General features: G+C 60.0%; 54 protein-coding genes (1 of these 54 running past the window's edge). 17 read left to right on the top strand and 37 right to left on the bottom strand.

The genetic code is table 11. From position 1 onward, the window contains the following. The 10 genes from DVJ77_RS10005 to DVJ77_RS09960 form a co-directional block, all read right to left on the bottom strand. Window positions 1–835, bottom strand: partial view of a sensor histidine kinase gene (locus DVJ77_RS10005; RefSeq protein ID WP_225427933.1) — the 5' portion only. Its footprint begins 263 nt before the window's first position; only the first 835 of its 1,098 coding nucleotides appear in the window; the start codon lies at window positions 833–835; its stop codon lies beyond the left edge, outside the window. Window positions 836–909: 74 nt separating this feature from the next. Then, entirely contained in the window at window positions 910–2,646 is a 1,737-nt protein-coding gene (locus DVJ77_RS10000) for a TolB-like translocation protein (RefSeq protein WP_114845374.1), read from the bottom strand. Window positions 2,647–3,104: 458 nt separating this feature from the next. Further along, window positions 3,105–4,271, bottom strand: coding sequence for a M23 family metallopeptidase (locus tag DVJ77_RS09995; protein ID WP_114845373.1), 1,167 nt, complete (start codon window positions 4,269–4,271; stop codon window positions 3,105–3,107). A 177-nt stretch (window positions 4,272–4,448) separates the two neighbouring features. Then, complete coding sequence (locus DVJ77_RS09990; RefSeq protein ID WP_114845372.1) at window positions 4,449–4,829, bottom strand: VOC family protein; 381 nt, start codon at window positions 4,827–4,829, stop codon at window positions 4,449–4,451. An 82-nt stretch (window positions 4,830–4,911) separates the two neighbouring features. After that, window positions 4,912–5,721 carry a helix-turn-helix domain-containing protein gene (locus DVJ77_RS09985; protein WP_225427932.1) on the bottom strand — a complete coding sequence of 270 codons (810 nt, stop codon included), beginning with the start codon at window positions 5,719–5,721 and terminating at the stop codon, window positions 4,912–4,914. A 58-nt stretch (window positions 5,722–5,779) separates the two neighbouring features. Next, window positions 5,780–6,595 carry an alpha/beta fold hydrolase gene (locus DVJ77_RS09980; RefSeq protein ID WP_114845371.1) on the bottom strand — a complete coding sequence of 272 codons (816 nt, stop codon included), beginning with the start codon at window positions 6,593–6,595 and terminating at the stop codon, window positions 5,780–5,782. A 53-nt stretch (window positions 6,596–6,648) separates the two neighbouring features. After that, window positions 6,649–7,017 (bottom strand): nuclear transport factor 2 family protein, encoded by a 369-nt coding sequence (locus tag DVJ77_RS09975; protein WP_114845370.1) that lies wholly within the window; start codon window positions 7,015–7,017, stop codon window positions 6,649–6,651. Window positions 7,018–7,274: 257 nt separating this feature from the next. Next, window positions 7,275–7,625 carry a YciI family protein gene (locus DVJ77_RS09970; RefSeq protein ID WP_114845369.1) on the bottom strand — a complete coding sequence of 117 codons (351 nt, stop codon included), beginning with the start codon at window positions 7,623–7,625 and terminating at the stop codon, window positions 7,275–7,277. Window positions 7,626–7,792: 167 nt separating this feature from the next. Beyond that, window positions 7,793–8,014, bottom strand: coding sequence for a TonB-dependent receptor (locus tag DVJ77_RS21450; protein WP_225427931.1), 222 nt, complete (start codon window positions 8,012–8,014; stop codon window positions 7,793–7,795). A 45-nt stretch (window positions 8,015–8,059) separates the two neighbouring features. Continuing rightward, window positions 8,060–10,036, bottom strand: coding sequence for a ferritin-like domain-containing protein (locus DVJ77_RS09960; RefSeq protein ID WP_114845367.1), 1,977 nt, complete (start codon window positions 10,034–10,036; stop codon window positions 8,060–8,062). 145 nt (window positions 10,037–10,181) lie between these two features. Here DVJ77_RS09960 and DVJ77_RS09955 point away from each other — a divergent pair, with 145 nt between their 5' ends. After that, window positions 10,182–10,802 (top strand): hypothetical protein, encoded by a 621-nt coding sequence (locus tag DVJ77_RS09955; protein WP_114845366.1) that lies wholly within the window; start codon window positions 10,182–10,184, stop codon window positions 10,800–10,802. A 218-nt stretch (window positions 10,803–11,020) separates the two neighbouring features. Here DVJ77_RS09955 and DVJ77_RS09950 read toward each other — a convergent pair whose 3' ends face one another. The 6 genes from DVJ77_RS09950 to DVJ77_RS09925 form a co-directional block, all read right to left on the bottom strand. After that, window positions 11,021–11,518 carry a hypothetical protein gene (locus tag DVJ77_RS09950; RefSeq protein ID WP_114845365.1) on the bottom strand — a complete coding sequence of 166 codons (498 nt, stop codon included), beginning with the start codon at window positions 11,516–11,518 and terminating at the stop codon, window positions 11,021–11,023. A gap of 67 nt (window positions 11,519–11,585) precedes the next feature. Continuing rightward, complete coding sequence (locus DVJ77_RS09945) at window positions 11,586–12,032, bottom strand: hypothetical protein (RefSeq protein WP_114845364.1); 447 nt, start codon at window positions 12,030–12,032, stop codon at window positions 11,586–11,588. Window positions 12,033–12,080: 48 nt separating this feature from the next. After that, window positions 12,081–13,034, bottom strand: coding sequence for a hypothetical protein (locus tag DVJ77_RS09940; RefSeq protein WP_162791443.1), 954 nt, complete (start codon window positions 13,032–13,034; stop codon window positions 12,081–12,083). Window positions 13,035–13,106: 72 nt separating this feature from the next. Beyond that, window positions 13,107–14,066, bottom strand: a complete 960-nt coding sequence (locus DVJ77_RS09935) for a hypothetical protein (RefSeq protein ID WP_162791442.1) — start codon at window positions 14,064–14,066, stop codon at window positions 13,107–13,109. A 144-nt stretch (window positions 14,067–14,210) separates the two neighbouring features. Then, window positions 14,211–15,023, bottom strand: a complete 813-nt coding sequence (locus DVJ77_RS09930) for a hypothetical protein (RefSeq protein WP_114845361.1) — start codon at window positions 15,021–15,023, stop codon at window positions 14,211–14,213. 142 nt (window positions 15,024–15,165) lie between these two features. After that, on the bottom strand, window positions 15,166–16,038 hold the full coding sequence (locus tag DVJ77_RS09925) for a helix-turn-helix domain-containing protein (RefSeq protein WP_114845360.1): 873 nt from the start codon (window positions 16,036–16,038) through the stop codon (window positions 15,166–15,168). 134 nt (window positions 16,039–16,172) lie between these two features. On the opposite strand from DVJ77_RS09925, the gene DVJ77_RS09920 reads away from it, so the two are divergent. Both DVJ77_RS09920 and DVJ77_RS09915 read left to right on the top strand, forming a co-directional pair. Further along, on the top strand, window positions 16,173–17,144 hold the full coding sequence (locus tag DVJ77_RS09920; protein ID WP_114845359.1) for an alpha/beta fold hydrolase: 972 nt from the start codon (window positions 16,173–16,175) through the stop codon (window positions 17,142–17,144). 130 nt (window positions 17,145–17,274) lie between these two features. Next, complete coding sequence (locus tag DVJ77_RS09915) at window positions 17,275–18,270, top strand: VOC family protein (protein WP_114845358.1); 996 nt, start codon at window positions 17,275–17,277, stop codon at window positions 18,268–18,270. Between the two features lie 20 nt (window positions 18,271–18,290). On the opposite strand, the gene DVJ77_RS09910 is transcribed toward DVJ77_RS09915, so the two are convergent. From DVJ77_RS09910 to DVJ77_RS09900, 3 genes are all read right to left on the bottom strand, one after another. After that, window positions 18,291–20,081, bottom strand: coding sequence for a chloride channel protein (locus tag DVJ77_RS09910; RefSeq protein ID WP_114845711.1), 1,791 nt, complete (start codon window positions 20,079–20,081; stop codon window positions 18,291–18,293). A gap of 343 nt (window positions 20,082–20,424) precedes the next feature. After that, window positions 20,425–20,826 (bottom strand): NAD(+)--rifampin ADP-ribosyltransferase, encoded by a 402-nt coding sequence (gene arr, locus DVJ77_RS09905; RefSeq protein ID WP_114845357.1) that lies wholly within the window; start codon window positions 20,824–20,826, stop codon window positions 20,425–20,427. A gap of 237 nt (window positions 20,827–21,063) precedes the next feature. Continuing rightward, window positions 21,064–23,079, bottom strand: coding sequence for a serine hydrolase domain-containing protein (locus DVJ77_RS09900; protein WP_225427930.1), 2,016 nt, complete (start codon window positions 23,077–23,079; stop codon window positions 21,064–21,066). Between the two features lie 281 nt (window positions 23,080–23,360). Between DVJ77_RS09900 and DVJ77_RS09895 the strand changes: the two genes are divergently transcribed. Next, window positions 23,361–24,281 carry an alpha/beta fold hydrolase gene (locus tag DVJ77_RS09895; protein WP_114845356.1) on the top strand — a complete coding sequence of 307 codons (921 nt, stop codon included), beginning with the start codon at window positions 23,361–23,363 and terminating at the stop codon, window positions 24,279–24,281. A 47-nt stretch (window positions 24,282–24,328) separates the two neighbouring features. Next, window positions 24,329–25,096, top strand: a complete 768-nt coding sequence (locus tag DVJ77_RS09890; RefSeq protein WP_114845355.1) for an MBL fold metallo-hydrolase — start codon at window positions 24,329–24,331, stop codon at window positions 25,094–25,096. 13 nt (window positions 25,097–25,109) lie between these two features. Here the strand turns inward: DVJ77_RS09890 and DVJ77_RS09885 are convergent, their stop codons facing one another. Next, window positions 25,110–25,988, bottom strand: coding sequence for a LysR family transcriptional regulator (locus DVJ77_RS09885; RefSeq protein WP_114845354.1), 879 nt, complete (start codon window positions 25,986–25,988; stop codon window positions 25,110–25,112). Window positions 25,989–26,071: 83 nt separating this feature from the next. On the opposite strand from DVJ77_RS09885, the gene gstA reads away from it, so the two are divergent. The 4 genes from gstA (at window position 26,072) to DVJ77_RS09865 (ending at window position 31,783) form a co-directional block, all read left to right on the top strand. Further along, on the top strand, window positions 26,072–26,686 hold the full coding sequence (gstA, locus tag DVJ77_RS09880; RefSeq protein WP_114845353.1) for a glutathione transferase GstA: 615 nt from the start codon (window positions 26,072–26,074) through the stop codon (window positions 26,684–26,686). Window positions 26,687–26,702: 16 nt separating this feature from the next. Next, entirely contained in the window at window positions 26,703–27,038 is a 336-nt protein-coding gene (locus tag DVJ77_RS09875) for a DMT family transporter (RefSeq protein WP_114845709.1), read from the top strand. A gap of 679 nt (window positions 27,039–27,717) precedes the next feature. Next, the gene (locus DVJ77_RS09870; RefSeq protein WP_114845352.1) at window positions 27,718–30,708 is read left to right on the top strand and encodes a LodA/GoxA family CTQ-dependent oxidase; all 2,991 of its coding nucleotides are present in this window, start codon (window positions 27,718–27,720) and stop codon (window positions 30,706–30,708) included. Further along, on the top strand, window positions 30,698–31,783 hold the full coding sequence (locus DVJ77_RS09865) for a tryptophan 7-halogenase (protein WP_114845351.1): 1,086 nt from the start codon (window positions 30,698–30,700) through the stop codon (window positions 31,781–31,783). The genes DVJ77_RS09870 and DVJ77_RS09865 overlap by 11 nt, the downstream gene beginning before the upstream one ends. Window positions 31,784–31,838: 55 nt before the next feature. Here DVJ77_RS09865 and DVJ77_RS09860 read toward each other — a convergent pair whose 3' ends face one another. Beyond that, entirely contained in the window at window positions 31,839–32,207 is a 369-nt protein-coding gene (locus DVJ77_RS09860) for a hypothetical protein (RefSeq protein ID WP_114845350.1), read from the bottom strand. Between the two features lie 229 nt (window positions 32,208–32,436). Here DVJ77_RS09860 and DVJ77_RS09855 point away from each other — a divergent pair, with 229 nt between their 5' ends. Both DVJ77_RS09855 and DVJ77_RS09850 read left to right on the top strand, forming a co-directional pair. Next, window positions 32,437–33,405, top strand: coding sequence for a GlxA family transcriptional regulator (locus tag DVJ77_RS09855; RefSeq protein ID WP_114845349.1), 969 nt, complete (start codon window positions 32,437–32,439; stop codon window positions 33,403–33,405). 9 nt (window positions 33,406–33,414) lie between these two features. Next, complete coding sequence (locus tag DVJ77_RS09850) at window positions 33,415–35,031, top strand: serine hydrolase domain-containing protein (RefSeq protein WP_114845348.1); 1,617 nt, start codon at window positions 33,415–33,417, stop codon at window positions 35,029–35,031. A gap of 21 nt (window positions 35,032–35,052) precedes the next feature. On the opposite strand, the gene DVJ77_RS09845 is transcribed toward DVJ77_RS09850, so the two are convergent. Beyond that, window positions 35,053–35,853 (bottom strand): helix-turn-helix transcriptional regulator, encoded by an 801-nt coding sequence (locus DVJ77_RS09845; protein ID WP_114845347.1) that lies wholly within the window; start codon window positions 35,851–35,853, stop codon window positions 35,053–35,055. Between the two features lie 149 nt (window positions 35,854–36,002). Here DVJ77_RS09845 and DVJ77_RS09840 point away from each other — a divergent pair, with 149 nt between their 5' ends. Next, window positions 36,003–36,902: an NAD-dependent epimerase/dehydratase family protein gene (locus tag DVJ77_RS09840; protein WP_114845708.1), complete on the top strand. Its 900-nt coding sequence runs from the start codon at window positions 36,003–36,005 to the stop codon at window positions 36,900–36,902. 222 nt (window positions 36,903–37,124) lie between these two features. Then, window positions 37,125–37,628 (top strand): GNAT family N-acetyltransferase, encoded by a 504-nt coding sequence (locus tag DVJ77_RS09835; protein WP_114845707.1) that lies wholly within the window; start codon window positions 37,125–37,127, stop codon window positions 37,626–37,628. Window positions 37,629–37,799: 171 nt separating this feature from the next. Here the strand turns inward: DVJ77_RS09835 and DVJ77_RS09830 are convergent, their stop codons facing one another. Continuing rightward, a complete protein-coding gene (locus DVJ77_RS09830; protein ID WP_225427929.1) occupies window positions 37,800–38,930 on the bottom strand; it encodes an alpha/beta hydrolase in 1,131 nt (376 codons plus the stop codon). Window positions 38,931–38,984: 54 nt separating this feature from the next. After that, window positions 38,985–40,037, bottom strand: a complete 1,053-nt coding sequence (locus DVJ77_RS09825) for an alpha/beta fold hydrolase (protein ID WP_225427928.1) — start codon at window positions 40,035–40,037, stop codon at window positions 38,985–38,987. 517 nt (window positions 40,038–40,554) lie between these two features. On the opposite strand from DVJ77_RS09825, the gene DVJ77_RS09820 reads away from it, so the two are divergent. Both DVJ77_RS09820 and DVJ77_RS09815 read left to right on the top strand, forming a co-directional pair. After that, a complete protein-coding gene (locus tag DVJ77_RS09820; RefSeq protein WP_114845344.1) occupies window positions 40,555–42,867 on the top strand; it encodes a transferrin receptor-like dimerization domain-containing protein in 2,313 nt (770 codons plus the stop codon). A 159-nt stretch (window positions 42,868–43,026) separates the two neighbouring features. Further along, window positions 43,027–43,422, top strand: coding sequence for a carboxypeptidase-like regulatory domain-containing protein (locus tag DVJ77_RS09815; RefSeq protein ID WP_225427927.1), 396 nt, complete (start codon window positions 43,027–43,029; stop codon window positions 43,420–43,422). A gap of 225 nt (window positions 43,423–43,647) precedes the next feature. Here DVJ77_RS09815 and DVJ77_RS09810 read toward each other — a convergent pair whose 3' ends face one another. From DVJ77_RS09810 to DVJ77_RS09805, 3 genes are all read right to left on the bottom strand, one after another. Then, window positions 43,648–43,935 carry a hypothetical protein gene (locus DVJ77_RS09810; protein ID WP_114845343.1) on the bottom strand — a complete coding sequence of 96 codons (288 nt, stop codon included), beginning with the start codon at window positions 43,933–43,935 and terminating at the stop codon, window positions 43,648–43,650. A 135-nt stretch (window positions 43,936–44,070) separates the two neighbouring features. Beyond that, window positions 44,071–44,214 carry a hypothetical protein gene (locus tag DVJ77_RS21315; RefSeq protein WP_191983683.1) on the bottom strand — a complete coding sequence of 48 codons (144 nt, stop codon included), beginning with the start codon at window positions 44,212–44,214 and terminating at the stop codon, window positions 44,071–44,073. Between the two features lie 331 nt (window positions 44,215–44,545). Further along, complete coding sequence (locus DVJ77_RS09805; protein WP_114845342.1) at window positions 44,546–44,728, bottom strand: hypothetical protein; 183 nt, start codon at window positions 44,726–44,728, stop codon at window positions 44,546–44,548. Window positions 44,729–44,870: 142 nt separating this feature from the next. Here DVJ77_RS09805 and DVJ77_RS09800 point away from each other — a divergent pair, with 142 nt between their 5' ends. After that, complete coding sequence (locus tag DVJ77_RS09800; RefSeq protein ID WP_162791441.1) at window positions 44,871–45,668, top strand: TonB family protein; 798 nt, start codon at window positions 44,871–44,873, stop codon at window positions 45,666–45,668. 225 nt (window positions 45,669–45,893) lie between these two features. Here DVJ77_RS09800 and DVJ77_RS09795 read toward each other — a convergent pair whose 3' ends face one another. From DVJ77_RS09795 to DVJ77_RS21090, 3 genes are all read right to left on the bottom strand, one after another. After that, a complete protein-coding gene (locus DVJ77_RS09795; protein ID WP_162791440.1) occupies window positions 45,894–46,478 on the bottom strand; it encodes a hypothetical protein in 585 nt (194 codons plus the stop codon). Between the two features lie 336 nt (window positions 46,479–46,814). Then, window positions 46,815–47,138 carry a hypothetical protein gene (locus DVJ77_RS09790; protein ID WP_114845339.1) on the bottom strand — a complete coding sequence of 108 codons (324 nt, stop codon included), beginning with the start codon at window positions 47,136–47,138 and terminating at the stop codon, window positions 46,815–46,817. Between the two features lie 192 nt (window positions 47,139–47,330). After that, window positions 47,331–47,654 (bottom strand): hypothetical protein, encoded by a 324-nt coding sequence (locus DVJ77_RS21090; protein ID WP_162791439.1) that lies wholly within the window; start codon window positions 47,652–47,654, stop codon window positions 47,331–47,333. Between the two features lie 467 nt (window positions 47,655–48,121). Between DVJ77_RS21090 and DVJ77_RS09785 the strand changes: the two genes are divergently transcribed. Next, complete coding sequence (locus DVJ77_RS09785; protein WP_162791438.1) at window positions 48,122–48,967, top strand: type IV pilus assembly protein FimV; 846 nt, start codon at window positions 48,122–48,124, stop codon at window positions 48,965–48,967. A gap of 431 nt (window positions 48,968–49,398) precedes the next feature. Here the strand turns inward: DVJ77_RS09785 and DVJ77_RS09780 are convergent, their stop codons facing one another. The 7 genes from DVJ77_RS09780 to DVJ77_RS09750 form a co-directional block, all read right to left on the bottom strand. Further along, a complete protein-coding gene (locus DVJ77_RS09780; protein WP_114845337.1) occupies window positions 49,399–49,755 on the bottom strand; it encodes an EexN family lipoprotein in 357 nt (118 codons plus the stop codon). A gap of 75 nt (window positions 49,756–49,830) precedes the next feature. Next, window positions 49,831–50,634, bottom strand: a complete 804-nt coding sequence (locus DVJ77_RS09775) for a tyrosine-protein phosphatase (protein WP_225427926.1) — start codon at window positions 50,632–50,634, stop codon at window positions 49,831–49,833. Between the two features lie 189 nt (window positions 50,635–50,823). Beyond that, window positions 50,824–51,147 carry a hypothetical protein gene (locus DVJ77_RS21085; RefSeq protein ID WP_162791437.1) on the bottom strand — a complete coding sequence of 108 codons (324 nt, stop codon included), beginning with the start codon at window positions 51,145–51,147 and terminating at the stop codon, window positions 50,824–50,826. A 78-nt stretch (window positions 51,148–51,225) separates the two neighbouring features. Beyond that, complete coding sequence (locus DVJ77_RS09765; protein ID WP_114845335.1) at window positions 51,226–53,637, bottom strand: membrane-bound PQQ-dependent dehydrogenase, glucose/quinate/shikimate family; 2,412 nt, start codon at window positions 53,635–53,637, stop codon at window positions 51,226–51,228. 595 nt (window positions 53,638–54,232) lie between these two features. Further along, a complete protein-coding gene (locus DVJ77_RS09760) occupies window positions 54,233–54,550 on the bottom strand; it encodes a hypothetical protein (protein ID WP_162791436.1) in 318 nt (105 codons plus the stop codon). Window positions 54,551–54,696: 146 nt separating this feature from the next. Beyond that, entirely contained in the window at window positions 54,697–54,933 is a 237-nt protein-coding gene (locus DVJ77_RS09755) for a DUF4282 domain-containing protein (protein ID WP_114845333.1), read from the bottom strand. A gap of 241 nt (window positions 54,934–55,174) precedes the next feature. Then, window positions 55,175–57,671, bottom strand: a 2,497-nt coding sequence (locus DVJ77_RS09750) for a YadA family autotransporter adhesin (protein ID WP_114845332.1), incomplete at its 5' end; no start/stop codon positions are given.

The raw sequence follows: 57,671 nt of genomic DNA, 5'->3' as shown, positions 1-57,671 counted from the left end.
CGTGGCGCAGCGCGTTCTCCACCAGTGGCTGCAGGATCATGCTGGGCACAGAGGCGTGCACCGTATCCATCGCCACATCCAGATGGGTGCTTAAGCGATCCTGGAAGCGCACCTGCTGGATATCCAGATAACAGCGCAGCAGTTCCAGTTCACGCGATAGCGGCACCTCCAATGCGTGGCGCTCCTCCAGGGTCAGGCGCAACAAGTCGCTGAGCCGGGCGATCATCAAGCGCGCGTGGATCGGGTCGGCCAACGCAAGCGCCGAGATCGCATTGAGTGTGTTGAACAGAAAGTGCGGCTGTAGTTGCACGCGCAGCGTGCGGAGCTGGGATTGCGCCAGTTGCGATTCCAGTTGCGCATTGCGCAGACGCTCGTCGCGCAGGCGACGCTGCGAATCCAGGCCACGCAGCGCCACTAAAATCACCCAGTAGATCAATAGAGCGAAGTGGTAGTTGTAAACGAACTGCATGCGCAAGAATGCCCCGTAGGTCGTCACCGGTGCAGTCCCCGGCCCGCACACGACCCAGTAAATCAGCAGATGCACCACAACATGCGCCAGCGCCACGCCCAGGCTCGCGGGCACATGGACGGCGGCGAAGCGTCGCCAGCCGTGGCCGGCGCTCTGGCGGCTCAGCCGCGCGATCAACGGCCCCAGCGCCATCCACAAATAAAAAACGGTGAAGTTCCACACCAGCATGCGCGACCAGTTCGTGGGGTGGCCCTCGCTGATCGCGGACAAGCCCGCACTGAGCGTGTACGACAGCGCAATCAGGGTCCAGAACCCCAGCAACAGAATCGGCGTGTTCCACCGCCGTGGCGTAACGCGTGTAGACACCCCAACCTCATTGGCGACTGCGGCAAGCTTGCGCCGGCGCAGTGTGTGGCGAAGGGCGGGCGCGGGAAAGTGCCTCACGACCTAGTTCGGCGTTGATCCAGCCAGCGGGCTAGCGAAAAGCTGTGAATACGCTTGTCCGCACCGCTGTAATACAGCGTGGCGAGGTCCGGCGAGAGCCGCGCCTCGGTCCCCGTCACGCCCAACGGTTGCGGCGTACTCCAGCCTGCGGCCGTGGCGAAGGCGATGAACAGCGCGCTGTCCGTGGCCGTCGAGGGCGGGCGATCCGAGCTGAAAACGATAAAGGATTGATCGGGCGCTACCGCCGGGTCGAAATCCGCCGTGACGCCGTCGCTGAAATTCAGCGCCTGAGGCGGCTGATATCGGCCGCCCTGCTGATGGCTGAGATAGAGCCGAAACTCGCCGCCGGCCGAATCCGGCTTCATGAAATAAAGGCTGCCGTCCGCGGCCACGGCGGGGGCGTAGATCGAGCTGCCTGTATTGATGGCATCGGGCAGACGCTGCGGCGTGCCCCAGCCGGTGGCGTTACGCTCCACCCGCCACAGGTTGCCGCCGCGCCCCGGTTGAGGCTTGCCGTTGAAAAAACCATCGATCGCAGCGCCACCTGCCTGAGCGGGCCGGTTGGAGACAAACAGCAGATACGAGCCATCCGGCGACATCGCCGGCTCCAGATCCATCCATGCCTGCGAGAAGAGCGCAGACATGGACGGCGACCAATCCGCGCCCGCGCGTTCGGCGACATAGAGGCGTCGCGCAATGCCTTTGCCGCGCGCGAACACCACCACCTTGCTGTCAGGCGAAAAGGCGGGCGAAGCATCATTGTTTTGCTGCCAAGGGCCATCCGCGACAGCGCCGGCCTTGGCCTGGGCATCCAGCCACGGCGTCAGCGAAACCTGCCAGAGGTTATCGCCGTGCTGATTCCAGTCGGCGTTTTCGCCGGGCACGCGGCGGTCGCTGTAGAAGTAAAGCGTGCGATGGTCAGGGCCTATCTGCGCACCCATGGCATGAGTGCCGGCATTCACCTCGTCGCCCAGGTCCTGCGGCACACTCCAACCTTGTGGCGTGGCGAAGGCGATAGCCAGCCGATACGGCTGCTTGGGCGCGCGCTGGATGCTTACCACCATAAAGGATTGATCCGGTGCGATCGCCGGATCGCGGATCTGCACATCGGCATCGCCCATGGCGACCAGTTCGGGCGACTGGTAGCGGCCATCGCGATACGCCGCATGCTTCAGGCGCAGGCTGTTATCCGGCCCGCAACCGATGTAGTACAGGCTGCCGTCGGCCGCGATGCTCGGCGCAAAGGTCATGGAACAGGTGTTGACCGTATCGGGTAGACGCACCGGCACACCCCACCCTTTGCCTTGGCGCGACACGCGCCACAGGTTCATGCCCTGACCGGGGCTGCGATGAGTGCCGCGCACCGAATCGATCGGCGAGCCATCGCCGGAAGCCGGACGGTTAGAGACAAACACAAGATATGAACCATCCGTCGCCATCGCTGGATCGAGATCGCGCCAATGGCCAGAGAACGACGCCGGACGCGGCTTCGACCAGTGCATACCGGTGCGCTGCGATTCGAGAATGGCCCAGTCATCGCCAACACTGCGCATGAAGTACACCGTGTTGCCATCGGGCGTAAACGCGGCCGCGCCTTCATCGTCAGGACCCGAGATGACGCCTGGAGCAAACAGGGTGGGTGTAACGGTGTCGTTCGCGGCGACCGAGGCGACGGCACTACCCATGTCGAACAAGATGGCGAACAGAACGGCGAACATCGGCAGACGGCGCATGGCGTTTTCTCGTGGACAGACCGCGCGAGGCTAGGTCAGATCCATGATGCAGTCGCGTATCGTGTGACAGCCGGTACGTGAGCAGTGACAAGCGGCGGCCGTACCTGGATGACTGGAGGCTTGGCTCTCCAACCCGACTCGCGTAGCCGTGAAATATTCGTAGGTTGGGTTGAACGAAGTGATACCCAACGTCGCGGACGTTGGGGCTCGCAGTGATATCCAACATGCGTGCCTTTGGGGCTCGCCGTAATACCCAGCGTAGCGCAACGTTGGGGTTCGCTTTGCTCACCCCAACCTACGCTGAGCACAAAAGGTTCAGGGTCATTTTGCGCACGGTGGCTTGGGTTGGACTATCCACTTTGACCTGACTACGGGGACATCTCTGCATGCCCCCAGTGCCCGCGCCAATACCGTGTCGTTATTCAATACGCATGGGAGCAGCTAGCTGATAGCCGAAGTCACTGGCTCGGGAACTGAATCACAACGTCATTCAGCGGCATCTGCGCCCTGCGGTGCTCGATGGCGGCGGCCTTCCACGGGTCGCCCTGCCCGAACAGTTGTGCTTCGGACTCGTGCCCCAGGAAATCGAAGCTATCGAACACATAGGGGACGCCCTCCGCCCCTTCGAACGTCGCGGCATTCGATAGTTGGAAATGCAAATGCGGGGCCGCCGAATTTCCAGACTGGCCCAAGTGCGCCAGCACCTGGCCACGATGCACCCGATCACCGGGCCTCACCTTGAGGCTTCCGCGCTGCAAGTGCGCATAGCTGGCGAACACGCCGGGGGCGACCTCCAGCACGACGTAATTACCGAACAGGCCATTCGTGGTGAGCGATGTCGGCTCCGGTTGCGGGCTAAGTGGCTGGTGTTCTTCCTCGCCATCGCGCGCACTGCGCACAACGCCATCGGCCACGGCGAGAACATTCGCGCCATAGCCGATCCAGTCGGCATAGGTCGACTTCTGGATATCTTTAACGCCTGCTCGCATCGCATGCCCCACCGGATCGAGCCCAACCAGATCCAAGGCATAACGCTGCGGAATAGTGAGCTGTCCGTTTACCGCCACCAAGCTGCCCCAATGATGTGACTGCGCCGCGCCGGGCCCCTCGTGCGCGATCCAGCGGCCGCCACGCAGCGGCGGACCTATCACTAAGGGCGTTTCATTACTTACCTGGACGGTGGCGCCATCGAGTAGTGCAACCGCATGCTTATCGGTGGCAAATTCAATGCGGTGGCGCAGTGTGTGCGGCACCGGCGTTTCCGCAGGCAGCGTGATCCACACGAAGATAACGGCACGTTTACCGGGGAGGATCGATGCAGATTCATGTTCCGGTGGCGTTGGCCTAATCATCCGCGACAGCTCATTCGCGTCCAACACCACCAGCGGTTTTTGCGCATCGTCAGCGAAGACTTTCAAACCCATGGGCTTCAGCGAACCGGTGTCACCGTAGAAATTGGTGATGTGCAGCTCGTAAGCCAAGTGCGTCAAACCATCGCTGCCGACAAACGCGCCGGGCGCATATGGAACGCGGGCCTCCACCGGGGCCAATGCTTCCTGCGCATAGGCCGACGCCAACCCAAAGGACAAGGCGAACAAAAATGCCGCAACTACCTTACGAATCATTCGACGTGTATTCCGTAGGTTGGGTTGAACGAAGTGATACCCAACATTGCCGATGTTGAGGGCGATTGTTGGGGGCGATTGTTGGGGGCGATTGTTGGGGGCGATTGTTGGGGGCGATTGTTGGGGGCGATTGTTGGGGTTCGCTTGCGCTCACCCCAACCTACGCCTGGTCGTAGGTTAGCTCCACCGGTTGGCATTCTTAGGGAATCCCGGACGCTGTACTCTGACCACGCAAAAGCGTTGCCCGGTGGGTGCCTGCATCACGACCCAGCGCTCAAGGCGATCCACTACCTGGGCACCTGACTTCTCCAAGCGGGCCACCTCGGCCGGGATGTCATCGGTCTCAATGTCTATATGAACCCTGCTCTCATGCGCGACGCGCTGAATTTGCACGATAGGCTCGTCGTCCGGCGTGTGCAGCATGCGGTAATTGCCGCGAGTACCGGGATGGTCCATGTCGATCGGTCGCCCTAATGCCTCCGCCCAGAAGCTGGCGGCTTGATCGATATCAGGCGTATTGCAATCAATGAGCAGCGCACAAAGGCGGGAATAATGCATAACGTCCTCATCCGAGCCGGGTTACAGGGAATGTGAAGATGCCAGCTTGCCGATAATGAAATGCCCTTGATGCTTGTTTCGTTCAACGCGCCGCCATCTCACGCAGGCTCGTCGCGGTGGCGTCATCGGCCGGCACGAATGCTTCCAGCGCCAGCTCGGCAAGCGTGACATCGGTGGGGGTACCGAACACGGTGGTCGTGCTCAGCATGGATAGCACGGTACCGTCGACCTCAAGTTGCATGGGTATGGCGATCTGCACGTGGATATCGGTCGCTTCGCCCGGCTCGGCGCCGGGTGAAGGCAATGCCTGTAGCTCGTGCATCAGCTCGACTAGCTGCACATCGTGGCTGGTATCGATCTGTCGGCGCAAACGCTCCAGCAGGTGTGCCCGCCATTGCGCGAGATTACGGATGCGTGGCGCCAGTCCGTCGGGGTGCAAACTCAGCCGCAGCACGTTGATGGGCGGCTGCAGCAGGCTCTGCGAGACACCGGCCATCAAACGCAGCGTGGCCTGGTTGCAAGTCACCAGATGCCAGTGTCGGTCGACGACCAACGCCGGGTAAGGCTCCATGCCTTTCAATAGCAGGTCGATCGTGTGGCGCACCGCGTCCAGTGCGGGGTCCTCCAATACGCGCTCGGCATAGACCGGCGCGAACCCCGCGGCAACTAGCAAGCCGTTGCGCTCGCGCAACGGCACGTCAAGGTATTCGGACAAATGCAGGATCATGTCGCGGCTGGGTTGCGAGCGACCCGATTCCACGAAGCTAAGATGCCGCGTGGAAATCTCCGCCTCAGCCGCCAATTCAAGTTGACTGAGTCGGCGGTGACGCCGCCACTCGCGTAGTAGGTCGCCCACCGGGCGTAAAGTTGCTGCCGCACGCTGCATCGCCATTCCCTTTCCACCCGATTGGATAATCCCATGAGCCTGGCTGCCGGGCACGGGCCAGTGGTCACCCCCCGGCTCCGTCGATAAAGTCCTGCATGTCGGCGAGCAGCCGCGTGCGATGGGTGTGATAGATACCATGCGGTGCGCCGTCGTACTCCACCATCCGTGCTCCGGGTACCAGGGCCACCGTCGCGCGCCCGTGTTCGATCGGTTCGCTCAGGTCGCGATTGCCGTGCAACACCAGCAAGGGTACGTCGAACTGGCGCAGATCATTGCGCAAGTCGCCACCCACACGAGTGCTAAAACAGGCCATGGCGGCATGCAGGGACGTAGCCAGCATAATGTCGATGGTGTGGCGAATCGTATCGGCCGATGTGTCTGTTTCCGCCGGCAAGAAAAAGCCATCCGCCCCTTGCTGAAGCCAATGCGGAAAATTCTCGCGAATCTGCTGTAGTACCGGCGTGAGCATGGCAAGTTCGACTTCGTCGCCGTTGGCATCGAGCAAACGGGGCGCCACCGGGGCTACGTAGATGACTCGTGCGATCCGCTCGCTCCCATGGCGCGCAAGTAGCCGGGCGCACTCGCCCGTGCCCATCGAATGGCCGACCAGGGTGATGTCGCGCAGGTCCAGTCGCTCGATCAGTTCGGCCAGATCGTCGGCAAGGCGGTCATAGTCGTAGCCCGAGCCAGGCTGATCCGAGCGACCGTGGCCGCGCCGATCCATAGCGACGGTGCGCATCCCCAGTGCGTTGAAGTGCAGCATGTGGGGTGCCCACATTTGCCCATCCAGGCCCCATGAGTGGACAAATAGCATCGGTGTTCCGTGGCCCCAATCCTGATAGAACAGGCTGACGCCGTCACTGCTTTGAAAGGTAGGCATGATGATTCTCCGTATGGTGGGGGCGGGCGGCGGGTGCCGCCCGCGGCAAGGACTCAGGCGGCCTGCGGGACCTTATCCAGGAAACCGAACACCTGGCGGATGCGATCGCCTTCCAGCGCGGCGACATCGAAACCGATCACCAATGGCTCGCTCGCATCCTGCGTACCCAGATGCCAGCGGAATCGCGCCATGTCATGGTGCGCATCGACGACACCGTCGAGGCGAAACACATGGCCGGGGAACATGCCCTGCACGGCGGTGATCGTGGCGTCGATGGCCTCCCAGCCCTTGGCCTCAATCATCGGGTCCGTGTAGACGGCGTGCTCCGTGTAAAGCTCTTCGATCAACACGCGCCGACGCAGCGGATCGGTTTCATTCCAGCTCTGGATGTAGCGTTCGACGATTTGCTTGGACTGGTTCATGGCGATGCTTCCTGGTGGTTGTTGTGTGCCACCAGATTGCCGCCGCGCCGGCGCAGAATCGATTACCTCGCAGGTAATGGATTGCCGCGGCAGCTCGATCAAGCGCTAAGAGCGTGAACAGGCTCTTAGAGTCAGAGACACCGCCATCCTCGATGAAGTGTCCCTGACGGACCGAACCTCGTAGACGTGTTATTCGATCAGTGGGCGCTGTGCGCGATGTGATCCGTAAGCGCGGGCCGTAGCGGTCACATCAGCTCTTACGAGTAGCCACCTAGCTGGCGCACCTCGCACTCCACCGTCCACTCGGTGCCGTGAGTGACCAGAAAGCGCCGCATCCACTCCAGGGCTTCTTCCTGCGACGCCGTCTCCAACATGAAAAAGCCGCCGACCACTTCCTTGGACTCGCTGAATGGGCCATCCATCAGCTTGGTTTTGCCCTTGTCGAGGCGAATCCGCGCCCCCTCCGACGTCGGCCGAAGTCCATCGGTTTCCACCAGTACGCCAGCCTTTTTCATTTCAGCGATCAGCTTGCCCATCTCGGTCAGCAGCCGCTCGTCCGGCACGTTGCCAGAGTTCTCTTCGATCTTGATAAGTACCAGGAAGCGCATGGGTGTCTCCACAATCGTTGGGGGAAAGAAAGCCCTCGGGCTGGCCGTTCCGGCCCGAGCTGACTCTCATATAGGCAACGAATGAGAAGCGGACGGATCGACAGCATTCGGCGGCTGATTTGCGACATCCATAAAATGGCAGCCGCAAAGCGCGGCCTGACCTGGATCTAGTGGGACTGGATCCAGGTGGACTCTATGTCGTCCTTCACCGCCGCATCGACCTCTTCCATGGAAACATCCAGAAGATCGTTGATGCGTCCGTGCCGCATGCCGAAGAAATCGCCGCCGCGCCTGTACGTTGCGGTCCACGTGAGGCGACCCGACTTTGCATGCTCGTAGTCGCCTTCATACGTAAAACCATTCTGGGTCTTACCGGAAATGCTCGTCATGGCTGACTCCTGTTGGTAAGTCGCACCCGCCCAGCTTATTCCTTATCAATCGGCTATGAATCCGATCCTGGCATGGCTGCCGTCGCAGAACGGTTTGTTCTGACTGGCCCCGCAGCGGCACAGAAACGTACTCGTCACCCGCGCCACCATGCGGCCGGTACCGCTGGTTACCTCAAGATTGCCGCGTATCTTCAACGGGCCATTGGTTTGCGGCTCGATATGCAGCGGGCCATTGCGCACGGCCAGCGCATCGGTCGATGTCCCGGTGGCGGGCTCCCCCGTGGCGGTGAAGCCGATGTCATGATGCGAGCCGTCGCAAAACGGTTTGTTCTTCGATGCCCCGCAGCGGCACAGCGTGGCGCGATAACCAGCGGGCACGCCATTCAGGCGCAGCTCGCCGCGAACCGCGTACGGACCGGCCTCGCGCGTCGCCGCGAGATTCACCGGCGGCGCGGATTCATCAGGGCGACCGTCGCGCCGCTCATAGCGGATGGCGCCGGAGGGACAGGCGTGGGCGATATCCGCCAGCCGTTCCGCGTCCATCGTATCGGGGTGAATCCACGGACCTTGCACGTTGGCGAGGAATACCGTGGGCGCGCCGGTCACGCAAAAACGCGCGTGGATGCACCGCTTGGCTTCAAATAGCAAGGTCAGCTTTTCACCATCGACCTGCTCGATGCCATCCTGTGTGGATGCCAGCGGTGCTGGTTGAGCGGCAGGTGTGCCTGCCGACATGGCCGGCGCAGCGACCGCCGGCACCGGCCTGGAAAGATCGAAACCTTGCATCGCCTGTTGCGCAAGCCGCGAGAAAATCGAAGCGGCGGCCGCAGTACGGGCATCACCCGCCTCGTTCAGGCGCACTGCCGCGTCGGTCAGTTCCTGGATGCGCTCGCAAAAAAAGCGGCGTGCACTCGGGCCTGGCGGCAGCGTGGATGCGTCGCGCAAGGTAATGAAGGTTACGCCGGCATGACATGCAGGATTCGACGGGCCGGCCGGCAAGCGCGCAGCGCGCTCGGCCAGCGGCACCAGCGCATGCATCAAGCCAATCGCCAGATCCAGGGCCAACGCCTTATCCGAATCCTGAGTCGGCACGGCATAGGTATAGGCCAGTAGGCGCTGCATCAGACCATAGGCGCTGTTGGCCAGATCCACCGTCGCGATCGCCCTGGCATCTTCGATCCACACCCGGCCTTCGGGACGCGGCGGGCGGCGCAGCACCGGGTTGGTGGCCGCCGGAAACGCCGGCGCAAAGGACGGATCTGCCGCAAGCAAGGCCTGGTATTCCGCGCGTATCCCGGCGAATTTCTGATAGTGCGAGTCTTCGGTGTGCTGTTGCGCGCCTTCGCCCTGGGTGATGATGGCGTCGAAGGCGATCAGCGCGGTCTTCAAGCAGATCACCCGCTTGGCGCCGGAAAGCGACACCTCGGCGTCGGACAACTGCAACGCCGGATCGCCGCACAATGCACCGGCCTCGCCGTGCGTGTCGGCCAGCTTGCGCAAACCTTCGCCAAGCTTTTCGTAGAACACCCCTACGGTGTCGTAATCCAGCCCCATCGGCGTGAGGCGGGGGCCATCGACGCCGCGTACGAAGACACGCTCAGGCGCAAAGCCCTCACCGTCCGGCTCGCTGGAGTCGGCGGGTCGTTCCAGATAAATAAAATGCTGCAGCGTGGCCGCGTTGAAAGGCGCCAGCTTCACCACCACGCCAGCCGGCAAGTAGCCGGGGTCGAGCGGAAAGTTCGACCGCCCGATACGCGGCGCGCCACCCAGCGCCACGGTGATGTTCCACACGGCAGTCAGGTGCCCCATCTCCTCCGTAGCGATCTGCACGATGGTGCGCCGCCAGCGCGTTACCGCATCGAGTTGTTCGGCCGTCAGGCCCTCCTCCATCGATGACTTCAGCGAGAAGGCTGCGTACAGATAAGTACACATAAGGCAGTGTTCGAGTTCCGCCGCCTCGTACAGAGCATGCAGCGCCTGCTCACGGCTTGGCGTGGAATCGACCGGGTTGTAGCTGGCCATGGCTGGCTCCCAGATGGACGTGGCGTGAAAAATACTGAAGGTACACCGTCTCAACAAGATGACCGCGAATCGAATCGGCGTGAATTGGATCGGCGATAACTCATTTACCTAAGCTAAAATCAAGAACTGTTCAGGGGAAACCATCATGTTGCTTGACGTAGAACCACCGGAGCCGCACAAGACCGGTCATCACAAGATCGACTTGATTATTGGCGGGTCGGCATTATTCCTCTCCCTGGTATCGCTCGCTATCGCTGTGCTGCATGGGCATACGATGGAGCGGATGGCCAACGCGAACACCCAACTTGTGCAAGCCAACTCGTGGCCTTTTTTGCAAGTGACCACCAGCAATGAGGACGATAACGGCGAGAGACTCATCGCGCTGACGGTGAAAAATGCCGGTGTAGGTCCCGCAAAAATTTACAGCTCGGAACTTCGCTACAAGGGCGAAATCATCCAGAAATGGCAAAAATTTCTCGACGATTGCTGCAGCGTTCCCGGCACTTCAAAACTGTCTTACTCATCCTCTGACAACGCAAGTTTCGGTGTTGTACGAGCAGGTGAAGCGGTGAATATCCTGCGCGTTGCGGGCTCAGACGAAAACCGTCTGGCTTGGAACAAATTAAACGTGGCGCGCGATGGCGTGAGCTTCAAAATTTGCTATTGCTCGGTATTTGACGAGTGCTGGACGACCAATGGAAAAACCTTGTCGCCGACACCTGTCAAAACATGTGAAGCCAAAGAAGAGATGGGCCCGCAAGGCTAATTGGCACGCTTGCGGACTGTTGCGGCACTAGCCTATGGAGGGGACTTGTCATGGGGCGAGTCCAGATACAGACATCAGGTCATGCCATAAAGTTGGCGCGTTCGATCCGATCCATCGGATCGAACGTTTCGGATTGATCGCGCGACTTCGAATACCACGCGCTGACCGCTATGCGTCGAAAGCGAGCACTACGGACATGCCCATGTTCGTTTCCAGCCCTATTTGCAAGAAGCAAGAATGACTGGCGTCAAGAAGGGTTCGAGCGTGCCAAGGGCTTCCTGCTTGCTGAGTTCTTCCAGCCTTGAATTGCGTGCATCAGGTTTACTCTCAACCATCGCGCGGTATGCCTTCAACAGGCTTCGCATACCGGCTACCTGGCTAGGAATGAGCTTACCCTTCTCTGCCGGATTGGCGACTTGGTATGCCGCGTTGCCAAAGATGAATTGGCCAACAAGCTCGTCGCTATATGCAACCTCATCGCTTGGAACCGGCGCCAAGACACCCGCGCACACGAGAACAACATCTTCGCTTTTGTCTTCCCAGTCGATAAGCCATGCCCGCATGGCGGGCGCCCGATCATCAAAAGGGTGGCTCTCAAGAAATGCCGTGTATTGGATAACCTTGGCGTGCTCGGCATTGACCGGAGACTCAGCAAACGCAGGCGCGGTCAGTACAGCAAACAAGAGCGCGGATGACAGCACGGAAGCTAAACGCATCGATGACTCCTGGACACAACGATTGGCGAACAGATTACCTGCATTGAGGTACGTTCAAACCAACTGACTAACCTGACACAGCAGATCGGCCGGCCTCTTTTCGCCGGAGTTTTAGCGCATAGGCAAAGGTGCACATCATCACCACACCTACAACAAGCCAGGCCCAGGGACTCTCCGGCCGCTCCCCCGAAAAATAGACCTTTTGTAGATCACGCTTCAGATATGTCATCGGGATCTTTTCGTCGTTTTCCAGCCTGCGGGCAATATCCCCTGCCAGCCTTTTCTGCGATACCAGTACGTCGCCAGCGGCACTTACATAGTGCACATCGAGCAGATGCACATCATAACCATCAGACGGTATGACGATTCTCTTTTGGGTTGGGCCGAGCTCCATCAATGCCGATTGCCCATTGAGGTGGAAATCAATGGTTTCATACAGGTCGATGCCACCCACAACAAGCCCTGCCAAGCCCATGCAAAAAAGAAATGCGGTAAAAAATATTGAACGCATCATGCCGCGAGTCCTTTGTTGTTAAATCGCCGACGGGTGGCTCTAACTGAATTACTGCCGCCTCAGTTCCGTTTTGAAATCAGTAAATCCTTGTCGTCCCTTCGCTATCATCTGAACTAGCCGTGCTTCCGCCTGCTTACTCGCTTGTGCTTGGATATGAAGCGTAGCAATCAGCGCGTTGAATTGAGTCAGCACTTCGTGTGGCATGGCTAACTTTCCATTGCGCAGCTGGGTACGGCCTAAGTTGTGCTGCGCCAGATCCAGCACAGCGGCCGTCGTATCGTCAATTTTTCGCAGTGTGCCGACGTAATCAGAGATGGCTCCGTTCATCAGGCGGTAGGATGTATTGAAGCCATGCATGGCCTCGGCCTGCTCTTTCGGCGGCAGCGTCAAGAGAATATTTTTGACACGTTTGAAGTAGTCATTTCCGGCCCCGTCAAATTCGTCCAAGAGTGAATTGAAACTGGCCAGCGCATTCCGGCTGGCTTGGATGCCAGCCTTCGAGGACAGGTTGTTCGCCGACAGCATTTGATTCAGCGGAAGGGCGGCCATGGCCTTGCCGATGCGCTCACAGTGCTGCCTTAGCTCGACAACTGCCGCTGCAACCTGATTGACCGTTCTCACCGCGATATCATCGCTCGCCTCGGCGCCAGGTTGCTGGGTTCCTGGTAACGATGCCGACGAGGCTGCTTGAGGTTTACCATTGGCGGCGTTTTCTAAGTTGCCGAGTGCTTCCAGCATCTTTGCCGAATGGCCGGAGGGATAGCCGGAGGGCCCGCCAAACTCGATTCTGAGGCCTACGATGCCGCAAACTAAAAAGATCACGCCTAGCCTGATCGATCGATTGGATGAGCGGGTCTCCTTTTTAACGGCGGGCTTAAAGCCTGCGGGACCAGGCATACCCTCAAAGGCATTCGCGAGATTTGTTTTCTGCGCATGGGAGTAGCCGCAGATAGCGCACGAAGTTCCTTCACCTATGACGACATTGCAGCGAGGGCAATTCACAAACGCTCCTTGTACATGCTGTTAGGACCGACGAGCATCCGCCGGCAACTCGTGTGTTAGGTAACTAGGTGCCTACTCAGCGGCCGATGCGCTAAATCCCATCACGGGAAGATTCGCCCGGTACCGCCACAAAGCAAAAGCGGCGAGCGGAAAAACGGGCAGCACCAGCAAGGCGACGCTGATCGCAAAGGTTCCAGCACTGGCGCCACTGAAAGAGCTATTGAGAGCGACCATCAGCAGATACATCAGCACGGGCACGACTACGATCACCGCCGCCGACAGCAATGCCACCACTCCCGCGCAGGCGGCCAACCGCAACGGCTGCATCATGGGCGAGGGTTTTCGCAACATATAGCGCGCGCAGGCGAAGGCCAGCGCCGCCGGAAGCAAGGTGTAGAACATCACGTGCAGCGTGCCGGCCGGCGATCCAAGCAGGCGTATCGACGCGCCGCTGGCGTTGGACAGAAAGACCGTGAAAAGCACAAAGAACGCCGCGGCAAACCACCAGCGCGCAGCCGGCATGGCGTCGGTCATTCGTGTTGGAACGCCCACCTCGCGTTCATTGGCGACACGAAGCCCGACCACGAGAGCGAACCAGTCCACCGCCAGCGACAGCAGCTCCATCCCCGCCGTCTTGAGCAGAGGGAGTGCGGCCCACCAACCCAGGGGGCGCAGCACCGAGCTTTCCATCAGCCAACGTATATAAGCAGCGTTGAGCGGCGCCAGCGCCATCGATATCAGAAAACTCGCCAGCGTCAGTATGAGCGCAAGTTTGAGCACCGTTTTCGCGGGATACAGACACCACGGGCGCTGGCCTCGTTCGACCTCGTGCTGGGCCCAGGCATACGCGAGCAGCCCCTTGGTAAGCAAAGCAAGCGGCAACCACGCCGCATAGCTGCCCAGCATGACGCTCAGGTGCGCAGAGCCCCCCGTTGCCAGGCGTATCGCCGTGATAATCGCGGTAAGAACTACCGAAAAGCACGCAGCAAACATCGCGACGGCATGCAGCGTCGCAGCAGATCGTTGATTCAAGACAGCCCCCTGTCAGCGCTTCTGCACCGTGCGCGCATGATGCTTAGCTAACTGGCGCCTTGTAAAGGTCGAGGAAGGGGTGAGTCAGGTGTTCACCCATTCCCCCTGCGACCAAAAGCTCGCCTCACTCAATGACTAATCCAGTTAATGCAAGTAAATGGTCGGCCCCAGGGTTGCCGCAAAGACCAGCGTCACCAGCACACCTGCCGCGATAAGAGCGTAGTGGCGACCGATGTAGAAATCCCGTGGCGGCAGGTCGCAACGCCGAGAATAGGCCACGTTGAATAACCCGGCCAAGCCACCGAACGATGACGCCACGGCCGACATCAAGGTGATTACGAGGCCAAGCGGATTGAACAGGCTGACCACCAGCGCACCCACGCCGGCAACCACATAAAGCGTCAAAGCGATCCACCGCTGCACGCGACGAGCTTGATCGCCACCGCCCAGCATCGCGATCAGCATGCGGATACCCAGGCGAACCACCCGGACATAGACGTACAGGCCGACCACGAACAGCCCTACCCGCCATAGCCAAGGCAACGGCAACGGACCGATGCCGCCCCCCACGTCCGGCCCCCAGTCACCGAGATTGGTGGCGCCCGAGAACATCCAATAACCGGCTGCGACCATGCCTTTGACGATAAACACCATCCAAAGCATCAATCGCGGCAATGGCCGCTCTACCTTGCACCATGCCAGATACGCCAGCACGGCCAACAAGACATCCATGCCGGTACCTGCCATCGCCACGATGCGTGCAGTCCACCCGTCCGTACCAGGACATTCGATGTAATACGCACCCAGCTCACTGGGCCGATGACCGGATGCAACACATGTGAGTGCATGCCCAAGCAGCTCATGCGCCATCGTCAACAAAGGCAATAGCAACAACACCAGTCCCACCATGGTCCATGGATCGACCCACAGACGCGCACGCGTTTCATTGCCTGTCATCACGCACTCCCCTCCCTCAAGGTGACTGGATGGTCCCGCATCCGCTGCACGCACTCCAGTGTGAAACCAGCGGTCGTCGCCATGACAACTGTCAGTGCAAGTCTTCGCCGACTACGCGACGATTGGCTGATCGGTCACCGGCTCATCGAGACGAATCCGCAACTTGCGAGGGGCTGAGCCCCAGCACGCGGCGCATGCAGCGGGCCATGTGGCTCGGATGCGCGAAGCCCGCCTCCAGTGCAATCTCCGTCAGGCTCATCCCCCCTTCGAGCAGGCGCATCCGCGCACGCTCGACGCGTCGTTCAAGCACAAAACGATGCACCGGCATACCCACGGCTTGTTTGAACAGCGGCTTGAAGTGCGACAGGCTGAATCCCGCCACGCTCGCCAGCTCAGCCAGTGTGAGGTCTTCATCGAGGTGCGCTTCGATGTACTCAAGTACGTGGCGCAGCCGCCATGCCGGCAGTGCGCGACCCGGCTTGGCGGTCGCGTTGCCGTTGCGCGTTTGCAGTGCAAGCAGCCGCGCCGCCAGCGCGGCGGCGAGGCTGTCGACGAATAACCGGCCGCCTGGATACGCATCGTGATCTTCGGCTTGCATCATCCAGCCGATGCGCTCGATTTGCGGGTCGCGGATATGAATCGAAGGTGCCAGCTCGGCATTTAGCGAACCCAGACCCATGGCATCGGCGGTCTCCAGCAAGAGCGAGGGCTTCAGCCGCAGCAGCAGCGATCGCGCCGGCTGCGACACGGTCCAGCGCGTGGTCGAGCGTGCCGGCACGACGCAGAACTGCCCATGGATCCGCAGCCCCTGTCGCTCGTAGTTGCCCATGCGGTAGGAAACCGGAACCGGGGCACCGAGGTGCAGACACAGCACATGGCGGTCATCCAGCGGCGAATTGAACAAGCCGGACGGAACCGGCGAGGTCAACACGTCGAGCAGCGGCAAGCGCTCTCGGCCCACGCTCGACAGCAGCGCGGCGGGTGGACCGGGGTAACACGAGGGGCGGTCGATCATCGGCTGATCCTTCTACGCGCCCCGGTTTTGCGCAAGTACCGAAAATCATCCGCTGGTGTCCGGCACCGGCCGTTTGTGCCGGCGTGCCTGCCGCGACAGTGTCAGCATGCCCGTATCGTTGCTTGGAGACCTCTATGAGACGCAGACAATTCCTGGCATGGACCGGTGCCGCTCTCGCCACCAGTGTCATCGGCGCCTGTGCATCGCGGCTGGACACCCGCCATGGCGCCGCCCCATCGCGACCGACCGACGCGGCGGCGTTTCGCGCGGCGCGGCGTTACGCCGACCTCCCCTTCGGCAAGATCGCCTATGTCGAGCGCGGTTCAGGCGATGCGGCGTTATTTCTGCATGGCGCGCCGCTCAACAGCTTTCAATGGCGCGGCGCGATCGATCGGTTGTCCGCCTACCGGCGATGCGTCGCCCCCGATTTCATGGGCCTCGGATATTCCGAGATTCCCGCGCACCAATCACTGGCGGCCGACGCCCAGGTCGCGATGCTCGCGGCCCTGCTCGACACGCTGGCCATCGGCAAGGTCGATATGGTCGCCAGCGATAGCGGCGGCGCGGTCGCACAACTGTTCGTGGCCCGTTATCCCGAGCGTGTGCGCACGCTGCTGCTGACCAATTGCGATGTCGAGCCTGACAGCCCTCCGCCCAAGGTCAAGCCGGCGATTGAGATGGCGCGCGCCGGCACACTCGCCGATGCCACCGCCCAATGGCTCACCGACAAGGCACTGGCGCGCTCGACATTCGGTGCGGCGGTCTATCGCGACCCCAGCCGCCTCGCCGATGAAACGATCGACTACTACGTCGCGCCGCTGGTCAGTTCGCCGTTGCGCCGGGCGCAATACCACGCGTTTCACCTTGCGCTGGAACCTAACCCGCTGGCGGGCATTGAGGCGGCACTCAAGCGCAGCACGGTGCCGTTGCGCATCGTGTGGGGCGCCAGCGACGACATCTTCTCGCCAACGGATGCCGACTATCTCGACCACATCTTTGCGCGCTCGCGCGGCATTCGCCGCGTACCCGAAGCAAAGCTGTTCTTTCCCGAGGAATTCCCCGACATCATCGCCGAGGAAGCGCGGCGCTTATGGGGTGTCGTCTGATGTCGGCATCGAGCCATCGCGCCATGACCTTCGAGGTCATTGCCCACGGTCGATGCCCAGGCAAGCATGCATGGCCCTCACCCTCGTCTTGTCGACTCGACCTCGTCGCCCCCAATGGAGTAAATGCGCTGTGCGATTAGCTGTTCTGTTGTCCGCACTGATACTGATGTTCGGCTTGAGCCTGCCTGCCGCTAACGCGACGGAGTCCGCGGCCGGGACGAACTCGCTCGACCATATCCTGCTATGGGGCCGCGACATCGACCAGGCTACCGCGATCATGACGGTCAAGCTCGGGTTTCAGGTCAGGCCGGGGCGCAATCCCGGCGGCGTCGCCAATCGTTATGTGCGGATGTCCGATCGCAGCTATCTGGAACTGCTAGGCATCACCCGGCCGAATCCCGAGATGGATCCGGGCATGCTCGCGGACCAGGCTATGTTGCACGGCGGCCCCGGCTCGCGGACCTTTGGCCTGCGTTCCTCGGCGCTCGATCAGGCCCGCGCGTTCTTGCAACAGCAAGACCTGGCGCCGACAGCGGTCTTCTCCGCGTCGCCCACCGACCCCGACGGCGCAGGTCCGTCCAAGCCTCCCCGCTGGCGTCTGTTCGCCTTCGAACACCAACCGCTCTCAAGCAATCTGTTCTTTATCGACTACGCAGCCGTCAACGCCACACCGACCCGCCTTGCGGACGAACAGGTGGCGCACGAGCATCCCAACGGTGCGCGCGAACTGTCTGCGCTGTGGCTGCTCTCAGCGGACGCCGATGCGGACCGCAAACAATTGGAGCGCATGGGTATAACCGGCGCGACACCTGTTCGGATGCCCCAGGTATCGGCCCACGGGTATGCGGTACCGGTGGGCCAGAAGCGCATTTTCGTACTGCAACCGGATGGTCCGGGGATGGCCGCAGAAGCCCTGCGCAAAAGTGGCCCTCAGGTGCTCGGAGTCAGCATTGGCGTTGCGGACCTGGACCGGGCAAAAAGACGGGTCGAGCGCGGATACGAAAAAGAGCTGGCGCGCTATAGCGGAGCGCTGGGCGACTCTTTTCTGGCGCCGACGCAGGACGACCTCGGGCTGCTGATCGAATTCCACGCCTTATCTAAGAGCCCACTCAAGGTTTCCCGCTAACTCGCGCTACATGACAGATATCAGTCCTCGGTCTTTTTAAGCGACGAGCCGACTGACATCTTGGGGCCCAGGTGACGACTGGCTTGCCGCGCCTCGCGCAATCGTCTGGCATGCGCGGCCAGCAGATCGCCACGGGTGAGGATGCCGATCATTCGATGCGGCTCGTGCTTGGAGAGCACAATGAGCCGTCCAACATCGGCCTCGACCATGTGATCGGCCGCTTCGCGCAATGAATGATCCTCTTGCACCGCAAGCACGCGTCGCTGGATAAGCGAGCCGGTGAGCGCGTCTCCCGATACCTTGGCATTGAGCAAGTCACGTCTTGTGACGACACCCAGCAATTGCTCGTCTTCACCGAGCACGGGAAAGCCCTGGTGCTTTGCGGCGGGGTGATCCTCGCCGAGCCACTGGCGTACCTCAGACAATGTTTGCGACGCGCGCAGGCTGACCACATTCCGGCTGCATGCGTCGCGCACGATAATTTGATCGAGATAGTCTGCGGCGTACTCCGATGGAACGCGCACACCACGGCGAACAATCTTCTCGGTCATGATGGTATTGCGCATCAGCAAGCCCGAGACCAGATAGGCCGCCGCGCACGCGCCTAGCAGTGGCAGCAAGCCGTGAGGTTGCTGAGTCGTCTCGAAGGCGAACACCACCGAGGTGAGAAAAGCACGCGACGCCCCGGCGAAAATAGCCGCCATGCAGACCAAAGCAGCCATACGCGGGTCGACATGCAGCCAAGGTGCCCAGGTGACTAGAAGCAGGCCCGCGGCGCCACCCAGTGCACCACCGATGGTGAATAGCGGTGCAAGCGTGCCGCCGGACGTACCGCTGCCAAGCGCTACCGACCACGACAACAGTTTCGCCAGGCACAACGCGATCATGCCGCCGAGGCTTACCTGACCGGCGATCACTGCGGCGATATTTCCGTAGCCGACACCGAGCGTCAGCGGCATGAAATAGCCGACGACACCGACGACGACGCCACCCAGTGCCGGCCACCACATCCAGTGAATGGGCAGCTTCTCGAATCCGTCCTCGATGGCATACGTGAGCTTGGTCACCCCCACGCTCACGACGCCCACGATCAGTCCGAGCATGATGTAAGCGGCTATCGCAGCGAGTCCGGGCGAGGCGATGTCCGGCATCGGAAACATCGGCTCGTTGCCTTCGAGCACGAAGCGCACACCGGTGCCTATGACGGCGGCGAGCGCTACCGGAATCAGCGAGCGTGCGCGCCGTTCGAACAGCAACAGCTCGATAGACAGCAACACGGCCGATATGGGTGCGGAGAATACGGCGGCCATGCCGGCGGCGGCACCCGCGGCGAGCAGCGTCTTGCGCTCATCGGCGGTCACATGCAGGAGTTGTCCAACCAACGAGCCCAACGCACCACCGGTGGCGATGATCGGACCTTCCGCGCCGAAGGGACCGCCCGTGCCAATGGCAATGGCCGAAGACACCGGCTTAAGCCAGGTCATTCTGGCCGGGATACGACTTTCGTTAAGCAGCACTTGCTCCATCGCCTCGGGAATGCCGTGACCACGGATTGCGCGCGATCCCCAACGCGCCATGACGCCCACAATGAGCCCGCCGACCACCGGAACCACAATGACCCATAGGCCCAGGTGATTGCCTGCGGGACTCGTGAAATCAAAACTCCAACGCCCGTAGAACGCCAGATTGGTCACCAGCCCGATCAGCGCCGTCAGCGCACGAGCGACTAAAGCCACTACCGCGCCAAGCCCCATGGCGAGACCGGTAATCCAAAGCACACGCCACCCCAACGGACGAAACTGCCTGGGCATATGCGCCGCGGAAAGCGTCGAGTCCAGCGAAGGCGCAAGCGGAAGCGCCGCGCGAGTGTGCGGTTCAGTCGTATTTTCTTGCATGGTCGCCGCAATGAGCGTGAGGAGCGCGCAAGGTTACGCGGATATCAGCTCAGTAGCTGGCTGGAAAATGAATGGCCGTCCAAAATGGAATGAGCCACCCGTCAGCACCGGCCCTCCGCTTCGGATTGCGTTGCACCGGCATATTTCCATTAAATATATCGATGTCCGCCCCCGGCCCGGAAACGGACATCAACGCCCAACTAAACCGCGCCGCGGAGTAGCGTCGGCTTGAGTGAGTTATTAGATGGCCGAACCGTGCTTACTCTTCAATAGCCTCAACACCGCGTTGCCTTAGGTTTTCAAGGTGAGCGTGCATTTCTTTGAGCTGGCCTGGGGAGTGACCCTTCCATTGTGCAACCTCGCCGACGATGCGAAAGGGGCTCCGCGAGCGATATGACTTGGTGGGATTTCCGGGAAACCTCTTATTCGTCAGATTGGGATCGTCTTCCATGGACCCTGTTGGCTCCACGATGTAGATCCTGCCCTGCCCTGCGCCAACGGCCAGCTCGGCTCCCCAGATGGCGGCATCCAATGTGGCGGTCAGGTAAACGAAAGCCGACTGTTTTCTTTTGCCATAGTTGGAGACATAGCCTGGTTCGATCAGGTCACCCAGCTTCAGGTCGGCTTTGGTGCCGTGGAAGTACGTTTGCGAATCAGTCATCGGGTCACTCCGGTTTCCTGTCGTTTCGACAGGCCGGCCATGCTGAACTACGCACCGGGCCTTTCCGCAAGCCCCCCGGTGTTGTATAAATTCATCAGGGAGGCGCGCGGCGCCTCTTTTTTTTGCCGCCCAGAGCTATCCGTCGGCCATAGGCAGGCCCCCTACCGGCGTCACTCTTTCGCCGAGTTCGCTTAAGTCCGTGAGCGATTCAGCCAGACTTGAGACGGCGATTTGAAATCAACCGCTCTCCGTGAAGACATACTCATGCTGCGCGTCCCGAATCATCAGGGTCCGCTGGCCGGCTTGCGTGCCGACAGTCAGCTCGGGCGACCACCCCGGCGCGGTCGCGACGAAGGTGATGGTTCCGTCGGGATTCTTGCGCAGTGCGATCGGCGCTCGCCACGCACCGAAATCGAACATTGCGCCGTTGCTGGTCTTGATGACGCGAATCTCGCCAAGCACATCATTGTGGTAGCGCGATGCGAGTTTGGCGATTTCAGCGGAATCTGGCGGAATCGCCAGCGCCTTGCGCGAGGCGGCCGTCCGCTCCTGCGCAGCTTTCGCGGCGGCAGCTACCGCAGCATCCGCCTGGGGACTTCCATCAAACAACACTTCGAGAAATTTGCGCGGAAACGCATCCATCAAGACATCACCGGCGTCCGCGTTGGTGAGAATCACCGCGCCGACGCCATACTCGGGAAGCCACACCATGTTGCTGCGGTAGCCGCGCATCCGTCCGCCATGAAACACCATTCGAATCCCCGTGCGGGCATCCGTTTCCAACCCCATGCCGTACCACGAATCCTTGCCGGTCTTGACCTGCGGCGCCTGTCGCGCCTGTAGTGCCGCCTCGGAAATATAACGCTCTCCATCGGGTAGTACGCCGGCGGCGAGCTCCATCCGCACATACTTGAGGAGATCGTTGACACTGCTCCATGCGCCACCGGCCGGACGTACCGCGCGAATCGGGTAGTTCTGCGCCATGGCCACCGCCGTGGTCTTGCCGTCCAGATCAAACCCGTACGGCCGCGCGTAGTTGCCCTGTGTCGCGCGCGCAAAATCGAACGTGGTACGCGTCATACCCAGCGGCCCGAAGACACGCGTCGCCATCGCCCGGTCATAGGCGGCACCGACCTCCAGTCCTGGATACGCAACGTGGCCACCGACCAGGCCTGCCACGGCGGCAATCGGGTTCGAGTATTGGTACATCTCACCGAACTTGCTCGTTGGCTGCATCCGGCTGAGGATCGCCAACGCCAGCTCCGGCGTGGCGTTCCTGGGGCCGAGAATCCATTCGAGATCATGCCGTGGCAGTCCGGTACATGCGCATAGCAGATGTTTGACCTGCACCTTGCTGGACGTGTCGGTGTCGCCGAGCCTGAAATCCGGCAAGACCTTGGTCACTTGCGTATCCCAGTCGAGCTTATGCTCGTCGACCAGCTTGCCGAGCATCAAGGTCGTCAGTGATTTCGTATTCGACGCGATGAGATACAAGGTGTCAGCGTCGACCTTGGTCGACTGGCCCAGCTCGCGAACGCCAAACCCCTCGGCCAGAATGATCTTGCCGTCCTGTACTACGCCGACCGAGATCCCCGGAACACCGAGCATGTCCTGCGAGCGCACGACGAAGTCCTTGAGTGCGGCGATACGTTTTGCATCGAGCCGCTGTGCTTTTCGCCCAGCGAAGCTCTCGCGCACATATCCCTTCGGCAGCAATTCGTCGACGATCAATGCGATCTGAGCCTCACGTTTGCCATCGACCGCGTTTGCGAGATCCGAAATCCTTACGGTCCACCGCCCCTCATGTTGCATCGCACTTGCCGTAACCGTGCGTTGCTCGTTCGGCGACGTCTGATAGGTGTAGGTATGTTGATCCTGCCAGCCATCCTTGTCGGGATTGGCAATGGCCGACCTTAGCGTACGCATGGCATCTGGATGATATGCCGTCCACGCCTCGGCCACCGCGGCCTCGGCGCTCTTCGCCTGGACGTCGACCAGCGCAATCCACGATTTACCTTCGGGCGCTTCGAGAATCGACGCGTTACCGCGCTCGCTGAGCGACCACCCGGCCGGTGCCATGAAGGCGTTACCCGCCGCAGTCACTTCGGCCGTATCCGCCGTAAGCGTGGTTGGTGCCACGGCTGTTGTGGACTGCCCGATGGCATAGCTCATCGTGGGTGTCAGCACGTAGCCGGCGAAGACTACGGAGAAAACAACCGCCGAAAGATGTCTAGCGAATGCTGGATAGCGCACTGACTTCTCCTTGGGCATATGAGGTCAAAACCCCGCAGGCCCACTCGTGTGAACAGTGTTTACGCCCATTGAAATGGTGCCGCTGTGTTGCCGACGAAATGGATCACGCCAAGTATTCGCCCGTCCAGTGCTGAAAGGGATAGAACAACAGGCGAATCATCAACCTCCCCCCGGCGTCATCGTTCGCTTGCAGTGAATGGTGTATTCATCGCCGGGTGTCTTATGGGGTCCATGCATTCTCTCCATCATGCGCACACCTCGACGCAAAAGAATCCACCACGATGAACATCCCGCAGGTCACCCATCACCACGTCGATATCGACGGCATCAAGGTCTTTTATCGGGAGGCCGGCCCCAAGGACGCACCGACCTTGCTGCTGCTCCACGGCTTTCCGTCCGCGTCACATCAGTACCGCCGCTTGATGGATGCACTGGGCGATCGCTATCACCTGATCGCGCCGGACTACCCAGGCTTTGGCCACAGCGATGCTCCCGTGCCTGCCACGCTGGGTGGTCCGTTTGCTTACAGTTTTGACCGCCTGGCGGACGTGATGGAAGGCTTCTGCCAGGCACTCGGGCTGGATCGTTTCGTCGCCTATATGTTCGATTTCGGCGCGCCGGTGGGCTTTCGCCTGGCGGCACGGCACCCGGAGTGGTTCGAGGGCCTGGTGATCCAGAACGGCAACGCTTACACGGTGGGCCTGAGCCCGATCGCACAGGAGTTCACCGCGATGAAGCCGGGCGTGAAAGGCGCCGAGGAAGGGGTACTCAATCTGCTGACGCTGGACATGACGCGCGGCCAATACCTTACCGGCGCAGCGCATCCCGAGCTGATCGCGCCCGATGGCTGGACTATGGACCAGCATTTTCTCGACCTGCCCGGCCGCGCGCAGATCCAGGTCGATCTTGCACTGAACTACCACTCCAACCTTGAGCTGTACCCGCAATGGCAGGCATGGCTACGCGAGCATCAGCCGCCGACACTCATTTTCTGGGGCCGTAACGACCCGTTCTTCGTGGAGGCCGGCGCGCGGGCCTATCTGGATGATGTGCCAAGTGCCGAACTGCATCTGCTCGATACCGGGCACTTCGCATTGGAAGAATGCCTGCCGATGATCGCTCCGCTGATTGCGGACTTTGTCGAACGTATCGGCCATCGCCAACCCGTAGATCAGAAGCAGGCAGGCGCCGCGCAGCTCTGACACTTTTTCCGCTTTCTATTGCCTGCCCCCCAAGGATTTCATATCAGATGAACGTTGTTCTTACCCTCATTGGCGGCCCCACCGCCTTGATCGAGGTCGCGGGCACGCGGCTGCTGACCGACCCGACCTTCGACGAGCCGCAAGCCTATGACGCCGGCACCATCACCTTGGTCAAACGAACGGGGCCGGCAACCGACCCAGCCTCGCTGCTGCCCATTGACGCCGTGCTGCTCAGCCATGACCACCACTGGGACAATCTCGACCGTTCGGGGCGAGCCTTTCTCAAACAAGCACCACGCGTACTGACTACGCCTGCCGGCGCATCCCGGCTTGGCGGCAGTGTCGAGGGTCTGACCACATGGGAAAGCGTGGTCGTTCACGGGCCTGAAAAGAACGAGGTGCGTGTCACGGCAACCCCTGCGCGGCACGGCCCCGTAGGTATCGAGCCGATCAGCGGCGATGTCGTGGGTTTCGTGGTGACACCTGAACATTCCAGCGGCAGCATCTACGTGTCGGGCGATACCGTCTGGTACGAGGGTGTCGCCGCGATCAAGGACAAGTTCGATATCCGGCTGGCGATTCTTTTTACCGGCGCGGCGCAACCACGCGGCAGCTTTCACATGACCATGGGCAGCAACGACGCCATCGAGTTCGCGCACGCGTTCCCCCAGGCGCATATCGTCGCCATTCACAACGAAGGCTGGGAACACTTCGTCGAGAGTCAGAGCGAACTTGCCCGATCTTTCGCCACGGTGGGTCTTGCAGATCGACTGACGAGCCTTGAGCGAGGCGTTCCGGCCACGTTTGAGATTTGATGCCGCCTATGCCCTAGAGCCCGGCGGAAAACGCAACGTCGCGATGGGCAATCCATTGCACGACGAAATCGCGGAACAAGCGGATTCGCGCGGACGAGCGCAGGTCGGGATGGGTGACAAACCATAGCTGTGTCTGCACCTCCGGCAGCGGCGCGCCGAGCCGGCTTACGGCGCGCGAGCGGTCGGCATAAAAGCACGGCAGCAGTGCGCGGCCGAGGCCGGCTTCGCAGGCAGCAAGCGCGGCCGGCAGCGTATCGACAGTAAGCGCGATACGCGCCGGATCGACGTGATTGCGAAGCCACTGTGCGGCCGCCAGATGTGACAGTGCATCGCCCAACCCGATCCAGCGCTCTGCAGGTTCTTTGCGGCGCGCTGGTTTTGGCGCATACACGGCGGTGGCGACGCTGGCGAGCTTGCGCACCGACAACCCTTGCGGCGATAGCTGGGCCGGACGAATAGCCACGTCCGCGTCGCGTTGCTGCAGTGTCAGAAACGCGTTGTTAATCACCAGATCGAAGTGCACCATCGGATGCAGCGCAGTGAATTCGGCGCATAGCTCGGCCAGGTGTCCGACCAGAGTGTCGGGCGCGGTTACGCGCAACCGGCCATGCACATGACGATCGCGTCCGAGTAGCTGCCTGGACAGCAGGTCGGTCTCGGCCAGCACACGCTCGGCCGCCTGCGCCGCCAACTCCCCCTCCTCGGTCGCCTGATAGCCGCGACGGCTGCGCCGGAACAGCTTGACCCCGAGACGCTGCTCGACCGTGCCAAGCCGTCGAAACGCATTGGAATGATCGATGCCCAGATCACGTGCGGCACCCGCCAGATTGCCGTTCGCGGCAATAGCACGTACCAACTGAAGATCGTCAAGAGACCATTCGCCCGACTTCATGCGCAAGCTTTCCTTGTAGCGGTGACAGATGGCGCTCGCCGGCGCCTGCCTTGAAGCTGTCCCCACCCTTCAGGAGACACCCGATGAAACTGTACTTCACTCCCGGTACTTGCTCACTGGCAACGCATATTGTGCTGCGAGAATTGAATCTGCCGTTTGAACTGATGCGCGTGCGCCTCGGTGCGGAACCGATCGTTGCGGCAACCCGAGCGGACTATCGCCAACTCAACCCGAACGGCTATGTCCCGCTGCTGCAACTCGATGACGGCCAACTGCTGACGGAGGGGGCGGCGATTTTGAGCTACCTCGCCGACCTGGTGCCAGCGCATGGACTGCTGCCGGCCGGCACAGCACTGGAACGCTACGAGGCGCAACGCTGGCTGGTCTATATCAGCTCCGAACTGCACAAGATGTTCAGCCCATGGCTGTTTCATCCCGAATTCGGTACGCAGGCGGCCGAGGTTGCTCGGGGCAAGATCGCTAAACGTCTCGAACTGATCGAGCGTCAGCTTCAGGGGCGCGCGTTTTTGCTGGGGGACACTTTCACTGTCGTCGACGCGTATCTCTTCACGATTGCCAGTTGGTCCAAACCTTGCGGCCTGTCACTGGATAGCTTTCCTTTGCTGGCCGCGTATCTCCAACGCATCGGCGAGCGCAACAGCGTGCAGAGCGCGCTTCGTGCCGAGCAGGGAGCATGAGGCAATGACCGCCGGAGTGAGCATCTCATCAGCGTGGCTGATGCTGTTGGTAGCGGGCGCACTGGACGTGCTGTGGGCCGTATCGATGAAGTTATCGCAAGGCTATACGCGCTGGGGCTGGAGCGCGGTATCGCTGCTGGCGCTGGCCGCATTCGTGGTGCTGCTGGGGCGTGCGCTGACCGCATTGCCGGTCGGTAGCGCTTATGCGGTGTGGACCGGTATAGGCGCAGCGGGCACGGCGCTGCTTGGTGTCGTGTTATTTGGCGAGCCGCTGTCGCTATCACGGGTAGCCGGGATTGTCTTGATCGTCGCCGGGGTGATTGCGCTACGCGCGGTGACGCCGGCTGCATGACAACATGGCGCGAGGATTGTTGGGGTTCGCTGCGCTCACCCCAACCTACGGCATTGGGTGATTGCGTTGCACGCCATGACGCCGACGGCGTAGGTTGGCGGTGAGCGCAAGCGAACCCCAACGTTGCGCAACGTTGGGGTTTGCTTCGCAACGTTGGGCATCACTTCGTTCAGCCCAACCTACGGCATTGGGTGATTGCGCTGCACGCCATGACGCCGGCGGCGTAGGTTGGTGGTGAGCGCAAGCGAACCCCAACGTTGCGCAACGTTGGGGTTTACTTCGCAACGTTGGGCATCACTTTGTTCAGCCCAACCTACATAGCAAGGCTTGTTGGGGTGAGCGCAGCTCGCCCCAACGATCAAGCATGCGATCACGGAGATCATCTCGCCGCATCGGTTAATCGCCTGTCCCATCCGTGATTATGTGATCCACATATATGGTAAGTCGCGATTTATTACGCGGCGACCTTAGATAGCCCCGGCATCACACTGTCTACACCAAATAGATCAGAACATCGCCGACGCGATACGACTCTCTCAATACATTTATCGATTATAGGCATGGCGCCACGGATCACAGGCGACCGGTGTCCGCGCAATAATAATATTGATGCCTGAATAATGAAGCGACATAGCTAATGACGCCGCAAATACCCATTCGCCCATGCTGAGGTAAGGCCATGAGTCATAAGCACGATGCTAAAACGACTGACATCCCTTGTAGCTGCGACACCGATGCCGGATCCATTGAATGCCTGCAGCATATGTTTGTGGACATGGTGCAACGCGGGCGCATCGACAAAGGGCAATGTCCCGCCAAGCGACCGGTTTTTCTGCGTTTGCACGGCGTGGCGCACGGACGTTTCGAGATTGCGCCCGGTCTTTCGCCCGATTGGCGCGTGGGCATCTTCAGCCAGCAGGTGACGTATCCCGTATGGGCTCGCTTTTCCAGCGACATCTCCGATGGGCGCCCCGACCTCAACACCACGGTAGGTCTGGGCATCAAACTGTTCGACGTGCCAGGGCAAAAGCTGCTGCCACCGGGCAGCACCTCGCCCACGGCCGATTTCATTCTGCAAAACCATGACGTCTTTTTTGTGGATGACGCCCGCGCCATGTGCGTATTCACCAAGGCATCCTTGACGAGTGAAGAGGAATATCTGAAATGGCGTAAAGAGAACCCCAAGGGCGCGGCCATTCTCGATGCCATGGAAAAGAAGGTTCCCACCGTACTGGGAGAAAACCTATGGAGCGTGATTCCTTTTCGTTTTGGCCCCGAAAAATACTGCAAGTACAAGCTCGAACCCATCGCACCTATTCCAACGGGCCCTAACCCCGATTACAACGACCCTAACTACCTCGGGGTAGATCTGCAGCAGCGCCTGCAACGAGGGGAGGCGCGCTTTCGCTTTATGGTGCAGCCGTATATCGATGAGCAAAAGACGCCGCTCAACAAGGCTACGGATCAGTGGGACGAAAAGGTATCGGTGCCCCAGCATGTGGCCACCTTGACGCTGCCGCAGCAGGATATCGCCGCCCGAGGCCAGTCCGCGTACGGTGAAGCGTTATCGTTCAATCCGTGGCGCACGCTAGCGGAGCACGAGCCGGTCGGCACGATTGCCGACGCCCGCAAGGTGATCTATCAGGCCTCGGCCGAACTTCGCCGCAACGTCAACGGCCAGCCCGATGGCGAACCCCATCTCCCACGCCCGCCCGCGCCGTGGCCGCCTGCACGCGACACCACCATCGTCCGGGCCGCCATTCATCCGGGCATCGGCATCGCGCGGGTCGGCAATAGCCCGGAAGGTTTCTATGTCGGGCCGGAGGTGATTCAACCCGAGCCGCTTAGTGCCGCCGACATGCGCGACAGCACCGGCGCGCTCAAGCGCCAGGCGGCTCTTTTTCGCCTGTATGGCTACAACGCCGCCGGTGAGGTCGTCGCCGAGCTCACCGGCAATAACGCAAAGATCACCTGGCAGGTGCATCTGGCCAATCGCAAGGCACAGTGGTACCAGTTCGATGCTGCGCTGGATATTCCCCAAGCGTACGAATTGAGCCTGCCCTTGCGTAACGCACACATCAAAGGTGCGGCGCGCACTAATTTGGCGATTGACCCCGGCCCGCGCCATATCGAAGGCAGCGACATCAGCGGCCCGGCTTATCGATTCGACAGCGGCATGTTTCAAGGCACCAAGGTGGGTCTCGGCGAGCTGCGCACGGATGCATCGGGACGCCTGCTGGTGCTTGGCGGCCATGGCATATCCGCGTCGCCCGAAGGCAAGCCCATCTACGATCCTGACGACCCCGATACGTTCAACAATGCCGATGGCTGGTACGACGACACCTCGGATGGGCCGGTCAACGCCGCGGTCAGCATTGCCGGCAGGGAGATTCCCGTGGATGCCGCCTGGGTGGTGGTGGCGCCACCCAACTATGCGCCGGACATTATTGGCTGGCGCACGCTTTACGATCTTTTATACGACGCCTACGTGGAGTGCGGCTGGATTGCTTTCCCGGAACAGGTGTCGTTCGTGCGGGACGTGCTGCCCGCGCTGCAACGGCTGAGCAATTTGCAGTGGGTGAACAAGGGTTTTGCCGCGCTGTTCGGACATGGCGGCCAATTCGACTTCGACGATCCGCAGCTACTGACCAAACTTTCTCATCGTCCTGCGGCTGGGCATCCCGATATCTACGGCGAACTTCGCCGCGTGATCTTCAATGCCTTCCGCCCGGTAAATAATCCCGTCGCCGAACCGCGTACCTGGCCGTGGCTTTACGGCGATGCGTTCGGCTCCTTCGAAGATGACGACCCGGAAAACTATCTGCCCCTGTCGCCGGTACGGGCAAGCCTGCTACAGCGTTGGGTCGAAGGAAACTTCGACAATGACTGGCACCCCGACTACCAGCCGCCACATGACTTAAGCCAAGTCGAGCTGGCCGACCGACCCGCCATGCTGGACCAGGCCGCGCTGCACTTCTGCCTGGCCGATGCCTTCCACCCCGGCTGCGAACTGACCTGGCCGATGCGACATAGCAGCATGTATCGGGCGCCTTTCCGCATCCGCGAGCGCCCTGCCGAGCAACCCGTTCCCGAATACGGCCGCAAACTGACCCAGCAAATCGCATTGAGACCCGGCGGCCCGCTTTATGCGCAAGGGGCGGGGGATTTAAGTCGCTGGATGGCGTTGCCCTGGCAAGGCGACACCGCGTTTTGCCGCTCCGGCTATGACGTTGAATACGACCCCTACCTGCCCTCCTTCTGGCCGGCACGGGTGCCCAACCAGGTACTCACCGAGGAGGACTACGCCATCGTTATCAATCCAGACCTTGCGCGAGAGCAACGGCTGGCGGCGTTCCATCGCCGGGCCAACTGGCTGCGCGAACTGTCCGGTTTGCCGCCCGCGCAAATGATGCATATGGTCGAACACTTCGGCGCTATGGGTATTGTCGCGGCGAAGAAAGGCGTGGATGACGATCCGGATTTTCCACCGGTGATCTTTGTCGAGTCGGTGCCAGGCATACCCACACGCACCGCGGCCCTCGCCGCAGGGTTGGACAAAGCATCCGCGCGGACACGCGAAGATCGGCTACGGCTGGCCGGCTGGGAAAACGAGGAGCAACTGGAAGCCTTCCGTCGTCTCGTGCTCAGAAAGAGAAAGCATGAGGACTGATGTCCTGGTGATCGGAGCCGGCCCAGCCGGAGCAGTAGCCGCGCGCGTACTCGCCAAGGCGGGTGCGCGCGCATTGCTGGTCGATGACATTCGCGATACCGACAAGGTGGGAGAAAGCCTGCCGGGAGCGGCACGCCCCCTGCTGCGGGATCTGGGCTTGCTGCCGTGGCTGGCGCAAAGCAAGCCACGTGCATGCGTAGGCAATGTCTCCGCCTGGGGCGATGATGTTTTACGCGCCACTGATTTCATTCGAGATCCCAATGGCTCCGGCTGGCATGTCGACCGACAGCGTTTTGAAGCCAGCCTGCGCGATGCCGCGCAAGAAGCAGGCGCAACATGGCGTACTGCCCGCCTTAAATCGGTGACGCGAGATGAAGCAGGCTGGCAGGTGCAACTGAGTGATGGGGCCCTATGTACCCGCTGGCTGATCGACGCCAGCGGGCGTAGCGGCATCCTCGCGCGCAAGCTTGGTGTGGCGCGGACACGAGACACGCCGATGATTGCGCTTTACGCCATCGGCGAAAACCGGCACGCCGATGAGCGCACGATGGTCGAATCGGTGGAGGACGGATGGTGGTATTGCGCCCCGCTTCCGCAAGGGCGGCGCATCGCTGTGTTGCATGTCGAGGCATCGGATGCCTCGCGGATTTTGCATGAGCCGCATGGCTGGCTCGATCAACTGGCGGCGACTCGCCACATCCGCTTGCTGTGCCCGGCGGATGCCTCATGGTGCCCACCACGGGGCGCGGATGCCGGCGGCGCCTGCCTGCAGCAATGGAGCGGAGATGGCTGGCTCGCCGTCGGCGACGCCGCACTGGCCTTCGACCCGCTCTCGTCCCAGGGCATGTTCAATGCGCTTTACACGGGGTTGCGTGGTGCCCAGGCAGTGATGGGCGTGCTATCCGGCCAGCCCGACGAGCTGGCGCGGTATAGCCATCAACTCTCGAATGTTCGGCAGACCTATTTACGCCACACCCAGTATTTCTACGCGGCGGAACAGCGCTGGAAGCACCGCCCGTTCTGGCGTCGCCGACATGCCGAAGCCACGCAAATGCCGAGAAGTAGGTTGGGTTGAGCGGAGTGATACCCAATGTCGCGCAACGTTGGGGTTCGCTTGCGCTCACCCCAACCTACGGGATGTCTGAGATTTCAATGCAGCAACTCGCCGAGAACGCAAAGAGATGGCCCTCATGGAACAAGTGCGGTGTATTCGCTTTCCACCATTGCGCCGCAGTCGGATCAGCTCGTTGCAAAACATCGATCGCCGCAAGAACGTCAATGGCGTAGACCGGAGTTGGCTGTTCTTCCAATTCACGCTTCAGAAACCGTTTCACGCTTAGCCAGAACCCATGCTTGTTGGCGAGAACACTTCTAGACGCGCTAATAACCGGTTGATCCACGATACGTTCGGCAAGCGGCAAAACCAGGCCGACCCAAGCTTCGCGAATATGGAAAGGCGCATCGCCTGGCGGAACCGACTCGATACGGATTAACCGCATATGAAAATCCTATTCTTGGGATAGGCAGCATGCAATTTTTTGTGGCAGCCAGGGTGTGATATTGAACTCGTTGCGACACGCGGATGTAGGTTGGGTTGAACGAAGTGATACCCAACGTCGCGCAACGTTGGGGTTCGCTGGCGCTCACCCCAACCTACATTGGGAAGATGACCGAAATCGTCGCCTCGGCGTCCTTACCTCTACCGAGGCTCATCGCTATGATCGAGCGATGTCCCATGCTCGCAAGATCGGATTTATCGGCTTCGATGGCGTAAACGCCTTCGATCTTGTGGGCCCGCTTGAGGTGCTCACTACCGCCAATGCCCTAGCTGAAGCTGGCTCGCAGCCCTATGTCGTTGAGGTCCTGGCTGCCGAAGAAAAAGCCTTTCAGGCCGAATCAGGCTTGAGCTTCATACCCACGCGTCGACTTGCCGCCGTGGGCGAACTGGATACGATCGTGATCCCAGGAGGGGCAGGACTGCGACAACCGGAAACCACCCGCAAAGTGGCTCAGTGGCTGACCATGCATGCCGATGGCATCCGCCGCATCAGTAGCGTCTGCACCGGCATCTACGGATTGGCGCCAACCGGCCTTCTGGACGGCCGGCGGGCGACGACTCACTGGCGTTTTTCCGCCGACGTAGCGAGACAGTTCCCGTCGATCCAGTTGGAGCCGGACAAGATCTATGTCAGCGATGGGCCATTCCATACATCCGGCGGCATCTCTTCGGGCATCGACTTGGCGTTAGCCTGGGTCGAGCAAGATCTTGGCTCTCGCATGGCGTTATCGGTCGCTCGGGAGATGGTCGTTTTTCTCAAGCGATCCGGCGGACAGCGTCAATACTCCGAACCCTTGCGATTCCAGAGCCATACCACCGAGCCACTGGCGAATCTTGCGGCGTGGCTGGTCGAGCGGCTACACGAAGCATTGCCGATCGAACGGCTTGCCGAACAAGCCAGCCTGAGTACCCGGCAGTTTGCACGGGCTTTTCGCGCCGCTTTCCAGACAAGTCCCGCGGCATATATCAGCCAATTGAGAATGGACCGCGCACGCACCGCGCTTATCGAATCCACCGCCCCCATCAGCCAGATAGCGTATTCGGTCGGCTATGCAAGTGACGATGTGTTCCGGCGGGCTTTTGAGCGTGAATTCGGCATCACTCCCTCCGATTACAGAAAGCGCTTCGGACAAGAGTAAGGACAGCACATGACAGGCCGGTGGATGCTTTCCTTGACAGCGATGAGTTGCATAGCGAGTGCGGCGGCTACCTCGCACCCACCCGATGTCGATGCCGTTTTCGCAGATATCAAGCCGAACGCGCCAGGCTGCGCCGTAGGTGTACAACGTGCAGGCGAGCTTCTCTACACGAAGGGGTATGGAGCGGCAGATCTACAAAGTCATGCAGCGATTACGCCCATGAAGCGTTTCTATATCGGCTCGACCACAAAGCAATTCACCGCCGCCATAGCGGCCATGCTCATCCAGCAAAACGTGCTGTCACCAGGAATGTCCGTACGGCATTATTTGCCTGATATGCCGGTGTTTATGGCAGACGTAACCATCGATGACCTGATCCACCATACCAGCGGCATCCGAGACTACACCGCGCTCAGCGAGCTGGCTGGCCGAGACATCGCGACACAATCCGATGATGCAATTATTGCGCAGGCCAAGCATCAGCTCGGATTGGATTTCACCCCCGGAACGCAGTTTTCCTACTCAAGTACAAACTACGTCTTGCTCGCGAGAATCCTTGAGCGCACGAGCGGCCTATCGCTCGATCAACTCCTGGCAGCGCGGATTTTCACACCGCTGGGCATGACGAAGACACTGTTATGGACGGATTTAAAACATCCCCCGACGGGCATGGCGCGAGGCTATGTACCGCTGGAGGATAACGGCTTCAAGCCATTGCGATTTGATGCATTGGCGCGCGGCGGCACGGGCATGGTGACCACGGTCGGCGACCTTCTCCGGTGGGAGGAAACCTTGCAGCACGCCAGCAATCCGCCCTGGCCGACACTGCGCAAACAAATGCTGACGAAAGGAAAACTTCGATCGGGAGAATCCATCCCCTACGGTTATGGCATTGAGCTGGAGACTTGGCATGGCGCGCCTGTTGAGCAACATGGCGGGAGCTTTGAGGGCTGGAAGGCACAGCTCCTTTACCTGCCCCACGAAGACCTGACTGTCGCTCTGCTATGCAACGATGGCGGCGCCAAGCAAAGCATGATGGCCCGTAAAGTCGCGCAGCTATTCATGCCCCACGAGACATCCCATTCTCAACAAATCCGGCCTCAACAAACCACATCGCAAGAGTCGCTCTATGCAGGGGTTTATGTTTCGGCAAACCGCCGCGCCATGCGTGTGATCCAATTTGACGATGCTCATCTGCGCATGCTCGATGCCTCCTCGTCGGGCGTGTTGCTCGATCCTGTCGGGACAGGCTATCGAACCCAAGGCGGCGCCGAGATACATTTCGTCCGCACTGGAAATGGCTACGATCTCGTTGAAAGCATGAACCATACGCGTCAAGCATTCTTGCCATTGCTAGCTCCGGCGCGGGTAAATCCGCTGGGCTATACGGGGCTCTTCCGAAGTACTGAACTGGCGGCCGATTTTCGCTTCAGGGCGGTAGCGGACAAGCTGGTGCTTGAGCATCCCGCATGGGGGCGCGTCCCCTTATCGACAGAGGGCGAAGATGCCTATGGCGCAAAGGGATATCTTTTCCTGTTCGAGCGAAACCGTACGGGTCAGATCACGACCATGCGTGTAACTGGCGGCGGCCTCTGGATGATGGTCTTTAAGCGGCAGGGCGAATAGCACAAGCATCATCGATGCGATTCAAATATTGCCTGGCGTCACGCCGAGCAAGCGCCGCATCCACCGCGCCATATGGCTCTGGTGAGAGAAACCTGCCGCCAATGCGACCTCGCTGGCCGGCAACGATCGATTCAACAGCAAGACACGCGCCTTCTCCACGCGGCGACTCACCACGTACTGATGTATCGAGGTGCCTCTTTTCGACTTGAACTCACGCTGCAAGTAGGACCGGCTGACACCCGCCACATCAGCCAACTGACTGAGCGAAAGGGGCGTATCCAAGTGGGCCTCGATGAAATCGACTATGCGTTGAATCTGCAACGCGGAAAGGCCTTCGCGGGTCGGCTTCAACGGCCCTGTATGACGTGCCAGCAACTGCACGGCAAGCGCAACACCGAGACTATCCATGTACAAGCGACCACCAGGCGAACCGGCACTATGTTCGGCATCGATGGCCAGGACGAGATGGGTCAGGCCCTCCTCCTGGAGCAGGTGCCGGGTCTCCACAGCGGTGCGTGCACCGCATACATGCATTTCGTCCGCCACACGTTGGAGAAAACCAATCGGCACGCGTACTTCGAGCGAATCGCTTCTTTCATCCGCATCGAAGCCACCGATGCTTTGCGCCGGGGTGAGATCGATGTCCCCACGCAAGCGCATAAAGCTCAGACCAGACTCCCAGCAGGTCGTCAATGTGCGTTTGCTGAGATGCAAGCTCACGCGGTGATCTGCGATCTCCGGGAGATCGACGCGTCCAGCCGGGCTGGAGCGGCGGACGACCTGAATACCGGCGGGCGGCCAGAGATCGGACGAATTGAGCATGTGCCGCACTTTATCGCGATGGCTTGGCTTATGTCAGCCATGCCCAAACCGCAAAGTGGAATGTGCTGTTTGCCAGCGCCGAATGTGCGCGACGATAGCAATGGTTGACGGTACAAAGCCGCGTATCGTTCAACCGCGAGCTACCCTCCATGCATCAAGCCAAGAAACTCATTGTCGGCGCCGGCCCTACCGGCATGCTGACCGCTCAAGCGCTTGCTGCGGAAGGCGATGAAGTCATCATCGTCTCTCGCAACCCGCGTCCCACGCTTCCGGGCATCCATCATGTGGCAGTGGATGCCACCGATGTCGCCGCGCTGACCAAGCTCGCCGGCGGTGTTTCGACGATCTTCAACTGCGCGATGCCACGTTACGACCGATGGCCGCAAGAATTCCCGCCGATAGCGGCGGCCGTGCTTCGGGCCGCAGAAGTCTCGGGTGCCGATCTCGTGACGCTGAGCAATGTTTATGGATATGGCCAGGTGGCCGGGCCAATGACCGAATCCTTGCCGATGGCGCCACAGACCGTCAAAGGTCGCGTGCGCGCAACGATGTGGGAAGACGCGCTCGCCAGCCGCGCCCGAGTGACCGAAGTACGCGCAAGTGACTATCTGGGCCGCGATGCGCTATCGCTCTATACGTTAATGACACTTCCGGGCGTTATCAGCGGCCAACCCACTCACTTTCTGGGCGACCTGGATGCTTTGCACAGTTGGACATATACACGTGATGTCGCACGGACTTTAATTTCTGCTTCGCGCGCTGATGGAGCATGGGGGCGCGCCTGGCACGCTCCCTCCAACGACCTCTCGGTTCGTGCCTTGTCTATTCGTATCGCCGAAATCGCCGCCGCACCGCCGCCGATACTGACGCGGTTATCGACGGACGAATGGCAGGCTCTCGCCGCTAGCGATCCGATCGCACGCGAGGTCATCGAGATGGCCTATCTCTATGATCTCCCCTGCGTCCTGGATTCAGCCGCCACGGAACAGGCGCTTGGCGTAAAGGCCACGCCTATCGATGATGTAATTCGCGATGCCCTCGGCAGATGAGGGCTGATGTTGGGGTTCGCTTTGCTCACCCCAACCTACCATCGTGACGCTTGTCGTAGGTTGGGGTGAGCGCAAGCGAACCCCAACGTGATGGCCTAATGTCGTTGGCCTCACGTCGATGACCTAACGTCATTGGCCCGGCATTACCGGCGAGGTAGATTGGGTGTGGCGACGTTGGGGTTCGCTTTGCTCACCCCAACCTACGACGCTAAAGTGCGGTCCATGCACATAAGAGCATTTGTCGAAAACGACTGGGCCCACGTCTGGCCTATCGTGCGTGATGTCGTACAGGCACGGGAGACATTCCCCTTCGATCCGGCCATGACCACGACGCAGGCGCACAGCCTATGGATCGAGATGCCGCCGGGGCTGACCGTGGTCGCAGTGGATGGCGATCGCGTGCTTGGCACCGCCAAAATGGCAACGAATCGCCCCGGCCCAGGATCGCATGTGTCGAGCGCAAGCTTTATGGTCGCAGCCGATGCTCGAGGGCGCGGCGTAGGTACGGCGTTATGCCGGTTTGCGCTGGACTGGGCACGAGAATGCGGATACGCGGGGATGCAGTTCAATGCCGTGGTCGAGTCCAATCGCTCGGCCGTCGAACTTTATCAGCGGCTAGGCTTCCACATCGTCGGCACGGTTCCCGGCGCCTTCGAGCACCCTACGCTGGGCCGCGTTGGGCTCCACATCATGTACTGCGACTTTAGCCTGCGTAGGTTGGGGTGAGCGCAAGCGAACCCCAACGTCGTTGGCCTGACGTCGATAGCCTGACGTCGATGGCTTAACGTCATTGGCCCGGCATTACCGGTTAGGTAGATTGGGTTTGGCTACGTTGGGGTTCGCTTTGCTCACCCCAACCTACGACGCCTTACGCGATCTCTTAACTTATGCGCGCGGTCATGGTGAGCCGACATCATCGCGTTTTTCGTTGGCTAGCGGGCGCGCGTATTGCACCAGTGACATGAGCGTTTTGCCAGGCTCTTCGTTCATCACTTCGTGTGCGGAGTTCTCGAACCAGACCAGCCGCTTCGAGGGTGCCTGTACTTTCTGGAACCAGGCCTCGCCGAGGCTGGATGAGACATTGTGGTCGTGTCGGCCCAGGAACAGGATGAGCGGACAGTCGAGCCGCTTGATGCTGCTGAGGTCCAGCGTGAGCGCGTGATTGAGCAGTTTGCCGAGCGAATAGTCGCTGGCCTCGCCAATCAGCTCGACGTCGCGGTCGGTGTATTCCGGCGATAGCGACATGGCGGCACTCTCGGCCTGGCCACCGGTTCGGCCATACACCATACCGCCGAACTGATTAAGCCATTTTCTCTGAATCATCAGATTTTTGAGGGGCACTGGCTTGGTTCCTTCGGCGTACGGAGCGAGGGATTGCAGCTCTTTAATCGCCTGGGTGTTGCCCGCCTTATGTGCCTCGTCCATGGCGAATTGCCAGCCTTGGCGCTCGCTTTCCGGCATGTTGGTCATCTGGCCGATGCCGATATAGGCGTACAGCCAGCCGGGATGCCGCCGGGCCACTTCAAGCCCAAGATACGAACCCCATGAATGGCCGAGTACGAAGATCTTCTCCTTGCCGAACGCTTTCCTGAGCCAGCCGACCATCTCTTCGGTATCGGCGATCATGCGCTCGGGGGTGAGGGTCGGGGCAACGGCGGCGGGGTCGTTGGCTGCATAGGTACTGCCGGCACCACGTTGATCCCACTGCACCACCGTGAAGTATTCCTCCCAGCCTCGCTGGAAGTACCAGCTCGTCGGCATCGACACCCAGCCGGGCCCACCGTGCACCATGAGAAGGATGGGATTGTGCCTGTCGTTACCACGAATGCTGATCCACTGATCGATCCCGCCGATGCGGATCTTCTCGTGCCGCTCCACGCCATCGGGAGTCACGATGCGGCGCATGTCGGCGATGATTTTCACGGCTTCAGCCCGATTGCTTGGCGATGGCTGCTCTTGCGCTCGCAAGCCCGACGCGCTGACACATAGACCAAACATAGCAATAAGCGATAGAAATCCAGGACGCATGGGTACTCTCTTTGATGGAAACCACAATGTGAAAGACAGCGCGGCCACGCCGCGTTACTGATCGCGAGTGACCTCTACCGGCGCCGCATCCCCTGCTTTTTGTGCCAGCGGCAAGGCGTCGGTTACCAGGTGCGTCAAGAACCGGCCTGGCTGCTCCTGCATAATCATGTGTGCCGAGTCGGCAAACATCACCAATCGCTTCGACGGTGCATGAATATCGCCGAACCATTTTTCCGTCAGCTCGTGCGCCGTGGTGTAGTCGTGCTGCCCCACGTACACGATCACCGGACACTCAAAGTGTGTGACATGGTCGAAATCGGCCGATAGCAGTGCCGGAAGCAGATGGTTCAGTGAAAACAGGCTGCCCTTGCCGATAGCGTCGAGGTCTTGCTTGCTGTAATCGGGTGACAACTCTTCGGCATCGCCTTCGAACTGAAAGTCGTGACGCCCATAGGCAAGGCCGCCGTAATACATCTCCCATTGGCTGCGCACGCCAACGCGATCGATGGTCAGCTTGGTACCCGGATAGGGTGCGATGGCTTGCAGTTCGCTTACGGCTTTGTCGTTGCCCTGTGCCGTTGCTTCATGCAAGGCAAAGGCGTAGCCAAGCTCCTCGTTGCGATGCCCATTCACGACCTGGCCCACTGAAATATAGGCGTAGAACCAATCAGGATGTAGCTGAGCCAAGTGCACACCCAGTACGGTTCCCCAGGAATGCCCCAGCAGGAATACCTTCTGCTTGTCATAGCGTTGACGCAGGTACTGCACCACTTGCGCGGCATCGTCCGTCATGCCGTCGACGGTCATGCCCGGCGCCATCGCCTGCTCGGTGTTGGCGGCATAGGTTTTGCCCGCGCCACGCTGATCCCATTGCACCACGGTGAAGTAATCCTCCCACGGCGTCTGAAACGTATAGCTTTCCGGCATCGCCGGAGAGGCCGGGCCACCATGCAGGAACAGCAGGATCGGGTTGCGCCGATCCTTACCGCGAATCGACAGCCATTGATCGATACCGCCGATGCGCACCTTGACCGTCTCATCGATGCCACGGGGCGAAACGATCTGGCGATTGCCGGCGAGGATGCGCGTGACCTCGTCGCGCGACATTAAAGGCGATTGACCCTGGGGCGATTGAACTTGGGGCGATTGACCCTGGGCCGGCACAGTCGCACTGGATGCATCCGCCGACGCCACGGCAGCGACAGCCAGTGCCAGTATGAAAAGAAGGGGTCTGCGCAACATAGTCTACGAAGCTCTCCGGGTAGGGATATCTGGCAACCCGCCGAAGCCAGCGAATCGGGCGAAAGCGGGAGTGACGATAGCCTGCGAACGCACACGCATCGTTGTATCGAGCCAGAGCAAACTATGTGCCAGCGAGCAACCCGCGACCGAATCAAGTCATTTCAAGCGCTTGTTGGTCGGCCGTGGATACACGCCGGCGTCCGCGGACAGATTCGCGGACGTCCGCACTCATCTGAGAAACCTGGTTGAGCAGGCGATGGCGCCGGGCATGACTTTTGTCCCACGCGGCTGAAGCGGCACGCGCGCTATAAGTGCATGATCGGGGCGATCAGAACCGGGCGCCATCGCGCACGACCATCAACCCTTGGGGGAGTAAAACGGCATGACACGATTGAAGATGCAGCCACTCTTGCTGGCGGCATGCTTGCTGGCGACGTTCGGCAGTGCCATGGCGACCGACAAGGAGAGTCATGACGAAGGCGGCATGCTTGGGTTCACCCCACGTGGCGCGAACGAGCAGCAAGACCTGGAGCAGCGCTTTGATGCGCAACTCGATCCCGCCGACCAGCGCGCCTGGCTCAAGCAGATGTCGTCCGAACCCAATCACGTGGGCTCGCCGCACGACAAGGCCAATGCCGAGTTCATGCTGGCCAAGTTTCGCGAGTGGGGCTGGGACGCGCACATCGAGACCTTCAGCGTGCTGTACCCCACGCCCAAAAAGGTGGCGCTGGAACTACTAGGCCCTCACCCCTATACCGCCACATTGAATGAGCCGGCAGTGGCCGGCGATGCGACCTCAGGGATCAAGGACGGCGTACTGCCGCCTTACAACATCTACGGCGGTGACGGTGACGTCAGCGCGGAGCTGGTCTACGTCAACTACGGTATGCCGGACGACTATAAGGAGCTGGCACGGCACGGTATCGACGTGCGCGGCAAGATCGTCATCACACGCTACGGCGCCGGCTGGCGCGGACTCAAGCCCAAGCTCGCGCAAGAGCACGGTGCGATCGGCTGCCTGATCTACTCCGACCCGCGTGATGACGGTTACGCCCAGGGCGAGGCCTACCCGGAAGGTGGCTGGCGTCCGGCCGACGCTGTGCAGCGCGGCTCGGTGGCGGATATGCAGCAGTATCCGGGTGACCCGTTGACGCCGGGTATCGGCTCGACGCCGGGCGCCAAGCGACTGGCACTCAAAGATGCGAAAACCATTTTAAAGATCCCGGTGCTGCCGATCTCCTATGCCGATGCCACGCCCCTGCTGCAATCGTTGACGGGGCCGGTAGCGCCATCCGGCTGGCGCGGCTCGCTGCCGCTGACCTATCACATCGGCCCCAGCACGGCCCCGGTGCATCTGGCCGTGCAATCGGACTGGGGACAAAAGCCGGTCTATGACGTGATTGCCACGCTTAAAGGCTCCACCGAGCCCGACCAGTGGATCGTGCGCGGCAACCATCACGACGGCTGGGTATTCGGCGCATGGGACCCGCTCGCCGGCAATGTCGCGCTGATGGCCGAGGCCAAGGCCATCGGTGCGCTCTATAAAGAGGGCTGGCGGCCCAAGCGCACTCTGGTCTACGCCAGTTGGGACGGCGAAGAGGCAGGTCTGCTCGGCTCGACCGAATGGGCCGAGACGCACGCCACGGAGTTGCAGCGCAAGGCCGTGCTTTATCTCAATTCGGACACCAATGGCCGCGGCACGCTGAATGCTGAAGGCAGTCATTCGCTGCAGCATCTGGTCAATCAGGTAGCCAACGGTGTCACCGACCCGGAAACCAAGGCCAGCGTGCGCGAGCGCATGCGTGCACGCGTGCTGGTAAGCGGCTACTCCAAGGAGGCCAAACCCGAGGCCGGCGAGATAGCCAAAGTAGCGGCACAGGGTGGCGATGTGCCGATCGGCGCGCTGGGCTCGGGCTCCGACTACAGCGCGTTCCTGCAGCATCTGGGTATTGCCTCGCTCGACCTCGGCTTCGGCGGTGAGGACGACAATCCCGGCATCTACCACTCACGCTACGACTCGTTCGATCACTACGTACGTTTCGGCGACCCCACGTTTGAGTACGGCGTTACTCTGTCCAAAGTCGCCGGTCACATCGTGCTGCGCACCGCCGATGCCAGCGTGGTGCCACTGCGCTTTAGCGATTTCAGCGTCACACTGGATCGCTACGTCGATGATATTCACAAGCTGGTCGACGACACCCGCAAGAGCACCGATCAACAACATCAGTTGCTCGACCAGCATGCGTTTGCGCTCGTTTCCGACCCGACCCGGCCGATGGCGCCGCCGGCTCGCGACTCTGACGTGCCCAACATCGATCTTGCACCGCTGGACCAGGCCGCAAAGCAGCTCAAGCAGAGCGCGCAAGCCTACGACACCGCATATAACGCACGCGCCACGGCCGGCTTCAACATGTCCGAAGCACAGCGGCGGCAGTTGAATGCGTTGATGGGGCGCATGGAGCAAGCGCTAAGCGACCCCTCCGGCTTGCCCGAGCGCCCATGGTTCAAGCACATGATTTATGCACCGGGCATGTTGACCGGCTACGAAGTGAAAACGGTGCCGGGCGTACGCGAAGCACTGGAGGCACGCCGCTGGGCTGAAGCGAATCAGTACGCGACGGTCACCGCCAAGGTACTCGACCGCTACCGCACGCAACTCGATCTGCTGACCGAGCTGTTGAAGAAGCCGTCGTAATGCATCGACCGAACGGGATCGCCATCAAGAGCAGGTGATCCACGGCCGATTCACCGCAGTAAAACCGAAGTTGCTTTGAAGCAGATGTTGCATGAGCGGGTAGCCAAACAGTTGGCGGAACCACTGTTTGAATTGTCACTGATGAAACCAGGGAGTCCCATGAAAAGCATCGAGCACTTTGAAACCAACAGCCACCAGCGCCGCGCGGCTCTCTCCGTGTGGGGCATGGCTATTGCCGCAGCGCTGAGCCTCTATGGCATGACCGCACTCACTACCGCGCAGGCGCAAGGCACCACCGCATCCATTTTTGGCCAGGCCCCTGCCGGCGCAACCGTAACGGTACACAGCACGACCGGAGTGCGCCGTCATGCCACGGTCGATGCCAAGGGGCACTACCTCATCAAACCGCTATCTCTTAGCGTTTATACGGTGATGCTGGAGAAGGATGGAAAAACCATCGAGACGCGCTCGAACATTCCACTGACGGTGGGCGGCGGGGCCGAGGTTGATTTTGCTTGCCCCAACGATCAATGCGCAGCGCCTGAAGGCAGTTAACCGCACCAGCCACGCTGAGCCTGCCGCCGGCGGGGGCGTGTTTCTGCGTTGCAAAATCTCGGATAGAGCCATGGCAGTGACAGCAGGTCGATCCGTCATCACGTGAATCAGCGGCATGCCCGGCACTGAAAGGTGCTGGGCATGTCGCTATGAGCCGCTTCAATCGCTTCGCTTACTTAATGCGCACGACATGCAAAGCATTCGAGCCACGAGAGCGCAGGACGATTACTCCTCGACCGCTTCCTCTTCCTCCTCCTCTTCTTCCTCGCCCTCCCCTTCTTCAAACGCCTCCAGCGTTTCAACACGCAGGAAATTCTCGGCGTCATCAGCGAAATCAATGACATTCTCGTTGGCGCACATGGGTCGGACGTCGCGGCGCTTCACGCCATTCTCGACCGTCTCTACCAGCGCAAAGCAGACAATGGGCTCGGCACTTTCTTCGCCATCCATGTTATAGACGGCCACCCAATCGGTGGCGGGCATGATTTGAACAATGGTTTCTTGGTCCGACATGGCGTATCCGTTTGGCTAAATGTTTTAGCTTGCCCGGCGCCCGATATGACTGCAAGCAAAGTCTGATCCCAGCCGTTAGACAGCCAAGGTTGTTTTGCGCTCAAGCAAGCACTCTCTTCGCAAGCAAGCCGCGACTTAGCCGGTCAAGTTCGCGCTGGCTGCAACAGCAGCCACGTCCGGCACCATCGCTTGCGTGGTGAGCATGGCGCCAAGGGTCAGCAGGCAAATCAGCAGGCAGGCGGCGAACAGGCCTTGCAGCATCAGGGTCTCGAATTTCATGGCGATTCTCCGTGAGTCAGGAAATGAAGCTTTCGAGAGGTATATGGCAAGGCCCGTGCCAACGACCCGGATCTTCCAGAACCCGCATTCCTGAGCCATTTCGCCCACCCAACGCGGTTAAGAGTGATTGTCCGCGGACGGTGTGAGTGCTGTCCGGACAGAGCGCGGACGGCGGACAGAACGTTTGCCCGATTCTTGGCGTATCGGGCGCAGTAGCACCCCAACTCAGCATCCCCCTGCAAGCTGGGCGAGGAGCTGAAAGCCTGCCTCATTCGGCTCCCTCCCCTGCCCGCAGGGGAGGGTTGGGGAGGGGTGAGGCTCTTGCCTCGCGCTAACCCAAGGGCATGACCATAGCCACCCATTCCACCCGTTCACTCAAAAAATACAACACCATAAACAAGCCTTCGGTGATTTGCGGATCGAGGGGAATTTCTTCGATTGGTGGGTCGGCGTCGGCATCGCGTTGGTCGCGAAACGATTCACTGGCGGCCAAAATGCGTGCCAGTGTGTGCACGCCGCTTAGAGCGTCATACCAACGTCAATCAACGCGACGTCATCGGGTCAGACAGGCTCTTAGCGCCACGGAGAACAGGTTCTCTTTCTCGCGTTAACACAGCACGGCATGATGCATGCCTCTACGAGAGGGGCCGACGGTGATGACGTTGCGTATCTTTTCTATATGGCTAGCCGTCGTGTCGGCGCTCTTCGCTTTTTCCGCCCAAGCCTGCAGCCCCGCGACCTACCCCGATCCGGTGATGCACTTTCTACAACAGGATGGCCCCGGCGCGATGGTCTTTGTCGGAGTGGTGACCTCGGTGAAGTCCCAGGGCGATGCAAAAAAGAACATCAGCCAAGACATCGTGTTTCGGCCCACGCGGGCACTGCGGGGGAACTACAACGAATCGTTGCCGGTAAGAGGCTTCATCACCACCGACCCACTCGCCCCCTGCGGCAACTTTTTTGACTTTACCGCGCGCGAAGGTGAGGAGTGGTTGATCTTTGGTCATCTGCGCGACGGCGTGGTGTACCCGGATAAGGCCAGTAGCCGCCAGATAAAAAACGGTACGGTGCCACCGCATGTACTGAGCCTGCTGAAACAATTACCGGGATCGGCATGGACGCAGCTTCGAGTACTCGGCGACCCGCAGGCTATCTATCCGCCCGAGGCGATTAAGCGTGGCCATGAAGGCACGGTGTATATCCAGGTTACGGTGGCGCCGGCGGGGCGCGTAACGCAGGCACGTGTGGATGACCTTCCCAATGGCTACCCCGAGCTACGCGAGGCCGCCTTGCGCGCCGCGCGCGCGATGACGTTTGAGCCGTTCGGTACAACCGGGCATACCAGGGGGCGCCGTGCGGTGCTTCCGTATTATTTCTTTCTACCCGGCTCGACTGCGCAGGTACCCGTGCACCAAACAGCGCCCTATACCGTCGATGCGATCATGGCCCCTTAACTCCACACAGAACGTAGGTTGGGCTGAACGAAGTGATGCCCAACGTTGCGTAACTTTGGGCCTCGCCGTAATGCTCAACATCACCTAACTTTGGGGATCGCCGTGATGCCTGATGTTGCGCAACGTTGGGGTTCGCTTTGCTCACCCCAACCTACCTCAGGAGCGTAGGTTGGGGTGAGCGAGGCGAACCCCAACATGCACGCGCACGTTGAGGTTCGCGTGCGCTCAAGTTGGCACGCTCACGTATAAACCGAACAGTATCAAAGCCCAAAAAGCGGCACCTAACACCAGCCATAGCCAATTGACCCCGGTCAGGCGCTGATTGGATTCGCCGTTGGGTTGACCACAAGCAAGATTGGCGGCGCGCTGAACCTTCAGCAGCAGCCATGCGATGGGCAGCACAAGGACAATGAACAGCCCATTCAACCATGGACCGACATTCTGCGGCAGCCGGTTGCCTATGCTGCTCGCTAAGGCGAGGACCACGTAAGCGGTGGCGATGGCGCCGGGCGACCAGGCGTATGGCGTCCTGTTTTTACGCAGGCGATGATCGATCTCGCTGGTTAGCGAATGAATGAAGAAGATCGCGAAGAGCGCACGGGCCACCGGCCATAGCTTTTCATTGTGATAGCTGCGGTAGCGTGCCCACTGCTGGTAGTGCCAGTAGTACCAGTACAGTCCAAGCGTCATGATGGACAGCAACAAAAACTTTTTCGTACCGACAACGTAGAACTCTGCGCTGATGTCGTTCGCCAGCGCAGGCACGTCTGCCACCACCGACATCGGTGGTGCGTAAGGATTTTCACTCATGTGGCCCCCTGTGGTTACACCCACTTGTCGAATCGTAGCCGATTGCGCGCGCCTGTCCAGGGGATAGGAGTTTCAATTGAAGTGCATGCCGAGCGCCGCGTTAATCACAGGGTGCCCCGGTCATATGGCCCGGCAGCTATTTGCTCCAGACGGCCAGAGCAATTCTATTGCGATGCATTTCTTGCGCTTATTGAGCCTGAGGAAATGATTTTCGGGACTCTGCTCTAAGCATGTCGAACGGTGTCGTTGGGGTGAGCAAGGCGAACCCCAACATGCCACGGCCGGCATCGTCATCAGGCATGCGATGTTGGGGTTCGCTTTGCTCACCCCAACCTACTAATTGCAGCCGGGCTCGCGGGGGGTGACAAAGCAGTTGACGGCCGGCTTTTGCGTGAACAAGCCACGCTGGAGCTTTCTAGGGCCAAATGGTGTCTGGCGTAGCGGCGCATCGTCGGCGGATTTGCGCTCCGGTGTTTGGAACAATGGCGACTTATTTGGCGCATTGCCACGCGGTGGCGTGCCATAACCCGTCGCGGTGGCCGGCGCGGGCGATTTCGCCCAAGTGTCGTTGGGAGGCGTAGCGGAGTACGCGCTCTGCGCAAGCACTGCACTGGAACCGCTCAGGTAGAGTGCCATGATGCCAATGCATCTGATGTTCATGAGTTGACTCCGAAGATCTCGAATCGATGTCGTCTTAATGCCGTCGAGTACGAAGGTGGCCTGCTTCGCCCATCCAAGGTTTGCGACCCTTCCCGATAAGCCGAACATCGGCGGCCGGCATCGCCACGGATGGGTAGGCTAATTCGCCTAAGCATCGGTAGAACAAAGGGGCTGAGTGAGTCGCCCTCGATGTTATCTGCTCAATTTACAGTCTTTGTGTTGGAATCTCTTTCCACCATCTATAAACGTAATGATGGCGTCCTTTCCTTTTGAAGAAATTTCAAACGTATCGCTTTTGTATAGCTCACCGGACCCTGTTTCCGAGCTTAATAATACCGAGCCATTACCCGCACCATCGATGACAGCCACATGATAGTCATCGAGGTTGTATACGTTAACGGAGTAATCGCCACCACTGCAGTTGTAGGTCCAGGAGACCGCCCTGGCCGAAACAGGGTCGGCTGCCAACGAGGACAAAACAAGCAATGATGCTGCCGAAAGCGCTGTAACCTTCATCTACTTTAACCCTTGCTATAAATTGACATGACATGCATTAGTTAATGCTATTTAGGCGCATGGTCGACGACACGCACTTGGCAGCCGACAATTTATCGCATGCCCGATCACTGATAGATATAAGACGACTCTGAAAAATAGCCGCCCCTTCGCTAGCGCTCCCATAAGCGCAGGCCAGCCAACCACGATGCAGACTGATCCAATCTAGGAATATTCTTAATTCATGAAAAATCAGAACATTCCCATTGTTCAATCACATAGGAAGCAGCTTTAATCTCAAGTGTCACTCACTACGTTGCCTGTAGGTTTTGCGTGTTCATCACATGAGCGCCTTACGCACTACGCTCGCCGCGGCGAGCCGCATCGGTACATATTTCTCATCCAGGTACGCCAAAGCACGCGACACTATGAGCACGGGCATGAAATTGATTACAGCATTTGCAAGCAGGCGAAACCACGAAGCTCAGATGAACCCCGTATTGGGCCGTAGCTGGGTGCGCTCGTCGCACAGGCAACCGCTGATCGTCGACATCCCTCTGGTCAATACCTGCAAAAGTGACATATCCAGGCTTCGCATCATCGCCAAAGGCAGCATGATCGACCCGCGACTCAAGGGCCGTGCCACTGAGATCGCCAACCACCTGACCTTTACACACACCGTGCGTAGCATCGGCAATGAACAGCATTTCATTCGCCTGACCAGCAAGGAGGTAATCACCCGCCCCCAGGTGAACCTGCACGTTACTGTCGATGGACCTTCGGGCATCGTGCATCGCAGTTACAGCATTCAGCCACGTATTGAAATAGTGAAAAAGGCCGTGCCACCCGCACCCGCCACCACGCCCCCGAAGGCCACCGCCACGGCGACCACGGCAACGCCAGCACAGACACCCTCCGTACCGCCACAGCTCAAAATCGTGCCCCCCGCACCGGCACCCCCACCTGCACCAGCGGCAGGCCAAGGCGCCACACTCCATGCAGGCCGCCCTGGCAGCGAAGCCAGTTCCATTGCCACCGCAATCAAGCAACTGAACGGTGACCTCACACGCCTGCAGCGCCTTGTCAGCACCGTGCAGCACATTGCTACCCGTCAAGCCCACACGCTGGAGCAGCAACGCTACGAGATGGAACACATTCATTCAAAAGCACGAGCCGTGGTGGGCAAGGCGCGTGCTGTCCAAGAATCGCTCGACCACCAGGCAAAACAATTGAGTACGTTGCGCGCCAATGTTGCGGTATTAAGCGACGACTTCGATGTGCCACAAGCAACGCCCGCGGAACGCACGCCTACCGGCTCGTCGGCCAAGGCATAGGGCGCGCATCGCCCATCGCCATCACACACAGCAAAGGCCTGGTGCCTACGGCGCATAGGTTTGCTGCTATCGCATTGGCAAGTTAATTACCTGATTAGCGTGCCATCGCTGCTGACGCGGGTAGCTCGCCCCACTCACCTGCGACCAACGAAGGGACCTCCTTCGGTCACAGTGGCAGGGGAATAAAACATCTGATGCTAATGATGCGGGAGGTTCGCTGCGCCTGCTTACAACATTTCATACAGGCTCGGGAGCCGGGTCATTGACCGGTGTATCTATCCGCCAGATACGCGCAAGCCACGGCGATGAGAACAGTGACGATAAAGAGGATTTGAATGCCTCGCCGACTCATTGGGTCGCCTTATCGGCAAATTGACCTTCTTGAAAGATCACTGCATCCATCGTTCCGCCCCCTAGGTACCATGGCCGGGTCATCGCTCCATGCTCCCAGAGTTGTCGTCATTGCGATGACGGGCCGTTTCTTTCTCGCTCTCGCCATTGCTGGAGGGCAGCGATATATCAAGACTCGGAAAATCACCCGAACCAGATGCCACTGCATGCATGGACTGCTTCGCATGTATGCAGTTTGGATCAACGCCATCCAGGCCGGGGTGGTCAGCACATAGCGCCAATACCCCCATACGAAAGTCGGGGCGTGCGGCGAATTCTTCGACTGTCATGACCTTGTCCATCGTCGGCACCTGCGTTGGCTTGCCAGAACAACTTGCAAGGCACGCCGCCAAAAACATCAGCGCAACGATGGACAGCCCCACTGGATAATATTTCATGCATTTCCCTTCTTACTCATCGGGTAGGCTTGATGCGCGACATGCGTTTTTCTGATGGCATGTCAGCACCCCGACTCAAGGCTGGCTATTCAGATAGTTTTTGCGCAGCAGCTCGACATCGATGCCCAACGTATGGCGCAGGTAGTGATCCATGCCGCCGTATTTTTCGTCGATCGACTGCATCGCAGCTTGCAGGTATTCCTTTTTAACCGTCAGCACCTGTGCCAGCACTTTGGGATCGATGTTCTGCGCCTGCATCACACTCATCGTCATCTGGTTATACGACTCGTTGTAGCGATTGGACTCTAGATAGTTGGCCATGATGGTGTCGCGATCCACGCCCAGGGCGGATAGCAGCAGCAAGGTAGCGAAGCCCGTGCGATCTTTGCCGGCGGTGCAGTGGTACAGCATGGTCTTGTTCTGTTCGGCCAGCTTCAAGAACGCGGTAAATTGGGTTTGGTACTTTACCGGCAGGTCGCGATACGTCTGCCGCATGAACATGTCCATCTGTTCCGGGGTAGAGGTTTTGATCTTCGATCGCATCGAGTTGACCGACATATCCCCCGACAACACCGGGTCCGCCACCCAGTTGAACCGCTTGGCGAACGCCTGCTCCTTTGGGGATTTTTCCTCGGCGGTGCGAAAATCCAGCACCACTTCCAAGTTGAGTTTTTGCAGATACTGGATATCCGACTCCGTCGCCAAACCTGGGTTGCCACTACGAAATAGACGTCCCTTTTGGACGCTTTGCCCATTGGCGGCAACGATGCCACCGAGATCTCGGGTGTTATGCACATTTTGTAGTTCGATATACGTATCGGTGGCGCCGACTATTTGCGTAGCGAAAGCGATACTCATAGCAACGAAAAGTCGAAACATCGTGCAGCCCCTACGCTCAGTGAAATACTCGGATCGAGAGCCTAGCGAGCCACTTGAAAGCCGTATATGGGAATCATCCTAAAGACACAGATGGCCTGGAGAACCCGTCGCCCGAGGCAGCCTGCGCGTCTATGCTGCGGCTCAAAGATTATTTCCTTACGCACGCCGTCAGGGGCCGGACGCCTCGAATCAAGATGCCCATCGAGGACTCACAAATAACCAAAGAGGAACCAAACATACGATGCTGTGAAACGCTATGGCGAGAAACGCATAGGTCCGTTTTGCCACAGCAAAACCGCGCGACATCCAAAGCTCCCTTGCCGCCAGCAAAAAACCAACACAACTGAACGTGCTGGCGATCAGGATAACGAGAGAGATCAAACCGACACGTTCGAAGCCACCGAGACCATGCGCAAGACTTACCGATGCCACGATAAAAACCAATTCGGCACAGCAAGCGACGAACGCCCCCGCGCCGATGCGGCCCGAGCAATTTTGTAAACTGTTTTCCATAAAAGAGATCGTTTGATTTATAGGATGACGTGGCAGGCTCGCCTGCCCCTTCGTGCGTCCCTGCACTCCAGGCCGTGGTTACTTGGCATCGCTTTTGGGCAACGCATACGCCATCACTGCATCGCCGCCGGCGCGGCCTAAGCCGGTATGTCCACCCGCGGCAATCACCACATACTGCCGACCGTCTTTGCCCTCATAAACGCTAGGCGTGGCGATACCACCGAACGGCAAGGTGGCGTGCCATAGCTCGCGACCCGTGCGAAGCTCGAACGCGCGCAGGGTACGGTCGGCGCTAGCGGCAATGAAAATCAGGCCGCTGCGGGTAATTACCGAGCCGCCCATATTGGGCACACCCACTTGCAAGGGCACATGCGAGGCGATGCCGAAGGGACCGTTGTCATAGGCCGTGCCCAGCGGGTGGCGCCAAAGAAACGTGCGGGTTTTCAGATCGAGCGCGGCAATCATGCCCCAGGGCGGCTGGTTGCAAGGTATGGCCAGCGGCGACAAGAACGGCGCGGCACTTGCGGCATATGGCGTGCCTAGCTGAGGACCACCGAAGTCGCCGCCCGTCGAAGAGCCGCCTGCAACCACATCAGCGCGCGGCGTCAGCTTGTCGATGATCGCCATGTAGTTATTGTTGGTCACCACGATATGGCGCAGCGGATCGACCGATACGCCGCCCCACTCGAACACGCCGGCCGAGCCGGGATAGGCCAGCGAGCCTTGTAGCGAGGGCGGTGTGAATAACCCTTCGTTACGCAGTTGCTTGAAGCGAATCCGGCAGTACAACTGATCGAGCGGCGTGGCGCCCCACATGTCGGTCTCGCGCAAGGTCGCCGGGGCGAACGATGGCATGTCTACCTGGAAGGGCTGGGTGGGCGAAGGGTGCTCGCCGGGCACGGCTTGTTGCGGCACCGGGCGCTCTTCCACCTGGGTTAGCGGTTTGCCGGTGCGGCGGTCCAGCACAAACAGCTCTCCACGCTTGGTCGGCACCAGCAAGGCCGGTACTTGCGGGCCGCCATGATCGCCAGGGAGGTCAATCGCGGTGGGCTGCGCGGGGACGTCGTAATCCCAAATGTCATGGTGGGTGGTTTGGAAATGCCAGCGGATTTCCCCACTATCGGCATCCACGGCGATCACCGAGCTGGCGTACTTCCCCGACACGGCTTGGCGGCCTCCGCCGAAGAAATCAGGCGTCTCGTTGCCGGTGGGCAGGTAGACCAAACCCAGCGCGGGGTCGGCGCTGATCGGTGCCCATACGTTAGGCGTGGCGCGCGTGTAGTGCTCGCCCTCTGGCGGTAGTGTCGTGCGATCTTGACGCCCCATGTCGAAGGCCCAAGCCAGCGCGCCGGTGCGGGTGTCGAACGCGCGCACCACGCCAGACGGCTCTCCGCGCTCCACATTGTCGGCGACCCAGCCGCCGACCACCGCCTTGCCATGCACGATCGATGGCGGCGAGGTGACGTAGTAAAAACCCGGCTTGACCAGGCCCATACCCGCGGTGAGGTCGATCTCGCCATTCTGGCCGAACTCCGGGCAACGCTGCCCGGTGTCGGCGTCGAGCGCATACATTTTGGCGTCCAGGGTGGCGGTGAGAATGCGATGCGCGCACAGGCCGGTGGCGCCAGGCGTTTGGTCATAAGACACACCGCGGCAAGCAAGGAACGGAGCCGATGTCACATCGGCCCGAGGATTGAAACGCCAGATGGGCTCGCCGCTTTCCGGCGAAACGGCAACGACTTCAGCATGCGGGGTGCACAGCACAAGCTTGTCGCGCACCTTCAGCGGCGTCGCTTCGAACATGAACTCGCCCGGTTTGCTGCCTTGCGGCCGGCCGACTGCGCCGGTGTTGAAAGTCCATGCCAAGGACAACTCCGCGACGTTGGCCGGGGTGATTTGATCCAGCGGCGAATAGCGTTGTCCGCCGGGCGTGCGGCCGTAGTTCGGCCAATCGCCGGAGGCGATGGAAGCCGTGTCCGCTGGCATATCCCCTGCAGGGTGATCGGCCCATGTACCTGCATTGTCCACGCCGGCATGGGGTTGCAGACCCAGGACAAAAATCGCAACGATCACTGCCGTCAAACCGAGGCCGACCAGCGCAAGGGGTTTGGTGCCGCGTACCGGACCACCATGGCAAACAAAGGCACGACCCAGCCAGCGCCACGTCAGCAGCATCGCAATAAGCAGCACCAAGAAAAACAGCACACGCGGCAAGAGTGCGATGGGATTCCAGCCGCATTCGTACAATGCCCAGGCGAATGTGGCCACGCAAAACCCGGCATAGATAACGAAACCACTGCGTCGCCCGCGCAAGAGCTGAAACGCGGTGATGAGCAGAACGCCCCCCGCGATGACGTAGTACCAGGAGCCTCCCAGCGCTGTCAGGTAGACACCGCCGTACAACAAACCTGCAGCCATCAACAGCAAGATCAGGCCAAACAAGGTGCTGAGCCAGCGATAAGAGCCTGAATCTAGGTTTCGTTTGGACATGGCATGTTTCCGTGATGAGTGGGTACCAAACTGCGGCAGATGGCTGTATGCCATGACGTATTGCCGGCAAAAGACAAGGTGGGTTGGATGACATTGCAGTGGCGCGAACTGATGCCGTACTTCGCGCAGTTCTTCTCGGGGGTACGCTTGGCGTCTCGATGGGCGAAGGCAACGCGCAGATCACCGCAGGCTGAAACTTTGGCGGACGGAGTTGCGCTCGCTTTCGACACGTACCCACAAATGAGCGTTACGAGACCGCCACGATAAAGAGTGTTCTCGGGCTCTTTCGGCTCATAAAACGCTCTCGTCTACAGCAGCCCGGCCAAGCCATGGTTCTTTGAATACCGATGTTTTCCAGGCGCGCAACGCGACCACCATAAGCAACGGGTTCATCGCCTTGCATCTTGCTTTACGCACACACGATCACTGCACGTAAGGCCGATAGGCGCATCAAGCACGTCCAAGCGCACAGTGCGTTCGATGCATGTAGCCTTGGGGAAATCCGCGTGGCCGCGACACCGGCCAGGTCACTCGATGGGCAAGGCTGTCGCCGCCGCAACGCTCGACTTATGACGCTCGACTTATAACGCTCGACTTATTTTGTGCATTGGTAAGGGCTTTTCCTGGCAGGCTCGATGCCGGTCTCGACATTGGTGATGACCACGGTCGCTTCCGGGTAGATCATGCAAATGCGTTCACGCTCCGCTTTAACATCACTGCCTTTGACCGTGGCTTTCACGACACCTTCGCCCAAGGGTTTCCCCTGCGCGGTAAAGCCCTGCACTCTATAAGTGCCGTAAAGAAAGCCGCAGCCTGTCAGGACGAGTATCAGGGCGACAATCAGAGAGGTTTTACTAAACATGACGCGAGAAATCCCTAGATACATCGGACCACCAAAGGGTCCCTTGTTCATTGACGTGTGTCTTTGCCTGCCGAATGCCGACCTCGGTGGGTTTCTCCTTGGAAACCTGCCCTGGACGCCGCCCCTGTCAACCTCAACCAGGGTTGGTGGCTTCCCTGCAATGAGAGATATCCAAGTACCGGCAACCATTCGCAAAGCTATGATTTATCGGCCATCCTTCGCAAATACTCATTATTTTTAAATGAAATAATGACAATCTCGAATGCCACACGCACAAATACACTACCCACAATAATCCCAAGCAAGCCACGGAATACCGCGCCGTAAAACATCGTACCAATACCGCCAAAAAGCACCCCAAGAAGAGATAGCCAATACACAACCGTAATTATTTTAGGCGTCAGCATGGCATCAAAAAATAAAATACTTCTCATACCGCATATTTCCTCAGGTTGGATCGAATTTATTTAATGTCAGGTTACAAAAGCGCCACACAGAAAATCACGACAGGCAATAGCCCGGCTTGTTGCGCGACTCGATGCCGCGACCAGGCTCCTTGTGAGCCTGCCCTAAATGCCCCGACTCGAAGGGGTGGAAGGGGACCATTCAGGGCAGTCAGGCATCCCTGCCCATTAACCAGTCAGCCGAGACATTCCATGTCCCGGCTGACTGGACTCACCACATCATGCCCACGCCCATACCCGCACCCAGGTCACCACGCGTATTGCTCGATGCATTGAACTTGTAGACCCAGCGACCACTTTCGGAGATAGCGGACAGGCCCACGGCCAGGCTGGTTTCTCCGCGGAACATACCGACCGATGCTCCCATCATGTTTCTGCCGGGCTCATAAGCCTGCGGCAAACTGGCCATCGCCATGGCTGACGCCACACCGGCATTAGCGCGCTGGCCGATGCGGTTGATATCGCGACTGACCGAATCGAAGCGCTTGTCGGTGTAGGACTTGGCCCAATCCTTGGCTTCCGTAACGCCTGCATTGAACTGGCTCATGTTGACCGCATCGGTGGGAGCCGTGCCGGCCGCCACGTTGGTGATCTGGCGCTGGCTTGTCAGCGAACCGACCGAGACGGTATCGGCGCGGTCGGCCACGGAGCCAGCACCGATCGCGGTACTGTTGGCGCCCGAGGCCACGCTATTGGCGCCAACAGCGGTGCTGCCGGTACCGGTGGCCTGGGCATTCATGCCTGCGGCGGTGCCTTCGCTGCCCGTGGTTACAACCGCAGGCTTGCCGGCAACACCATCGGCACCGTCTACCGCCACGCCAGCCGTACCCTTACCCAAACCACTTCCGTTGTTCTCGATATTGATGACGCGGTTATCGACATTGGTGATCTTGTTTTGCAGATCATCACGAATGGCGGCGATCTGCCCGCCGTTCACCGCGTCGCGGCTGCCCGTAGCGATGGCGCCGTCACGCAAGTTGGTCATCAGGGTGCCGGCCGCACCGCCGCCCAGGGTCACCACGCCACGGCTGGAGCCAGTGTCGTAGGTCACCGCCTCTCTGACGGTGCCGTCGGGGTCGATAATCCCGGTCTTTTTCAACTGACTCATGTTGGCTGCGTCGGTATCGTCGACGCCGTCGGCCACGTTGGTGATGCGACGCTCTTTACCTATCGCGCCTACCGACACCGTGTTGGCCTTATCAGCCACCGAACCCGCACCTAATGCCACCGCATTGTCGGCATCGGCCGTGACCTCGGCACCCGCACCCATCGCCACACCCTTGCTGCCCTTGGCGACCGTTGCATCATCGGAGCCATCGTTGGCGCCGTCAGCCTTGAAGTAATTCAAGGTATCGCCGAAGGCGGTTTTTACGTTGTTGGTGATGGCCGTGGTCACCGCACTTTGAGCATTGCTCAACTGCCCGACGTTGACCGCATCGTTGGCATTCACACCGTCGGCCACACCGGTGACCTGGCGATCGACGGCCTGGGTGCCGTCGGTACCGGCCACGTTGATAACGGTGCCGCCGACATCCTTGCCGATGGTGATGGTTTTGTTCGCAGCGTCTTGCTGCACCAGACCCACCGTACCGTTGGTAATGTTATGGGTTATGGAGGTGATGTCGTCGGTGTTTTTCTTGACGCCGGTATCGAGTGCGTCAAGTGCGCCACCCACGGTAGTCTGTGTACCGTTTTGCACCGTGTAGGTCGGGCCGGTGACCGCACCGGTCACCGCGTCAATCTTGGCGCCGCCGCCGAGCGCGTCGACAACCGGCGTGAGCTGACCCACATTGACGGCATCCGAGCGCTCGGTACCGGCCTTGACGTGAACAATCTGACGCTCCATGCCGGCATTGCCCACCGACACCGTGAAATCACGATCCGATACCGAGTACGAACCTAGCGCGACCGACTCCACACCTATCGACTTGGTTTGCAGGCCTAGCGCGATCGAATTGACCCCTGTCGCGTTGGCCTGGTGACCAACCGCCACGGTGTTGCTATCCGATGCCACCGCACCAGGACCGACAGCAATCGCATTGCCCCCGCTGGCAGAAGCATCAACATCCCCGTGCCCTTCCCCTGGCAGCCCATTCACTTTTAAGTAACGCGTAGAGCTAGTCAGCGCATTATTGATGGTGGTGACATCGCCCTCGACCTTGGTCACGTTGTCGTTGGTCGTCTTCAACTGAGCACCGTTCACCGCATCAGTGCTGTCGTCGGCAAGAGTCCCGGCGGCGACGCCGGTGAGCTTGCGATTGATTACCTGGGTGCCGTCGGTACCGGCCACGTTGATGACGGTGCCGCCGACATCCTTGCCGATGGTGATGTTCTTGCTCGTGGCGTCTTGCTGCACCAGACCCATCGTACCGTTGGTGATGTTGTTGGTGATGTTGTTGACGGTATCGCCCAGGTTGGTGACATCGCCCTCGACCTTGGTCACGTTGTCGTTGGTCGTCTTCAACTGAGCACCGTTCACCGCATCCGTGCTGTCGTCAGCAAGAGTCCCAGCGGCGACGCCGGTGAGCTTGCGATTGATTACCTGGGTGCCGTCGGTACCGGCTACGTTGATGACGGTGCCGGTCACATCTTTGCCGATGGTGATGGTTTTGTTCACCGCGTCTTGCTGCACCAGGCCTATCGTACCGTTGGTGATGTTGTTGGTGATGTTGGTGACGGTATCGCCCAGGTTGGTGATGTCGCCGGTG

This window comes from Dyella tabacisoli, from assembly GCF_003350925.1.
Classification (GTDB): Bacteria; Pseudomonadota; Gammaproteobacteria; order Xanthomonadales; family Rhodanobacteraceae; genus Dyella_C; species Dyella_C tabacisoli.
The sequence above is the reverse complement of the archived record's forward strand: the minus strand, read 5'-3'. Positions and strand labels throughout refer to the sequence as shown.

Bases quoted from the DNA above. Each gene is read 5' to 3' on its own strand.
- DVJ77_RS09860 (WP_114845350.1), bottom strand. From the start codon at position 32,207: ATGCGGTTAATCCGTATCGAGTCGGTTCCGCCAGGCGATGCGCCTTTC.
- DVJ77_RS09765 (WP_114845335.1), bottom strand. From the start codon at position 53,637: ATGTCCAAACGAAACCTAGATTCAGGCTCTTATCGCTGGCTCAGCACC.
- DVJ77_RS09920 (WP_114845359.1), top strand. From the start codon at position 16,173: ATGAGACGCAGACAATTCCTGGCATGGACCGGTGCCGCTCTCGCCACC.
- gstA (WP_114845353.1), top strand. From the start codon at position 26,072: ATGAAACTGTACTTCACTCCCGGTACTTGCTCACTGGCAACGCATATT.
- DVJ77_RS09845 (WP_114845347.1), bottom strand. From the start codon at position 35,853: ATGCTCAATTCGTCCGATCTCTGGCCGCCCGCCGGTATTCAGGTCGTC.
- DVJ77_RS21450 (WP_225427931.1), bottom strand. From the start codon at position 8,014: ATGACGAGCATTTCCGGTAAGACCCAGAATGGTTTTACGTATGAAGGC.
- DVJ77_RS09885 (WP_114845354.1), bottom strand. From the start codon at position 25,988: ATGAAGTCGGGCGAATGGTCTCTTGACGATCTTCAGTTGGTACGTGCT.
- DVJ77_RS09975 (WP_114845370.1), bottom strand. From the start codon at position 7,017: ATGAACCAGTCCAAGCAAATCGTCGAACGCTACATCCAGAGCTGGAAT.
- DVJ77_RS09825 (WP_225427928.1), bottom strand. From the start codon at position 40,037: ATGTCGCGCGACGAGGTCACGCGCATCCTCGCCGGCAATCGCCAGATC.
- DVJ77_RS09795 (WP_162791440.1), bottom strand. From the start codon at position 46,478: ATGAGTGAAAATCCTTACGCACCACCGATGTCGGTGGTGGCAGACGTG.
- DVJ77_RS10000 (WP_114845374.1), bottom strand. From the start codon at position 2,646: ATGCGCCGTCTGCCGATGTTCGCCGTTCTGTTCGCCATCTTGTTCGAC.
- DVJ77_RS09870 (WP_114845352.1), top strand. From the start codon at position 27,718: ATGAGTCATAAGCACGATGCTAAAACGACTGACATCCCTTGTAGCTGC.
- DVJ77_RS09960 (WP_114845367.1), bottom strand. From the start codon at position 10,036: ATGGCCAGCTACAACCCGGTCGATTCCACGCCAAGCCGTGAGCAGGCG.
- DVJ77_RS09955 (WP_114845366.1), top strand. From the start codon at position 10,182: ATGTTGCTTGACGTAGAACCACCGGAGCCGCACAAGACCGGTCATCAC.
- DVJ77_RS09855 (WP_114845349.1), top strand. From the start codon at position 32,437: ATGTCCCATGCTCGCAAGATCGGATTTATCGGCTTCGATGGCGTAAAC.
- DVJ77_RS09830 (WP_225427929.1), bottom strand. From the start codon at position 38,930: ATGCGTCCTGGATTTCTATCGCTTATTGCTATGTTTGGTCTATGTGTC.
- DVJ77_RS09850 (WP_114845348.1), top strand. From the start codon at position 33,415: ATGACAGGCCGGTGGATGCTTTCCTTGACAGCGATGAGTTGCATAGCG.
- DVJ77_RS09815 (WP_225427927.1), top strand. From the start codon at position 43,027: ATGAAAAGCATCGAGCACTTTGAAACCAACAGCCACCAGCGCCGCGCG.
- DVJ77_RS09950 (WP_114845365.1), bottom strand. From the start codon at position 11,518: ATGCGTTTAGCTTCCGTGCTGTCATCCGCGCTCTTGTTTGCTGTACTG.
- DVJ77_RS09790 (WP_114845339.1), bottom strand. From the start codon at position 47,138: ATGAACATCAGATGCATTGGCATCATGGCACTCTACCTGAGCGGTTCC.
- DVJ77_RS09810 (WP_114845343.1), bottom strand. From the start codon at position 43,935: ATGTCGGACCAAGAAACCATTGTTCAAATCATGCCCGCCACCGATTGG.
- DVJ77_RS09890 (WP_114845355.1), top strand. From the start codon at position 24,329: ATGAACGTTGTTCTTACCCTCATTGGCGGCCCCACCGCCTTGATCGAG.
- arr (WP_114845357.1), bottom strand. From the start codon at position 20,826: ATGACTGATTCGCAAACGTACTTCCACGGCACCAAAGCCGACCTGAAG.
- DVJ77_RS21090 (WP_162791439.1), bottom strand. From the start codon at position 47,654: ATGAAGGTTACAGCGCTTTCGGCAGCATCATTGCTTGTTTTGTCCTCG.
- DVJ77_RS09840 (WP_114845708.1), top strand. From the start codon at position 36,003: ATGCATCAAGCCAAGAAACTCATTGTCGGCGCCGGCCCTACCGGCATG.
- DVJ77_RS09930 (WP_114845361.1), bottom strand. From the start codon at position 15,023: ATGACAGGCAATGAAACGCGTGCGCGTCTGTGGGTCGATCCATGGACC.
- DVJ77_RS09925 (WP_114845360.1), bottom strand. From the start codon at position 16,038: ATGATCGACCGCCCCTCGTGTTACCCCGGTCCACCCGCCGCGCTGCTG.
- DVJ77_RS09985 (WP_225427932.1), bottom strand. From the start codon at position 5,721: ATGGCGATGCAGCGTGCGGCAGCAACTTTACGCCCGGTGGGCGACCTA.
- DVJ77_RS09820 (WP_114845344.1), top strand. From the start codon at position 40,555: ATGACACGATTGAAGATGCAGCCACTCTTGCTGGCGGCATGCTTGCTG.
- DVJ77_RS09785 (WP_162791438.1), top strand. From the start codon at position 48,122: ATGAACCCCGTATTGGGCCGTAGCTGGGTGCGCTCGTCGCACAGGCAA.
- DVJ77_RS09775 (WP_225427926.1), bottom strand. From the start codon at position 50,634: ATGTTTCGACTTTTCGTTGCTATGAGTATCGCTTTCGCTACGCAAATA.
- DVJ77_RS09780 (WP_114845337.1), bottom strand. From the start codon at position 49,755: ATGAAATATTATCCAGTGGGGCTGTCCATCGTTGCGCTGATGTTTTTG.
- DVJ77_RS09995 (WP_114845373.1), bottom strand. From the start codon at position 4,271: ATGATTCGTAAGGTAGTTGCGGCATTTTTGTTCGCCTTGTCCTTTGGG.
- DVJ77_RS09945 (WP_114845364.1), bottom strand. From the start codon at position 12,032: ATGATGCGTTCAATATTTTTTACCGCATTTCTTTTTTGCATGGGCTTG.
- DVJ77_RS09980 (WP_114845371.1), bottom strand. From the start codon at position 6,595: ATGCCTACCTTTCAAAGCAGTGACGGCGTCAGCCTGTTCTATCAGGAT.
- DVJ77_RS21315 (WP_191983683.1), bottom strand. From the start codon at position 44,214: ATGAAATTCGAGACCCTGATGCTGCAAGGCCTGTTCGCCGCCTGCCTG.
- DVJ77_RS09990 (WP_114845372.1), bottom strand. From the start codon at position 4,829: ATGCATTATTCCCGCCTTTGTGCGCTGCTCATTGATTGCAATACGCCT.
- DVJ77_RS09800 (WP_162791441.1), top strand. From the start codon at position 44,871: ATGACGTTGCGTATCTTTTCTATATGGCTAGCCGTCGTGTCGGCGCTC.
- DVJ77_RS09865 (WP_114845351.1), top strand. From the start codon at position 30,698: ATGAGGACTGATGTCCTGGTGATCGGAGCCGGCCCAGCCGGAGCAGTA.
- DVJ77_RS09755 (WP_114845333.1), bottom strand. From the start codon at position 54,933: ATGAGAAGTATTTTATTTTTTGATGCCATGCTGACGCCTAAAATAATT.
- DVJ77_RS09895 (WP_114845356.1), top strand. From the start codon at position 23,361: ATGAACATCCCGCAGGTCACCCATCACCACGTCGATATCGACGGCATC.
- DVJ77_RS09835 (WP_114845707.1), top strand. From the start codon at position 37,125: ATGCACATAAGAGCATTTGTCGAAAACGACTGGGCCCACGTCTGGCCT.
- DVJ77_RS09760 (WP_162791436.1), bottom strand. From the start codon at position 54,550: ATGAACAAGGGACCCTTTGGTGGTCCGATGTATCTAGGGATTTCTCGC.
- DVJ77_RS21085 (WP_162791437.1), bottom strand. From the start codon at position 51,147: ATGGAAAACAGTTTACAAAATTGCTCGGGCCGCATCGGCGCGGGGGCG.
- DVJ77_RS09910 (WP_114845711.1), bottom strand. From the start codon at position 20,081: ATGCCCAGGCAGTTTCGTCCGTTGGGGTGGCGTGTGCTTTGGATTACC.
- DVJ77_RS09970 (WP_114845369.1), bottom strand. From the start codon at position 7,625: ATGCGCTTCCTGGTACTTATCAAGATCGAAGAGAACTCTGGCAACGTG.